51 protein-coding genes (2 of these 51 running past the window's edge) are annotated in these 56,610 nt (G+C 66.8%); 23 read left to right on the forward strand and 28 right to left on the reverse strand.

Going from position 1 to position 56,610, the window contains the following annotated elements; translation table 11 throughout:
- The 4 genes in view from ABEJ63_RS08110 to ABEJ63_RS08125 are tightly spaced (at most 28 nt apart) and all read right to left on the reverse strand, a layout consistent with a single transcriptional unit that may run on beyond the window.
- A protein-coding gene (locus ABEJ63_RS08110; protein ID WP_375795856.1) for an ABC transporter ATP-binding protein crosses the window boundary here: on the reverse strand, positions 1–95 show its beginning. The gene continues 1,054 nt to the left of window position 1, outside the view; the window shows 95 of its 1,149 coding nt (coding positions 1–95); the start codon lies at positions 93–95; its stop codon lies beyond the left edge, outside the window.
- 28 nt (positions 96–123) lie between these two features.
- Entirely contained in the window at positions 124–1,032 is a 909-nt protein-coding gene (locus ABEJ63_RS08115; RefSeq protein ID WP_375795857.1) for a carbohydrate ABC transporter permease, read from the reverse strand.
- Positions 1,029–2,054 (reverse strand): carbohydrate ABC transporter permease, encoded by a 1,026-nt coding sequence (locus ABEJ63_RS08120; RefSeq protein ID WP_375795858.1) that lies wholly within the window; start codon positions 2,052–2,054, stop codon positions 1,029–1,031. The genes ABEJ63_RS08115 and ABEJ63_RS08120 overlap by 4 nt, the downstream gene beginning before the upstream one ends.
- A gap of 21 nt (positions 2,055–2,075) precedes the next feature.
- Positions 2,076–3,401 (reverse strand): ABC transporter substrate-binding protein, encoded by a 1,326-nt coding sequence (locus ABEJ63_RS08125; RefSeq protein ID WP_375795859.1) that lies wholly within the window; start codon positions 3,399–3,401, stop codon positions 2,076–2,078.
- Between the two features lie 172 nt (positions 3,402–3,573).
- Here ABEJ63_RS08125 and ABEJ63_RS08130 point away from each other — a divergent pair, with 172 nt between their 5' ends.
- Entirely contained in the window at positions 3,574–4,605 is a 1,032-nt protein-coding gene (locus ABEJ63_RS08130; RefSeq protein WP_375795860.1) for a TrmB family transcriptional regulator, read from the forward strand.
- Between the two features lie 86 nt (positions 4,606–4,691).
- On the opposite strand, the gene trmB is transcribed toward ABEJ63_RS08130, so the two are convergent.
- The 3 genes from trmB to ABEJ63_RS08145 are packed head-to-tail and all read right to left on the reverse strand — an operon-like array spanning position 4,692 to position 7,478.
- Complete coding sequence (trmB, locus tag ABEJ63_RS08135; protein WP_375795861.1) at positions 4,692–5,741, reverse strand: HTH-type sugar sensing transcriptional regulator TrmB; 1,050 nt, start codon at positions 5,739–5,741, stop codon at positions 4,692–4,694.
- A 46-nt stretch (positions 5,742–5,787) separates the two neighbouring features.
- Positions 5,788–6,420, reverse strand: coding sequence for a transcriptional regulator GfcR (gene gfcR / locus ABEJ63_RS08140; protein WP_375795862.1), 633 nt, complete (start codon positions 6,418–6,420; stop codon positions 5,788–5,790).
- Positions 6,417–7,478, reverse strand: coding sequence for a glucose 1-dehydrogenase (locus ABEJ63_RS08145; protein WP_375795863.1), 1,062 nt, complete (start codon positions 7,476–7,478; stop codon positions 6,417–6,419). The genes gfcR and ABEJ63_RS08145 overlap by 4 nt, the downstream gene beginning before the upstream one ends.
- 93 nt (positions 7,479–7,571) lie before the next feature.
- Between ABEJ63_RS08145 and ABEJ63_RS08150 the strand changes: the two genes are divergently transcribed.
- Positions 7,572–8,816: an HAD family hydrolase gene (locus tag ABEJ63_RS08150; RefSeq protein ID WP_375795864.1), complete on the forward strand. Its 1,245-nt coding sequence runs from the start codon at positions 7,572–7,574 to the stop codon at positions 8,814–8,816.
- On the opposite strand, the gene ABEJ63_RS08155 is transcribed toward ABEJ63_RS08150, so the two are convergent.
- A complete protein-coding gene (locus ABEJ63_RS08155; RefSeq protein ID WP_375795865.1) occupies positions 8,817–9,089 on the reverse strand; it encodes a hypothetical protein in 273 nt (90 codons plus the stop codon).
- A 93-nt stretch (positions 9,090–9,182) separates the two neighbouring features.
- Here ABEJ63_RS08155 and ABEJ63_RS08160 point away from each other — a divergent pair, with 93 nt between their 5' ends.
- From ABEJ63_RS08160 to ABEJ63_RS08175, 4 genes are read left to right on the forward strand one after another with little or no spacing between them, the layout of a single operon-like run.
- Positions 9,183–10,100 carry a dihydrodipicolinate synthase family protein gene (locus ABEJ63_RS08160; protein ID WP_375795866.1) on the forward strand — a complete coding sequence of 306 codons (918 nt, stop codon included), beginning with the start codon at positions 9,183–9,185 and terminating at the stop codon, positions 10,098–10,100.
- Between the two features lie 52 nt (positions 10,101–10,152).
- Positions 10,153–11,829 (forward strand): alpha-glucosidase, encoded by a 1,677-nt coding sequence (locus tag ABEJ63_RS08165; protein WP_375795867.1) that lies wholly within the window; start codon positions 10,153–10,155, stop codon positions 11,827–11,829.
- Positions 11,826–13,559 (forward strand): alpha-glucosidase, encoded by a 1,734-nt coding sequence (locus ABEJ63_RS08170; RefSeq protein ID WP_375795868.1) that lies wholly within the window; start codon positions 11,826–11,828, stop codon positions 13,557–13,559. Before ABEJ63_RS08165 ends, ABEJ63_RS08170 begins: the two co-directional genes overlap by 4 nt.
- 42 nt (positions 13,560–13,601) lie before the next feature.
- Positions 13,602–14,840 (forward strand): mandelate racemase/muconate lactonizing enzyme family protein, encoded by a 1,239-nt coding sequence (locus tag ABEJ63_RS08175; RefSeq protein WP_375795869.1) that lies wholly within the window; start codon positions 13,602–13,604, stop codon positions 14,838–14,840.
- A 134-nt stretch (positions 14,841–14,974) separates the two neighbouring features.
- Here ABEJ63_RS08175 and ABEJ63_RS08180 read toward each other — a convergent pair whose 3' ends face one another.
- The gene (locus tag ABEJ63_RS08180; RefSeq protein ID WP_375795870.1) at positions 14,975–16,972 is read right to left on the reverse strand and encodes a hypothetical protein; all 1,998 of its coding nucleotides are present in this window, start codon (positions 16,970–16,972) and stop codon (positions 14,975–14,977) included.
- Between the two features lie 80 nt (positions 16,973–17,052).
- Here ABEJ63_RS08180 and kdgK1 point away from each other — a divergent pair, with 80 nt between their 5' ends.
- Together kdgK1 and ABEJ63_RS08190 are read left to right on the forward strand one after the other, a co-directional pair.
- On the forward strand, positions 17,053–18,003 hold the full coding sequence (gene kdgK1 / locus ABEJ63_RS08185; RefSeq protein ID WP_375795871.1) for a bifunctional 2-dehydro-3-deoxygluconokinase/2-dehydro-3-deoxygalactonokinase: 951 nt from the start codon (positions 17,053–17,055) through the stop codon (positions 18,001–18,003).
- 42 nt (positions 18,004–18,045) lie between these two features.
- Positions 18,046–18,999 (forward strand): carbohydrate kinase family protein, encoded by a 954-nt coding sequence (locus ABEJ63_RS08190; RefSeq protein ID WP_375795872.1) that lies wholly within the window; start codon positions 18,046–18,048, stop codon positions 18,997–18,999.
- On the opposite strand, the gene ABEJ63_RS08195 is transcribed toward ABEJ63_RS08190, so the two are convergent.
- Entirely contained in the window at positions 19,000–20,085 is a 1,086-nt protein-coding gene (locus ABEJ63_RS08195; RefSeq protein ID WP_375795873.1) for a M24 family metallopeptidase, read from the reverse strand.
- A gap of 56 nt (positions 20,086–20,141) precedes the next feature.
- On the opposite strand from ABEJ63_RS08195, the gene ABEJ63_RS08200 reads away from it, so the two are divergent.
- Together ABEJ63_RS08200 and pyk are read left to right on the forward strand one after the other, a co-directional pair.
- Positions 20,142–21,572, forward strand: coding sequence for an aldehyde dehydrogenase family protein (locus ABEJ63_RS08200; RefSeq protein ID WP_375795874.1), 1,431 nt, complete (start codon positions 20,142–20,144; stop codon positions 21,570–21,572).
- A 5-nt stretch (positions 21,573–21,577) separates the two neighbouring features.
- A complete protein-coding gene (gene pyk, locus ABEJ63_RS08205) occupies positions 21,578–23,323 on the forward strand; it encodes a pyruvate kinase (RefSeq protein WP_375795875.1) in 1,746 nt (581 codons plus the stop codon).
- On the opposite strand, the gene ABEJ63_RS08210 is transcribed toward pyk, so the two are convergent.
- From ABEJ63_RS08210 to ABEJ63_RS08240, 7 genes are all read right to left on the reverse strand, one after another.
- The gene (locus tag ABEJ63_RS08210; protein ID WP_375795876.1) at positions 23,315–23,515 is read right to left on the reverse strand and encodes a hypothetical protein; all 201 of its coding nucleotides are present in this window, start codon (positions 23,513–23,515) and stop codon (positions 23,315–23,317) included. The genes pyk and ABEJ63_RS08210 overlap by 9 nt on opposite strands.
- Positions 23,515–24,699 carry an ABC transporter ATP-binding protein gene (locus tag ABEJ63_RS08215; protein WP_375795877.1) on the reverse strand — a complete coding sequence of 395 codons (1,185 nt, stop codon included), beginning with the start codon at positions 24,697–24,699 and terminating at the stop codon, positions 23,515–23,517. The genes ABEJ63_RS08210 and ABEJ63_RS08215 overlap by 1 nt, the downstream gene beginning before the upstream one ends.
- A gap of 4 nt (positions 24,700–24,703) precedes the next feature.
- Entirely contained in the window at positions 24,704–25,642 is a 939-nt protein-coding gene (locus tag ABEJ63_RS08220; protein ID WP_375795878.1) for a carbohydrate ABC transporter permease, read from the reverse strand.
- Positions 25,639–26,652 (reverse strand): carbohydrate ABC transporter permease, encoded by a 1,014-nt coding sequence (locus ABEJ63_RS08225; RefSeq protein WP_375795879.1) that lies wholly within the window; start codon positions 26,650–26,652, stop codon positions 25,639–25,641. Before ABEJ63_RS08225 ends, ABEJ63_RS08220 begins: the two co-directional genes overlap by 4 nt.
- Positions 26,653–26,680: 28 nt before the next feature.
- Positions 26,681–28,195: an extracellular solute-binding protein gene (locus tag ABEJ63_RS08230; protein WP_375795880.1), complete on the reverse strand. Its 1,515-nt coding sequence runs from the start codon at positions 28,193–28,195 to the stop codon at positions 26,681–26,683.
- A 75-nt stretch (positions 28,196–28,270) separates the two neighbouring features.
- Entirely contained in the window at positions 28,271–29,374 is a 1,104-nt protein-coding gene (locus tag ABEJ63_RS08235; RefSeq protein ID WP_375795881.1) for a TrmB family transcriptional regulator, read from the reverse strand.
- Positions 29,375–29,416: 42 nt separating this feature from the next.
- Positions 29,417–30,391, reverse strand: a complete 975-nt coding sequence (locus ABEJ63_RS08240) for an aldo/keto reductase (protein ID WP_375795945.1) — start codon at positions 30,389–30,391, stop codon at positions 29,417–29,419.
- Between the two features lie 93 nt (positions 30,392–30,484).
- On the opposite strand from ABEJ63_RS08240, the gene ABEJ63_RS08245 reads away from it, so the two are divergent.
- From ABEJ63_RS08245 to ABEJ63_RS08255, 3 genes are all read left to right on the forward strand, one after another.
- A complete protein-coding gene (locus tag ABEJ63_RS08245) occupies positions 30,485–31,291 on the forward strand; it encodes a hypothetical protein (RefSeq protein WP_375795882.1) in 807 nt (268 codons plus the stop codon).
- A gap of 60 nt (positions 31,292–31,351) precedes the next feature.
- A complete protein-coding gene (locus ABEJ63_RS08250) occupies positions 31,352–32,320 on the forward strand; it encodes an ROK family protein (RefSeq protein ID WP_375795883.1) in 969 nt (322 codons plus the stop codon).
- 134 nt (positions 32,321–32,454) lie between these two features.
- Positions 32,455–33,804 (forward strand): glycoside hydrolase family 68 protein, encoded by a 1,350-nt coding sequence (locus ABEJ63_RS08255; RefSeq protein WP_375795884.1) that lies wholly within the window; start codon positions 32,455–32,457, stop codon positions 33,802–33,804.
- Here ABEJ63_RS08255 and ABEJ63_RS08260 read toward each other — a convergent pair.
- Both ABEJ63_RS08260 and ABEJ63_RS08265 read right to left on the reverse strand, forming a co-directional pair.
- Positions 33,801–35,945: a glycoside hydrolase family 32 protein gene (locus ABEJ63_RS08260; RefSeq protein ID WP_375795885.1), complete on the reverse strand. Its 2,145-nt coding sequence runs from the start codon at positions 35,943–35,945 to the stop codon at positions 33,801–33,803. The genes ABEJ63_RS08255 and ABEJ63_RS08260 overlap by 4 nt on opposite strands.
- 67 nt (positions 35,946–36,012) lie before the next feature.
- A complete protein-coding gene (locus ABEJ63_RS08265; protein ID WP_375795886.1) occupies positions 36,013–36,462 on the reverse strand; it encodes a universal stress protein in 450 nt (149 codons plus the stop codon).
- Between the two features lie 108 nt (positions 36,463–36,570).
- Here ABEJ63_RS08265 and ABEJ63_RS08270 point away from each other — a divergent pair, with 108 nt between their 5' ends.
- Positions 36,571–37,749, forward strand: a complete 1,179-nt coding sequence (locus ABEJ63_RS08270) for an FAD-dependent oxidoreductase (protein ID WP_375795887.1) — start codon at positions 36,571–36,573, stop codon at positions 37,747–37,749.
- Here the strand turns inward: ABEJ63_RS08270 and ABEJ63_RS08275 are convergent.
- Positions 37,733–38,179, reverse strand: coding sequence for a universal stress protein (locus ABEJ63_RS08275; RefSeq protein WP_375795888.1), 447 nt, complete (start codon positions 38,177–38,179; stop codon positions 37,733–37,735). The genes ABEJ63_RS08270 and ABEJ63_RS08275 overlap by 17 nt on opposite strands.
- An 89-nt stretch (positions 38,180–38,268) precedes the next feature.
- Here ABEJ63_RS08275 and ABEJ63_RS08280 point away from each other — a divergent pair, with 89 nt between their 5' ends.
- Positions 38,269–39,678: a class II fumarate hydratase gene (locus tag ABEJ63_RS08280; RefSeq protein WP_375795889.1), complete on the forward strand. Its 1,410-nt coding sequence runs from the start codon at positions 38,269–38,271 to the stop codon at positions 39,676–39,678.
- A gap of 23 nt (positions 39,679–39,701) precedes the next feature.
- On the opposite strand, the gene ABEJ63_RS08285 is transcribed toward ABEJ63_RS08280, so the two are convergent.
- Positions 39,702–40,454: a hypothetical protein gene (locus ABEJ63_RS08285; protein ID WP_375795890.1), complete on the reverse strand. Its 753-nt coding sequence runs from the start codon at positions 40,452–40,454 to the stop codon at positions 39,702–39,704.
- A 117-nt stretch (positions 40,455–40,571) separates the two neighbouring features.
- On the opposite strand from ABEJ63_RS08285, the gene gatE reads away from it, so the two are divergent.
- Positions 40,572–42,428 (forward strand): Glu-tRNA(Gln) amidotransferase subunit GatE, encoded by a 1,857-nt coding sequence (gene gatE, locus ABEJ63_RS08290; RefSeq protein WP_375795891.1) that lies wholly within the window; start codon positions 40,572–40,574, stop codon positions 42,426–42,428.
- 72 nt (positions 42,429–42,500) lie between these two features.
- Here the strand turns inward: gatE and ABEJ63_RS08295 are convergent, their stop codons facing one another.
- Positions 42,501–43,220 carry an RNA methyltransferase gene (locus tag ABEJ63_RS08295; protein WP_375795892.1) on the reverse strand — a complete coding sequence of 240 codons (720 nt, stop codon included), beginning with the start codon at positions 43,218–43,220 and terminating at the stop codon, positions 42,501–42,503.
- Complete coding sequence (locus ABEJ63_RS08300) at positions 43,217–43,753, reverse strand: hypothetical protein (RefSeq protein WP_375795893.1); 537 nt, start codon at positions 43,751–43,753, stop codon at positions 43,217–43,219. The genes ABEJ63_RS08295 and ABEJ63_RS08300 overlap by 4 nt, the downstream gene beginning before the upstream one ends.
- 215 nt (positions 43,754–43,968) lie before the next feature.
- Here ABEJ63_RS08300 and folP point away from each other — a divergent pair, with 215 nt between their 5' ends.
- From folP to ABEJ63_RS08315, 3 genes are all read left to right on the forward strand, one after another.
- Entirely contained in the window at positions 43,969–45,093 is a 1,125-nt protein-coding gene (gene folP, locus ABEJ63_RS08305; RefSeq protein ID WP_375795894.1) for a dihydropteroate synthase, read from the forward strand.
- A gap of 130 nt (positions 45,094–45,223) precedes the next feature.
- Positions 45,224–45,910: a 6-hydroxymethylpterin diphosphokinase MptE-like protein gene (locus ABEJ63_RS08310; protein WP_375795895.1), complete on the forward strand. Its 687-nt coding sequence runs from the start codon at positions 45,224–45,226 to the stop codon at positions 45,908–45,910.
- Between the two features lie 65 nt (positions 45,911–45,975).
- On the forward strand, positions 45,976–47,229 hold the full coding sequence (locus ABEJ63_RS08315; protein WP_375795896.1) for an MFS transporter: 1,254 nt from the start codon (positions 45,976–45,978) through the stop codon (positions 47,227–47,229).
- Here ABEJ63_RS08315 and ABEJ63_RS08320 read toward each other — a convergent pair whose 3' ends face one another.
- Positions 47,230–48,780, reverse strand: coding sequence for a long-chain fatty acid--CoA ligase (locus ABEJ63_RS08320; protein ID WP_375795897.1), 1,551 nt, complete (start codon positions 48,778–48,780; stop codon positions 47,230–47,232). It abuts the gene before it with no gap.
- Between the two features lie 162 nt (positions 48,781–48,942).
- On the opposite strand from ABEJ63_RS08320, the gene ABEJ63_RS08325 reads away from it, so the two are divergent.
- Complete coding sequence (locus ABEJ63_RS08325; RefSeq protein WP_375795898.1) at positions 48,943–50,370, forward strand: FAD-binding oxidoreductase; 1,428 nt, start codon at positions 48,943–48,945, stop codon at positions 50,368–50,370.
- Between the two features lie 43 nt (positions 50,371–50,413).
- Positions 50,414–51,172, forward strand: coding sequence for an HpcH/HpaI aldolase/citrate lyase family protein (locus ABEJ63_RS08330; RefSeq protein ID WP_375795899.1), 759 nt, complete (start codon positions 50,414–50,416; stop codon positions 51,170–51,172).
- Here the strand turns inward: ABEJ63_RS08330 and ABEJ63_RS08335 are convergent.
- Genes ABEJ63_RS08335 through ABEJ63_RS08345 form a run of 3 tightly spaced genes read right to left on the reverse strand, consistent with a single transcriptional unit; the run spans position 51,163 to position 55,274 of the window.
- Positions 51,163–52,530, reverse strand: a complete 1,368-nt coding sequence (locus ABEJ63_RS08335) for a sulfatase (RefSeq protein WP_375795900.1) — start codon at positions 52,528–52,530, stop codon at positions 51,163–51,165. The two genes, ABEJ63_RS08330 and ABEJ63_RS08335, sit on opposite strands and share 10 nt — an antisense overlap.
- A 53-nt stretch (positions 52,531–52,583) precedes the next feature.
- Complete coding sequence (locus tag ABEJ63_RS08340) at positions 52,584–54,272, reverse strand: thiamine pyrophosphate-binding protein (RefSeq protein WP_375795901.1); 1,689 nt, start codon at positions 54,270–54,272, stop codon at positions 52,584–52,586.
- A gap of 45 nt (positions 54,273–54,317) precedes the next feature.
- A complete protein-coding gene (locus tag ABEJ63_RS08345; RefSeq protein ID WP_375795902.1) occupies positions 54,318–55,274 on the reverse strand; it encodes a hypothetical protein in 957 nt (318 codons plus the stop codon).
- Between the two features lie 79 nt (positions 55,275–55,353).
- Between ABEJ63_RS08345 and ABEJ63_RS08350 the strand changes: the two genes are divergently transcribed.
- Both ABEJ63_RS08350 and msrA read left to right on the forward strand, forming a co-directional pair.
- The gene (locus ABEJ63_RS08350) at positions 55,354–55,899 is read left to right on the forward strand and encodes a peroxiredoxin family protein (protein WP_375795903.1); all 546 of its coding nucleotides are present in this window, start codon (positions 55,354–55,356) and stop codon (positions 55,897–55,899) included.
- 43 nt (positions 55,900–55,942) lie between these two features.
- Positions 55,943–56,494: a peptide-methionine (S)-S-oxide reductase MsrA gene (msrA, locus tag ABEJ63_RS08355; RefSeq protein ID WP_375795904.1), complete on the forward strand. Its 552-nt coding sequence runs from the start codon at positions 55,943–55,945 to the stop codon at positions 56,492–56,494.
- Here msrA and ABEJ63_RS08360 read toward each other — a convergent pair whose 3' ends face one another.
- Positions 56,495–56,610, reverse strand: the 3' end of a protein-coding gene (locus ABEJ63_RS08360) for a TIGR04024 family LLM class F420-dependent oxidoreductase (RefSeq protein WP_375795905.1). It continues 886 nt past the right edge of the window; 116 of the gene's 1,002 nt are visible here — the last part of the coding sequence; its start codon lies off the right edge, out of view; it ends in the stop codon at positions 56,495–56,497. It abuts the gene before it with no gap.

Consider the following 56,610-nt stretch of genomic DNA (forward strand, 5'->3'; position numbering starts at 1 on the left):
GCGATCTCTATGTTCACGCCATCGACGGCAACGACCTCTTCGCCGCCGCCGGCGTCGAACACCTTCGTCACCTCATCGAGTGTCAGTTGTGCCATATTCGGTCACCTCTCTGAGCCGTCTGACTCATGCTGCCACCCCTTCCGCGAACTTGTCGCCGAAGAGTACGTAAACTACCAGGGTCGGGAGCGCCGCCAGCAGCGCGGCGGCCATCCGGAGCGGGAAGTTCGTCCCGGACTGTGAGACGCCAATCCCGACCAACTCCTGTGTGACCACCGACGCGTCGCCGAACTGGACGATGGTGAGTGCGAACAGCAGGTCGTTCCACACCTGTGTGAACTGGTAGATGAACACGACGGCGAACATCGGCACGGACAGCGGCAGGATGATCCGCCGGTAGATCTTGCTGACCGAGGCGCCGTCGAGCCGTGCGGCCTCGATCATCTCATCGGAGAGCTTCTTGTAGTGTGCCCGGAAGAGCAGGGTGCAGATGGGCACGCCGTAGGCCGTGTGGGTCACGATGAGTGCCACCAACTTCCAGTGGAACTCGCGGACGAGCGGGAGCGTCTGAGCAACCGGAACGAACAGCGTCCGCAAGGGGACCACGTTGTACCAGAACTGCGTGAGCGGGACCAGCACCGCCTGGTAGGGGATGAAGATGCCCGCGACGAACAGCACGTAGATGCCGATCTGGCCGCGCCAGTTCACCGTCGTCAGCCCGTAGGCCGCCATACTGCCGAGCAGCCCCGATAGCACCGTTGCCGGAACCACGAGCACGAAGCTGTTGACGAGACCACTGGCGAGCCCGTCAAGTGCGTTCCCCCACGGCTGGAGCGAGAACGTCCCCGTCCCGGGGACGATCGGCTCCAGCGGCGGCAGGAACGGTGCATTGCCGGTATACGATGCCGGACTGGTGATGGCCGTCATCAGGCCGGTTTCGATGGGAATCAGGTAGAACACGGCCATCCCGACCAGCACCGCATAGAGGCCGATTCGCTTGAGTCGGTCGGCCGTTCCGTCGGTGAACGTGCTCACAGTTCACCCCGCTGATACTGTGAGTAGATGTACGGGGCGACGATGGCCAGTGCGAGGACGAAGAGGATGACCGCGATGGTCGACCCGTAGGCCCAGTTCTGGTTCGCGTACGCCTCTCGTACCATCCGTGTCGCGAGGATGTCTGCCGACGGGCCGGGCTGGTAGCCACCGTACATCGAGAAGAGGAAGTCGAACGCCTTCAGCGCGAACACCGTGATGACAACCAGTGCGCTCACCGTCGCGGTCCGGAGCTGGGGGACGATCACTCGCCAGTACATCCGGACCGTCGAGGCACCATCGACACGGGCGGCCTCGAAGTGGCTCGTCGGAATCGTCCGGAGGGCGGCCAGATAGACAATCATCGCGTAGCCGCTGAACTGCCAGATGAGCGCGAACGCAACGCCGGCGAGCTTCAGGTCGGGATTTTGGATGATACCGACCGGCCCGATGCCGACCGCGCCAAGGAGGATGTTGATCAACCCAGTCTGTGGGTTATACATATATAGCCAGAACTTCGCCGTCACGACAAACGAGAGGCTCATCGGCAACAGGTAGATAGTTCGGAAGGTGTTCTCGAAGCGGATGCCACGGTCGACGAGGATTGCCAACACCAGCCCCAACACGAGACACGCGGCCGCGAAGGCAACCATCAGGACGACCGTGTTCTGGGCGGCGTTCCAGATGGGGTCGACCGCCAGATTCGACCACGACGGTGTTCCGCCGGTGAACGCGATTATGTAGTTCTCGAGGTCGAGCGCACTGTAGTTTGGTTCCCCAATGCCGGTGAAGTCCGTGAACGACAGCAGAACGTTCCACGCAATGGCTCCGTACACGAACAGACCGACGAGCAAAAACGGCGGGAGCCAGAACGGCGCGGACCGCACGACGTCACGCTCCAGCAGTGACTGGTTGGAGTCGCCAAACAGCCGGCTTCGGGATGTCGTCGTCCCGCCGTCCGTCCGGACTGACTCCGTGCCGTCGTCGCTCGAGTGGTTTCTGAGCTGGTCGATGAAATTGCGCATGAGGGCGTGGAAGCTGCCGTGTCAGTTGAACGCGTTGACGAGCTTCTCGGCGGTTGCGGCCGCGTCGTAGCTCTCGAGGAAGCCGCTGAACGCGCTGCCGATGTTCGTCGCCACGCCTGGGGAGACAGCCAGCCCGTGCTGGATGGACGGCGGCTGGTTGTCGGCGTTCGTGAAGTCGTCGAACTGGTCCTGCTGGAACGTGTTGAGCGAGGAGACGTCCGCATCCTTGCGGGGCGGAATCGAGCCCTTCTCCTTGTTGAACAGGACCTGGCCTTCGGCACTCCCACAGTAGCTGAGGAACGTCTTCGTCGCCTCTGGCGACGGGTTGTTGTCGAAGTACGGGAACGAGTCCATGTTGAGCAGGTAGCTCCCGCTCGTGCCGGGGTAAGTGACCTGTCCCCAGTCCTCCTGGTAGTTGAAGTCGTCCGTGCCGCTGTAGGCGCCGGCCGCCCAGTCACCCTGGTGGATGAACGCTGCCGACCCCTCCATCACCATCTTGTTCGCCTCGGTGAAGCCGATGGAGGAGGCGTCCTCGGGGTAGTACTCGCGCAGCGCGACGACGTTCTCGAGGGCTGCCTGCACCTGGTCGACGTCGCCGTCGCCCGAGATGAACGCCTCGTAGCCGTCGATTCCAGCCTCGGCGAGGAACACTGTCTCCCACAGCTGGACGGTCGACCACGCGCCACTGGTCTGCTGTGCGAACGGCACCGCGTCCGTCTCGGCTGCGATCGTTTCGCAGGCCTCCACTACGTCCGCCGGCGACGAGAGCGACTCGGGGTCGACGCCCGCTGCCTCGACGACCTGCGTGTTGTAGAAGAGGTTGTTGATGCGGTGGATATTCAGCGGCACCGTCACGAAGGTGCCGTCGAGCTGTGCCTGCGCCTTCGGGCCGGGCAGGTAGTTGTTCTTGAGGTCGTCCGTCCACACACTCCCTTCGATGTCGGCGTACGCCTCGCCGAACTTCTCGAGGGTCTTGCCGGGCCACGTCTGGAACGTGCTCGGCGGGTCGTTCGCCTGCAGACGGTTGGAGACGACTTGGTCGAGGTTGCCACGAGCTGCCCCGTTGACGGGCTCCTCAGCGAACTCGATGTCCGGATGGGCCTCCTGGAACCCCTCGATCAGTGCCGCGATGGCGGCATTGCCGTCGCCCGACGACCAGGCGTGGAGCAGTTCGATGGGATTAGTGCCGGAGTCGCCGGAACCGCCCGAGGTCTCCTCGGAGCCGCCTTCGGAGCCGCCGTTCCCGCCGGAACAGCCCGCGAGTCCTGCGAGTCCGGCCGTCCCGACCGCGCCTGCGCCTTTGAGTATGTTCCGCCGCGTCGCCTGTGAAGTGTTGTCTCGTGTCATCGTCTGTGAATCAGTCTCGTACAGCCGGTCTGCCCCCTCGGATATAAACGCTACGAAAATTAATTCGGAGTTGAATGAAATTGTCGTCAGCCACGGGGCGAAACGAACGGGCCAGGGACGGAAACAACAGGGTTCAACCGGGTGGACGTAAGAATCGTGCGGTAGACTGCCGATGACGGACCGGGACCTGCGGACGCTGACAGAGCGACTGGGTGCGGGACTGGAGTTTGGGGAATACGAACTCGCGGTGTATCTGACGGTGCTTGAACACGGCGAACTCACGGCTCCTGAGCTCGCCCGCCGGGCGGATGTTCCGAAAACCCGAGTGTACGACACGGCCCGCGATCTTGCAGACCGCGGGCTCGTCGAGGTCCACGAAACGCGGCCGATGCGTGTCGCGGCTGCGGACCCCGAGGCTGCGTTTGCAGAGTTTCGCGACTCACTGGACGACCTCGTTGAGGCGTTCGACGACCGGTACGTAGAGCCAGAACTGGGCGGTGAGGCGGTCAGTCTCGTCACCTCGCGGCGCTCCATTCTCCGCCACCTCGACGCGGTGGTCGACGCTGCGGAGTACGAACTGTCGCTGTCGATCCCGGTAGCGCTGCTCAACCGGCTTGCACCCGCGCTCCGCGAGCTCGAGGACGTCCACGTGAGCCTGCTCCTGTTCCCACAGCACGAGGCGCCGGGCCCCGAGGCGTTTGACTACAACGCAGTCGCCAGTCTCGCGCGTACTCGACGGGGGGTGACGACGCCCGTCGTGGCCGTGGCTGACGGCCGCCGGTCTGTGTACGCCAGCCGGGAGGCGGCAGCCACAGATGGCGACGGCTACGGTGTCATTTTTGACGACTCCACACTCGGCTTTCTCGTCTACGGCTTCTACCAGACGATGCTGTGGGCGACGGGCCGGACAGTCACCGAGCAGGAGACACCCGCGTCGTTCCCCCGCCGCTACGCCTCAGTCCGACGGTGCGTCGACGACCTCCAACGGCTGCAGGGCCCGTTCCACGCCAGCGTCGAGGGGCGCGACGTGCTGTCGGGTGATCCTCGCGAAGTGGCCGGCCCAGTCGTGGACACGACGCTGAACGCCGCCCGAGGGATCACCTCGCTGACGCTCGACACCGACGAAGGACACGTTTCTGTCGGTGGTCGAGTCGCGGCTGTCGAGGACGTGGAGGCTCACCGGCTGGAAGTCGAGCGGACGTGATCACGGCGCTATAACCCTGCCCTGCTGCGCTACTCGGTCGTCAGCCTGCGTTGCTCGGTGAAGACGGGGCTTCGCGCCTCTGGTATCTAAATGGGGGGCGGAGCCTCGCGGCCCACGTGTATCTCGTGGGCCTCGATATCTTCGAGTGCGGCCACCTGGCCACCGACAGAGACGCGGCCTGACTCCGTGTCGACGGTGAGTGCGGCTGTCTCCCGGTTCGTCCCCACGGAGATGTCGACGACTGGCCCCCGGACGGTGCGATCCTCGCCGGTCTCGACATCGCGGCCGACGATGCTCGCATAAAACTCACCCTCCGTCGCCGCGAGATCACTCACACACCGACGGATGGTCGCGTAGCGGCGCGGGAACGGCGGCTCCTCTGGCGCCTCTGCGAGCGTCTTCGCGCTCGTCCAGACGACTGTGTTCAGAAAGCCCGAGACAAGAAAGCCCAGTTCGGAGCGGTTGAAAATGACGCCATAGCGGTCACGGTCGTTTCGTAGGGCCGAACGGGTCGCGTACAGCGAGTAGGTCCCATCTGCGACGGCCACGACGGGTGTTGTCACGCCTCGGCGAGCGCGCGCGTGGGTTGCCACCCGGCTGTAGTCGTACTCGTCGGGGCCAGGAGCGTCCGCCGCCGGTGACAGAAGCAGTTCGATGGTGACACCGTCCGCACGGCTCTCCTCGAGTTCGGACTCGAACCGACCCAGCAGTGTCGGCGGCACCGCAAGCACGAGTTCGTACTCCGCCGATTCGATGATCTCTCCGAGATACCGGAGGATCGTGGACCGTGATTTGATGAGCGTCACCGCCTCCGCGTCGCGGGCCGGCGCGCTGTACTCCCGTTCGAGCTGGTCGACGAGGTCCGATAGCGAGCTCTGCAGCTCTGCGAACGCCTCTGACGGCTCGACGGCGAGGACCTGCATCGGCCGGGATTCCTGGAGTTCGACCAGCCCCGCGTCCGCGAGACTGCGGACCGTATCGTAGACCCGGGGCTGGGGAATGTCTGTGTGATCGGCGATATCGGAGGCCGTCAACCGGCCGTGTCGGAGGATAGTGAGGTATGCCTCGGACTCGTATTCGCCGAAATCGAACCGCTGGCTCACGCGCTCGAGCGCGCTGCGCGGGTCGGAACTCATTATCCGGTCGTCGGTCATACGGGTTAAGTACCTATCCCTCGCGGTATCACTCCCCGTTGCCGACCCGGATGACCTGCAGCAACGAGTACACCGGGACTCCCTCAATCTCTTCGACACCTTGCTTGTCGACCAAGACACAGCAGGCCACCGGCTCACCACCCTCCTCGCGGACGGCCTCGACGGTTTCCGTCATCGTCGTGCCGGAGGTGATGGTATCGTCGACGAGATAGCAGTCGCGGCCGCGAATCTCCGCGAAATTCCGCGAGAACGTCCCGCCGAGATCGTCGATATCACCTTCCTCCCACTGGTGTTTGCTCGGCGTGTAGGTGCCGAGGTCCGTATCGAGTTCCGCGGCCACGGAGGTGGCCAGCGGCGCGCCAGCCTTCTCGATACCAATCGTGAGGTCCACATCCTCTCCCTGCTTGGAGAGGAGGTCGGCCATCGACTTGCCGGCGTAGCCGAGCCGGGTACTGTCGCGGCCTAACGCCGACCAGTCGACGTGGATGTCGTGGGGTCCACCGGTTGACCGGGTGGGCGCCGGCGCGGCGTTGCCCGACCGCTCGACCAGCCAGCTCGCCGTCTCGCGGGAGACGTTCAGTTCGTCGGCTATCTCGCCCTTGGAGAGGCCCTGTTCGGCGAGCTCTGCGGCACTCGCAATGAGGTCGTCGACGTTCTTCATAGTGTATCGAACTCCACCGCCGTCTTTATCGTCCTTTCGTCGTTCGCGAACGCCTCGGCGGCCGCCTCGACACCGACCACATCCGTCACGAGCGCCTCCGTGAACCACGTCGGGAAGCCAGTCAGCCGGTCGGCGGCCGCTCGGAAGTGGGCCGCACTCGAATTGACGCTGCCAACCAGCGCCTTGTTGTTCATCACCATGTCCTTGTGGAAGTCACCGCCGTCGACCTCGAAGGCCCACGACTCCGGCACACCCAGCAGCGCGCCGACGCCGCCCGGTGCCAGCGCCGCCACCGTCTCGATGGCGTGTTTCGCGTGGCCGGTCGCCTCGTACACGAAGTCGGCCGGCTCGTGGACGGTCGGGAACGACTCGACGGGAGTCTCCCGGGAGTCAACGTAGGTGGCGCCCAGCCGCTCAATGATGTCGATGGTCGGGTCGGGCCGGTCACGTCGGCCCACACAGTACGTGCGGTCGTAGCCGTCCAGCATCGCAAGTGTCACCAGCCCGAGCGGCCCGTTTCCGAGCACGAGTGCTGATTCTGGCTGCCAGTCGAACGCCGACCGCGACGCAGAGGCGTGCTCGATGGCTTTCTCCGAGATGCTCACCGGCTCGACGAGGAAACCGAGAGGGGCCAGCGACTCGGGAATCTCGACAAGCGTCTCGGCGGGGCTCGTGAAGTACTCGGCCATGAACCCGTGGGCGCCGTCGATTCCACGTTCACGACACATCGACGGCGGTGCCATGTCTGCCTGTCCACGCTCGAAGTAGTCGTTCGTCCCCGTGGCGGGGAGGCGTCGCACTGTCGGCACGACGATATCGCCGGCCGTGAGGCTCGTCCCATTCGGATCGACGACGACGCCGACGGCCTCATGGCCGAGGATGAGATAATCTTCGTCATCGGGGAACCCGCCATGAGTCCCGGCGAGCACCTCCCGGTCGGTCCCGTCGACGCCGACCCGGAGCGTCCGGACCAGCGCCTCCCCAGGGCCCGGTTCCGGGCGGGGCACATCTATCACCGTCGGGGTGGTCGCCCCGCGTCGGGCTACTACGGCGTCCATGGGCGAGGTAGCAACTGCACCGACAAAAGATTTATTGTATTCTGAGTAAATACCTAAGTCAACGGAGGCGAGCCTACCTCGCCCGGAGTGTCCATGGAACGTTACGACCAGCTCTACCGACTGTACGAGGAGTTCGATACAGAGACGCTCCGGGCCTACCGCGAGTTCACCGACCTGTTCCCCCCGGTCGATTCGCGCGTTGCCTTAGAACACTGGCAGCGGGCCAGCGAGGAACTCGACGAGCGCATGGAGGCGGTCCGCGCGGCGTTCCCCGTCGGGGAGACGCTGGCAGACGTGGCGACCCACGCCACCCGCGACCAGGCGTTCACGGCCTTAGACCTGCTGAACCGCTACGAGCGTGGCGTGAACGTGTTCGTGCTTGACGTCGACGAGACGCTCCGATCAGCCGGAAGTACGGACAACGAGATACCTCGCGAGACGCTCCATCTTCTTACTGAATTCCACGAGGCCGGCACGCCCATCATCGTCTGTACCGGCCAGACACTGGAGAACGTGAAAGGATTCATGATACAGGGGCTTGGCAACGAGCTCGTCCACTCGGGTGACCTGTCGGTCGTCTACGAGGCCGGGACCGGTGTGTTCACACCCGGCCACGGTTCCGAGACGAAGCAGCTGTTGTACGAGGAACTTGCGCCGGAGATCCGGGGCGTCTTCGACCGCGTCCGCGGCCGGGTGCTCCCGGACGCGCCCGAACAGCTCCGTCGTGGCTGCCACCTGCAAGGCAACGAGTTCAACGTCACGTTGAAGCCGAACTTCGAGACGGGCAGTGCCCGCGCCCGCGAGGTCATCGACCAGGCACTCGTCTACCAGCTCGACCTGTTAGGCGAGGCCGTCGCCGCTGAACTCGAGGTCTCCGACGGCGACCCAACCGCGTGGGCCCGCGCCTATTACGCCGACGCCGACCCCGAGATTCGGGGCGTCCTCGAGACACAGGACGGGCTGCCTGCCACCGATATCGAGGCCATCCCCCAGTCGGTTGCCTCGGCCTTCGAGCGGATCGACGTCGCCTACTACGAGGCCGACGCTGCGGAGATTGGCTCACTAGAACTCAACAAGGTGGCCGGCGTCGAGGCGGCGCTGGATGTGCTCGGCGTCGAGGACCCCTTCGCGCTCGTGATGGGCGACTCCAAGAGCGACCTTCGGGTGATGCGATGGGCCGAGGAGAACGACGCCGGGATCGCCGCCGCACCAGAGCATGCCTCGCGGGACGTGCTCGACCACGTCGTCCGGACGGATGAACTCGTTTTCGACCGCGGGAAGGCGACGGAGCCGCTCCGGACCGTCTGGGCGCTCAACCGGCTGGCGGAACTGGAGTAGTCAGGCCCGCATCTGGAAGCGGACGGTGTCACCGCCGCTGACGGTGCTGTTCGAGGAGAGTCGCTCCTGGCTGTCGTGTGATTCGCGGACGGCGATGGTATCTGACCGGAGGCGGTCGGCCTCGAGGATGGCTGGACGCACCTGTGGGCCGTACTCGTCGGCCAGCGCCGAGACGACGTCCTCCAGCGTCGCGTCCTCCGGGACGGCTACCCTCGCTCGCCGGGCACCCGCGCGGGCGACGAGCGCCCCTTCGAGTCGGACTTCGACTATCATGTGTGTCCTGACGGACACCTGCCACTAAAAGTTTACTCGCGTTCGAAAAAGGAAGTGCACAACGGTTATGAGTCAACCCCGAGAAGGTGGGCCATGACCGACCGAGCCCCACAGCCGGGGACGGCAGACCCGCTCGGGCTACAGGGCGTCGTTCCGCCGACCGTGACGGCCTTCGAGCCGGACGGGTCGCTCGACCCGGCGGCGACGGCCGCCCACGCTCGGTTCGTGGTTGACCGTGGCGCCGCGGGCGTCTTCCCGCTGGGAACCAACGGCGAGTTCCCGCTCGTAAGTGCCGCAGAGCGCGAACAGGTCGTCGCGGCCGTCGCCGAAGAGGTGGCCGGAGAAGTTCCCGTTATCGCTGGCGTCGGTGCCCCGAGCACCCGCGAGACCGTCCAGAACGCGCAGGCAGCCGTGGAGGCAGGCGCCGACGGCGTCGTCGTCGTCACTCCGTACTACTACCCGATAGACGAGACAGCCGCGCTCACCCACTACCGGCGTGTGCTTGCAGCCGTAGATGTCCCGACGTACGTCTACCATATCCCGAGCAAGACTGGCAACGAACTGTCGCTCGAGACGCTCCGAAAACTGGCGGAAGCGGGCATCGCGGGCGTGAAAGATTCCAGCAAGGACGTCCCATGGCTCGGACAGGCCATCGACGAGAACCCCGAGCTGACGTTCCTCGCCGGCTCCGACTCACTGCTGTTCCCCGGGCTCCAGGTGGGCTGTACCGGGATGGTGAGCGCCGTCGCCAACGTCGTCCCAGAGCTTGTCGTTGATCTGTACGAGGCCTACGATGCCGGCGACCGCGAGCGCGCCCGCGAGCGCCAAAGTACGGTCTACGAGATACGCGATGCGCTCAAGCGTGGCCCGTACATGGCGGGGGTCAAGACAGCACTGTCGCTCCGAGCGGACGCCCCGGATGTCGGCCCGCTCCGGGAGCCGCTGCGCGGCATGGATGAGACCGACCGCGAGCAGTTGGCAGCCGATCTCGATGCACTCGGCGTCATCTAATCGGACGTTTTAGTAGCGCCCGCCGACCACCCTTCCCCAGCGACCATCTCGAATGAACTCCGAAGGCACCTGGTGGCAGGACGCCGTTGTCTACCAGATTTATCCACAGAGCTTCAACGATAGCGACGGCGACGGCGTCGGTGATCTCTCCGGCATCCATGAGCGACTCGACTACCTCGACGAACTGGGGGTCGACATCATCTGGCTCAACCCCGTCTACGACTCTCCCCACCACGATGACGGCTACGACGTACGCGACTATCGCAGTATCCGCGAAGAGTACGGGACGATGGCTGACTGGGAGCAACTGCTCGCGGCCCTCCACGAGCGTGATATGCGGCTCATCATGGATCTGGTCGTCAACCATACGAGTGACGAACACGAGTGGTTCCAGGCCTCCCGTCGTGCCCCCGACGGCGAGTACGGTGACTACTACGTGTGGCGCGACGGTCGGCCGGCGACGGATGCGACCGACTCGCCGGGGCCGCCGGACCGTGCCCCGCCGAACGACTGGGAGGCGGCCTTCGGCGGCCCGGCCTGGAGCTACGACGACCTGCGTGGCCAGTACTATCTCCACCTGTTTCTCGAAGAACAACCCGACCTCGACTGGACAACCCCCGATGTCCGCACAGATGTCTACGAGATGATGGAGTGGTGGCTGGAGAAAGGGATCGACGGGTTCCGGCTCGACGTCATCAACCTCGTCTCCAAACCCGCTGACCTCTCGAGTGGGCGCGGACCAGGCATCGAGGCCTGTGCGGGTGGCCCCCGTCTCGAAGAGTTCCTCGCGGAGATGGCTGCGGAGACGTTCGATAACTACGACGCGGTGACGATCGGCGAGATGCCTGCGGTCACTGTCGAACAGGCGCGCCGCTACACGGGCCCGGATGGCCCGCTCGACATGGTGTTTCACTTCGATCATATGACCCTCGACTACGACGAGGAAGACGGCTGGTGGGGACTCACAGAGCCATCGCTGGCCGACCTGAAAGAGGTCATCACACGCTGGCAGACGGAACTGGCGGACGGGTGGAACGCGCTGTACCTGGGCAACCACGACCAGCCGCGGATCGTCTCGCGATTCGGCGACGACGAGCAGTACCGCTACGAGTCGGCCACTGCGCTCGCCACGCTGCTCCTGACACTCCGGGGCACGCCGTTCATCTATCAGGGGGACGAACTATCCATACGGAACTATCCGTTCGAGAGCCTCGCGGAACAGGAGGATGCCATGACTGTCGGGCGAGTGCAGGCGGCCATCGACCGGGGAGAGATTGACTCCTTCGAGACAGTCCGGGAACTCGTCCGCGAGCGCACCCGCGACAACGCCCGGACGCCGATGCAGTGGGACGCCACGGCTAACGCCGGCTTCACCGACGGCGACCCGTGGCTTCCGGTCAATCCCGACTACCGCGAGGTGAATGCCGCGGCCCAACAGGACGACCCCCGCAGTGTCCTCGCGTACTACCAGCGACTCATCGAGCTCCGCCACGAGACGCCGGCACTCGTCTACGGCGAGTACGAACTGCTGCTTCCGGCCCACGAATCCGTCTTTGCCTACCGGCGCACGCTCGAAGACGACCGGCTACTCGTCGTCCTGAACCTCGACGACGAACCCTCGCGACTCGAGACGCTTGCCGCGTCACCCCGACTGCTCGGCAACTACGACGACCCGACCGACACGACGACACTCCGCCCGTACGAGGCGGTCATCGCACAGGATCCATGACTGACACGACGGGCGCAGACAGGTGGCCTGCCGACGTTGACCGCGCCTGGTGGCGGGAGGCGGTCGTCTACCAGATCTATCCGTGGAGCTTCAATGACAGCGACGGTGACGGCGTCGGCGACCTTGCGGGCATCCTTGAGCGGCTTGACCATCTTGAGTATCTCGGGGTGGATGTCGTCTGGCTCAACCCTGTCTACGAGTCACCGCAGGTGGACAACGGCTACGACATCTCCAATTACCGCGCCATCCACGAGCAATTCGGGACGATGGCCGATTGGGAGCGACTGCTCGCGGCTCTCCACGAGCGTGACATGCGGCTTGTGATGGACCTCGCGGTGAACCACACGAGCGACGAACACGAGTGGTTCCAGGCCTCCCGTCGTGCCCCTGACGGTGAGTACGGCGACTATTACATCTGGCACCCCGGTCGCGAGACGGTCGACGCTGTCGACAGTCCCGGGCCGCCCGACCGCGCGCCACCCAACAACTGGGAGTCGCACTTCGGCGGTTCCGCATGGGCATTCGACGATGAGCGCGGCGAGTACTACCTCCATCTCTACCACGACCGCCAGCCAGATCTCAACTGGGCGAATCCGGCCGTTCGCACGGAGATTGGCGACCTGATGGAGTGGTGGCTGGAGAAAGGGATCGACGGGTTCCGGCTCGACGTCATCAACCTCATCTCCAAACCCGCGACGCTGCCCGACGGTGATCCCTCGGCAGACTGGGTGGGGAGCGAACACTTCGTTGACGGGCCACACGCGCTGGCGTACCTGCAGGAGCTGGACGACCGGGTGCTCTCCCGGTACGACGCGATGACCGTCGGCGAACTGCCGGAGGTGTCTATCCAGCAGGCCCGCGCGTACACCGGCCCGGACGGGCCGCTCGACATGGCGTTTAGCTTCGACCACGTCCAGCTCGACTTTGGCGAAGAGGGCCGCTGGACCGTGGGTGACTGGACACTGCCCGAGCTGAAAGCCGTCATAAGCGGCTGGCAGACGGGCCTGGGCGACGGCTGGTCAGCACTGTTTTTCGAGAATCACGACCAACCGCGGGTCGTCTCGCGGTTCGGCGACGACGAGCAATTCCGTCGCGAGTCGGCGACACTCATCGGGACACTCCTGCTCTCGCTCCGTGGCACCCCGTTCGTCTACCAGGGCCAGCCGCTCGGCATGACTAACCCGCCCTTCGAGAGTCTCGACGCGCTCCAAGATGTCGATACCATCCGGAACGTCCGGATGTTGATGGACGAACGGGGTATCGAGGACTACGCCGAGGTGCGCGAACTTGTCGAGCATCGCACTCGCGATAACGCGCGGACGCCGATGCAGTGGGACGCCACGCCTAACGCCGGCTTCACTGACGGTGACCCATGGATGCCGGTCAATCCGGACCACCACGAGGTGAACGCCGCCGACGCTCGAGCCCGGCCCAACTCGGTACTGTCGTACTACCGGCGACTCATCGAGCTCCGCCACGAGACACCGGCACTCGTCTACGGCGAGTACGAACTGCTGCTCCCGGCCCACGAATCTGTCTTTGCCTACCGGCGCACGCTCGAAGACGATCGGCTACTTGTCGTCCTGAACTTCGACGACGGCTACACGAGCGTCGATGTCCCGGGCGCGGACCCGACGGCGACGCTACTGCTCGCCAACTACGACGATGTCGCGACGCCAGCAGGGCCGCTCGATCTCCGGCCGTACGAGGCGCGGGTGTACCGCCTGTGACTCGTACAAAACGTTTACTATACTTCGAGTGAATACCTCGGCATGCCCAAGGACTACGCCGATCTCCACGATCCGAACGCCGAGTACACGATGCGGGAACTCTCCGCGGAGACGATGGGGGCAACCGCCAAGCGAGGCGGTGGGCGCGATGTCGCTATCACGGATGTCCAGACGACGATGGTCGACGGCAACTTCCCATGGACGCTCGTCCGCGTGTACACGGATGCGGGCGTCGTCGGCACCGGCGAGGCCTACTGGGGCGCGGGCGTCCCAGAGCTCATCCAGCGGATGAAGCCGTTCCTCGTCGGCGAGAACCCCCTCGATATCGACCGACTCTACGAACATCTTGTCCAGAAGATGTCTGGTGAGGGTACAGTCGAGGGGGTCACCGTCACCGCCATCGCAGGCATCGAGGTCGCGCTGCACGACCTCGCGGGAAAGCTCCTGGAGGTCCCCGCCTACCAGTTGCTGGGTGGGAAGTACCGTGACGAGGTGCGGGTATACTGTGACTGCCACACGGAAGCAGAGGCAGACCCCGAGGCGTGTGCCGACGAGGCCGAGCGCGTCGTCGAGGACCTGGGGTACGACGCCCTGAAGTTCGACCTCGACGTGCCCAGCGGCCACGAGAAGGACCGCGCCAACCGTCATCTACGACCCGGCGAGATTCGGCACAAGGCCGAAATCGTCGAGCGGGTGACTGAGCGGGTGCGCGACCGTGCGGACGTCGCCTTCGACTGCCACTGGACGTTCTCTGGCGGCAGCGCGAAGCGGCTCGCGGCCGCCATCGAAGAGCACGATGTCTGGTGGCTTGAGGACCCGGTCCCCCCGGAGAACCTCGACGTTCAAGAGGAGGTCACCAAGTCGACGCTCACGCCAATCACCGTCGGCGAGAACCGCTACCGAGTGACCGAACTTCGGCGACTCATCGAGCGGCAGGCCGTCGACATCGTTGCGCCGGACATGCCGAAGGTCGGCGGGATGCGCGAGACCCGCAAGATCGCCGACGTCGCCAACCAGTACTATGTCCCCGTCGCGATGCACAATGTCTCCTCGCCGGTGGCAACGACGGCCAGCGCGCACGTTGCGGCCGCCATCCCGAACGCACTCGCTGTGGAGTACCACTCCTACGAACTCGGCTGGTGGGCGGACCTCGTCGAGGACCCCGTCATCGAGGACGGTTCCATCACTGTCCCCGAATCCCCGGGGCTCGGCGTCACCCTCGACATGGACGTCGTGGCCGAGCACATGGTCGACGGTGAGACGCTGTTCGACCCGGTGTGAGCCGCCACGCGGGCAGCCTCGAGTCGCCCACCGCCTTCCCTCCGTAGCCCGCACCCCGTAGACACACGCCCGCCCCGGACGAGCGATCCACAGCACTGCGAGCGCCAGTGTCGTCCGTCTGCAGGGTGTCGTCCTCACTCGAGCGCGTCACGGGCTGCCAGCAGGGCCGTCGCATCGAGGCGGAGCGCGTGCGACCAGCCAAGCGGCGTCGCGCTATCCAGTCGGCCGTCGTCGAACGCCTGCTCGGCGAGCAGCCCCACCTCGGAGGTGAATGGCCCCGTCGGACCCAGCAGCCCGTAGAGCGCTCGTCCATGGGCTACCAGCCCCTCGACATCTCGGCCTTGTGTCGAGAGCAGGGCTGCTCCCCGAAGCGCAGCGACGGCGCCCCACGCCGTCGCGACTGACCATACCTTCGGGGCCGACTGGCCGGCGCGGCGCCAGTCGTCGCCGTCGAATCGAACGAGACCAGCGACGCCGGCAGCCGACTCCCGGGCGAGCCCGTCGAGCGCCGTCCGCAGGTGGTGTTCGAACCGATCGAGGTGTGACGCTGAGAGGGTAGCGGCGGCGTCGTAGCTTGCAAGCGCGTCCGCCAGCGCGAACGTCCCGGCGTCGAGGCGGTCATCCTCGAGCGCCAGCCCGTAGGCGTCGCCGGTCCACAGCGCGTCCAGCCCCGCGAGTACGCGGGCGGCGTGCTCGCGGGCCGTCGCCTGTAGCGATGCACCAACGGGCGCAGCCGCAACGCGCGCGAACGCGTCGAGATAGGTTGCCGCGGTGTGTGTGAACCGTCCGTGAGCGTTTTCCCAGAGGTTCTGACACCGCTCCGGGAGCCCGTCGGCCGCGACTGTCGCCGTCAACGCGTCCATGCCGGCGGCGATGGCCTCTCGGACCGGGTCGAGGGTGGTGAGGACTGCCGGCCGCTCGGTCACCAGCGTTGCGAGATAGGCAACGACCGCGGCCGTCTGGTCAGCCTGGTAGGCGTCGGCTGCACCCGCGAGTCGCGCGTTCGCCCAGCCCGGCGCGAGTGAGCCGTCGATAGCCCACACCCGGTGCGGCCACGAGCCGTCCGACCGCTGCGTGTCGACGTAGAAGCGGGCAGCCGCTGCCAGTTGGTCGTCCACATCGAGGCCGAGCGGGTCAGCCGCGGCGAGGAGCCGCCGCGATACCTCGGCGTCGTCCCGGAACCATGTGTAGCCATAGCCGCCCGAACTCGCGGTGAAAGGGTCGAACTCCGGGCCAGCGATGCGTGCGCCCGTCGGGGCAGCCAGCAGGTCGAGCGCCCGCAGATCCGCGATCACCTGGTCGCGGGCCGGCGTCTCGCTGACCACGCTGATATCGACCCGATCAACTGTCCCTGTCTCGAGTGGCCCCTCGGCTGCGGTCGCGGCAGCCTCCCGAACCATCGTCACCGCATCGGAGCGGTCTGTCGTCGACCCACACAGTCGGGTCACGAGCGTCGCGGATGCCGTTTCTCCGTCGTGAGCCAACGGTACCTCAACGAGGACATCCCCGCCGAGCTGTGCCGCCTCGTACCGGTCGCCGTCATCTCCTCGCGGGAACTCGACTGGGTCGGCCGCCAGCAGTTCTGCGAACCGTTCGGGTACCTGTCCCTCAACGGCCGCGAGTTCTGGCGCGGCAGCAAGATAGTCTCGCTCTTCCCGGCCGTACGTCTCAACGACAGTCGGCCCATCACGGTGGACGAGCCGACCGACGCCGCGGTCTCGGCCCGTGGGGGCGAACGTGAGGAATGCACAGAGCCGGGCATCCGCTGCCACCGGCCCCTGGAGGGTGAATCGGGTAAGATGTGTCTGTCCGCGGGTACGGTCGCGCTGGGTGATGGTGATCTCGCCGAGGTCGTAGTGCGTTTCCACGACGCGGGTGTCCCCGACGTACCGCTGATCGCGGGGCGTTGCATCTGTGAACCAGCGGGGTACGTCCCCGGCGAGCCCGAATCGCGAGCGGTCGATCCCATGACGACCAGACAGTGCCGCGGAGTAGTCGCGGACGGCGCCGGTCGGTGAGACGTGGACGAGTCGGCCCTCGTGTCCCGCGAGCGCCCCCGTGTGAGTCGGGACAGTGCCGGGAAACGGGCCGTCATCGCGCTTGTACGCGTCGAGTGCCGTCCGCAGTCGCATAGTCGAATGGCGGCCTGTGGCGACAAAACGGCTGCCATCGGGACCGGGACACCTATCAGCCGGCACGTCCCAGCCGGAATATGTCCGCACTCGTCACGTTCGGCGAGACGATGCTGCGGCTCACGCCGCCGGGCGACGAACGTATCGAGGCGGCCGACCGGCTGTCCGTCCACGTCGGGGGCGCCGAGAGTAACGTCGCTGTCGCCGCCCAGCGGCTGGGGATGGACGCCGCGTGGCTCTCCAAGCTTCCATCGTCGCCGCCGGCCGACCGCATTCGTCGCGCACTGCGCGCAGAAGGCGTCGAGCCGGTCGTCGCAGACGGCAAGGGCCGTGTCGGCACTTACTACCTCGAGACCGGGGCCCGACCCCGTGGGTCGAATGTCGTGTACGACCGTGAAGGGGCGGCTGTTCGGACCACGACGCCCGACGACCTGCCGCTGGATTGCATCCGCGAGGCCGAGGTCTTCTATACCTCCGGCATCACGCCCGCGCTCTCGTCGACCGTGGCCGACACCGTTGCGTCGCTGGTTGCGACCGCGAATGACGCCGACACACGCGTGGTCTTCGACGTCAACTACCGGTCGAAGCTGTGGGAGCCGGCCGCGGCCCGCGAGCGGCTCCGCGAGTTGCTATCGCACGTGGACACGCTCGTCGTTGCCGAGCGCGACGCGGCGACAGTGCTCGAACGCCAGGGTGACCCCGCGACAGTCGCGGCCGACCTCGCGGCTGTCCATGACTGTGAGACGGTGCTACTCACCCGTGGCAGCAAGGGCGTGCTGGCCGTCCACGATGGCGACACGTTCGAGCAGCCCGCCTACGAGGCCGACTCCCCGTACCCCGTCGGTTCGGGCGATGCCCTCGTCGGCGGGTACCTCGCAGCTCGCCACGCGGGGAAGTCAGTCCCCGACGCACTGGCCGATGGCGCAGCAACGGCCGCGCTCGCCCGCACCATCCCCGGCGATGTTGCCCGCGTCTCCCCGGCTGAGGTCGCCGACGTGGTCACCGGTGATGCCGACGCGCTGTCCCGCTGACGGAGCCGGCGGCTATTAGTCGCGGGGCCTCCAGCCGCCGGTATGAGTCGGGATATCCTCGTCGCCGGTGAGACGCTGGTCGATTTTCTCCCGGCGAGTGCTGGACCGCTTGCGACCGTCGAATCGTTCACCCGCCGGCCAGGCGGTGCGCCAGCGAACGTCGCCGTTGGCCTCGCGCGGCTCAACCGGACGCCATGGTTCTGGACGCGTGTGGGGGCGGACCCGTTCGGCGATACGCTGGTCGAGACGCTTGCAGATGCGGGCCTTCCTGACCGGTTCGTCGAGCGGGACCCGACGGCAAAGACGACACTCGCGTTCGTTGAGCACGACGTCGACGCTGACCGCGCATTCACCTTCTACCGCGAGAACACCGCCGACACCCGCCTTCAGCCGGGGACGGTTCCTGATGAGACGCTCGCGTCGGTCGCGTGGGTCGCTGTCGGCGGGGTGACGCTCGCGACCGACCCGGCGCGGGCGGCGACGTTCGACCTCGTCGCGCGTGCTCGTGAGCAGGATGCGACGATTGTTTTCGACCCCAACGCCCGCCCTGAACTCTGGGGTGACGACTTCCCAGCCGTCGTCAGCCGGCTGCTCAGGGACGTCGACGTGCTGAAGGCAACGTCGACGGATCTCGCGGCTGCCGGCTTCGACACGGACCGCGATCCCGAGTCGCTCGCGACCGCAGTCCACGAGACAGGTCCACACACGCTCCTGTTGACACGCGGCGAACAGGGCGCTGTTGCGTCAGCGACCGCCGCAGCCCCGTGGGGCCCGGCGATGGTCAGCCACGATGGGTATTCCGTGGATCCGGTCGATGCGACCGGTGCCGGCGACGCGTTCACTGCCGGCGCGCTCGCAGCGCTGGCTGACGGTGACTCGCTGGCCGACACACTCGCCTTCGCAAATGCCGTCGCCGCTGTGACGACGACGGGTGCCGGTGCGATGACGGCCCTGCCCGACCGCGATGCAGTCCAGCGATTCCGCGCAAATCAGTAGCTACGCCTCGAGGATAGCCGGTCGCTGCAGCGCCAGGTCCGCCTCGACCGCGTCTACCTCGATGGTCGGCCAGTCGCCCGTCCGCGTCATCACCTCGATTGTGTCGCCAACGAGCACGGTATCCTCGCTTTTGGCCCCCTGAATCGTCGGATTCCAGGCGTATGCCATCGGCTGCTCGACCGCTTGGTCGCTTTCCGGCGTCGCAAACCACTCCCGTCCCGCGAACCCGGTGGCGCCCCCTTGGTGATGGTTGCGCCACTCATCTTCGTGCCCGACCGCCGCGTATGCTGTCCGGATAGCACCGAACACGTCCCCCGCAGTGGCACCTTCCTGTGCGGCAGTCTGGGTGGCCGCGAGGGCCGTCGTCTCGACGCGGGCGGCCGCGCGGTGACGGGCCGCCAGCCACACCGGCGGGTCGAATGCGACCGTCCGGGTGCAGCTGGCGTACAGTCCTCCCCGGCGTGCGGTGACGGAGACGAGCGCATACCTGCCTAACGACGCCTCGGTCGGCGTGTAATGGCGATACCGGCGAGCCCGTTCACTGCCCCCGACGAGTGCGACCGGCGCGTCGATTCCTCGCGCAGCCAGTCGTCCGCGCAGGTCGGCCGCGACTGCCCGTTCAGTGTCCGTCGAGTCGGCTCCGCGGCAGACTGCCTCAAGCGCTGTTGCGGTCTCGGCCGCGAGCGCTCGATACCGGTCACAATCACCAGCAGTCAGCGGCGTCCGGAGTGCCCTTCCGTCGATATCTGCCAATCCGTCGACCCCGAAGTCGGCCGCCGCAGGTCGTGGCGTCCGCGCGGCGACAGCCTCGGCAAGTGACGACTCGTGCCAGGCCACCGACTCGACGTTGATGCCCGCGGGCAGTTCCTCCACCGCCAGCCGCTCGGCCTCGATATTGTCGGTGACAACCCGAAGTTCGCCGTCGTAGCCTGCAGCAGCGACGCCGACGTCGCTGGTCCGGTCGACGACGTTGCTCCCACCGGTCAGCCACGCGAAGTTGTCGGGTCCGGCGAACCACACGGCTTCGAGGTCACGGGCCGCGAGCAGAGCCTCCAACCGCTCGCCGCGTCCGTCCGGCAACACCATCGATGATTAATTTTATTCTGAGTAAACTTCTTAACAGTGGCGGTCTGACGCCATATATGGCAACGGGACCGGCACGAGGCGGCTCGGCGAACCACATCGACGGGGAGTGGACTCACTCGCCGTCGACGCTCGAAGTGACTGACCTCGCAGAGGGCGGGGTCTTCGCCGAACTTCCCGCCGCGACACCAGCACAGGCACAGCAGGCCGTCGAGGCGGCCGCAGCGGCCCAGCGCGCAATGCGCGAGACAACGATCGTCGAGCGGGCCGGCTGGATGGAGTCGGTCGCCGACGGCATCCGGGCACGGACCGAGGAACTGGTTGACGTGATCGTCCGCGAGGCAGGCAAGCCCGTCGCGAGCGCCCGCAGCGAGGTAGCTGCCGCGGCAGAGCGATTTGAGCGAGCCGCCGGCGAGGCGCGTAACCAGCAGGGCGAGTACCTCGAGGGGACGACTGCAGGCCACGAAGGGTGGGAAGCAGTCGTGAAACCAGAGCCGGTCGGGACGGTGCTGTGTGTGACGCCGTACAACTACCCGCTAGCGACGACGGCACTCCAGGTCGCGCCGGCACTGGCCGCCGGGAACAGTGTCGTTCTCAAACCGGCGACCAAGACACCGGTGAGCGGGGCGATTCTCGCCGAAATTATCACTGAGGCGGGGGTGCCCGATGGTGGTTTCAACTTTATCGTCGGGCACGCGAGCGACATCGGCGACACGCTCGCGAGCGACGAGCGACTCGACGCTGTCGCACTTACCGGATCGACGGGCGCCGGTAAGCACGTCGCCCGTGAGTCTGGGATGGTGACGCTCCACATGGAACTTGGCGGCAACGCGCCTGCGCTCATCTTCCCCGATGCAGACCTCGACCGGGCGGCCGCCGACTGTGCGAAGGGCTCATTCAAGTACGCCGGTCAGCGCTGCTCGGCTATCGCCCGCGTGCTCGCCCACGAGGCCGTCCACGACGAGGTGGTCGCGGGCATCGAGGCCGAGATGGACGACTGGCGGCCTGGCGACCTGTTCGACGAGTCGACGGCTGTCGGCCCGCTCATCTCCGAAGAGCAGGCCGACTGGGTCGAAGAACTCATCGCCGACGCGGTCGACCGCGGCGCGCAGCTGGTCCGGGGCGGCGACCGGGACGGCCGCACGGTCGAGCCCACCCTGCTGGCCGAAGTCCCCCACGACGCTCGCATCCTCCACGAGGAGCAGTTCGGCCCGGTCGCAGCCGTCGCTGCTGTCGCCGACGAGACAGAGGCGCTTGCGCTGGCGAACGCCGACGACTTCGGTCTCGACGCGGCTGTCTTCACTGCCGACCACGACCGGGCGATGCGGCTCGCGGACGACATCGAGGCAGGTGCGGTACGCATCAACGGCGCCCCCTCTCACGGGAATGGCGATATTCCCTTTGGCGGCGTCGGTGACAGCGGCATCGGCCGCGAGGGTATCGGCTACACGATTGAGGCGTTCACCACCACCAAGAGCATCGTGCTCTGAAACCGATGCGGGACGCGAAGGTGGTCTGTACGCTCGGGCCGGCCTCTGCTGACGCCGACACCATCCGCGCGCTCGTCGAGGCTGGTATGTCTGTGGCCCGGCTCAACGCCAGCCACGGCTCGCCGGCCGACCGCCGGGCGCTCGTCGAGACAGTCCGGGCCGTTGAGGCCGATCTTGACCAGACCATCGCGGTGATGCACGACCTCTCTGGCCCGGAGATACGCACCGCCCCCAGCGACGGGACGGTCCATCTCGCGGCCGGGAGTGAGGTGACGTTCCAGCCGGGTGAGCACCTCACGCCGACCGATGTCGGTGTCTCGAGTTCGCTTGCAGGAGTCGACCCTGGCGACCGCGTGCTGCTCGATGACGGCCGCATCGAGACGGAGGTCATCAGCGTCGATGGCGACGCTGTCCGTGCCCGTGTCGAGAACGGCGGCGAACTCGGGGGCCGAAAAGGGGTGAATGTCCCCGGGGTGGACCTCGGTCTGGACCTTCTCACCCCCGCCGACGAGCGGGAACTCGACCTCGCAGTCGAGACAGATGTCGACCTCGTGGCAGCGAGCTTCGTCCGCGATGCCGCCGATGTCTATCGCATCAACGAGGCCATCGAGGCCCGGGGCGGGGAGATCCCCGTCGTCGCCAAGATCGAGCGGGCCGACGCCGTCGAGAACCTCGCGGGCATCGTCGACGCCGCGTACGGCGTGATGGTGGCCCGCGGCGACCTCGGCGTCGAGTGTCCGCTCGAGGAGGTACCGCTTATCCAGAAGCGTATCGTCCGCCGCTGCCGCGAGGCAGGTGTCCCCGTCATCACTGCCACAGAGATGCTCGACTCGATGGTCCGCGAGCGACGGCCCACCCGTGCGGAGGCCGCCGATGTCGCCAATGCGGTGCTGGACGGGACCGACGCGGTGATGCTCTCGGCCGAGACGGCCGTCGGTGACCACCCGGTTCGGGTCGTCGAGACGATGGACCGTATCATCCGTGACGTCGAGACAGGCGAGGAGTACGCCGAACTCAGAGACCAACGTATCCCCAACGCCGGCGCCTCGAAGACGGACGCAGTCGCCCGATCGGCGCGGTTTCTCGCCCGCGATGTCGACGCGACGGCCGTCGTCGCCGCCACCGAATCGGGTTATACGGCCCTGAAAGCTGCCAAGTACCGCCCCGAGGTGCCGGTGTTCGCTGCCACGCCCAATAAAGACGTGCAGCGACGGCTCGCGCTGTCCGGTGGCGTTGTCCCCGCCCACGTCCCGGTCAACAATGAGGACGCCGGCACTGTGGTCGAGGAGGCTGTCCAGGCGGCGTTGAATGCTGGAGTCGCCGCAAGCGGCGATACCGTCATCGTCCTGGCAGGCATGATGACGGAACTCGAAGGTGTCGACACGACGAACATGCTGAAAGTCCACGTCGCAGCCGAACTGCTCGCGTCGGGCACTCCAGTCGTGGAGGGGACCGCGACGGGCCACCTCCACCCCGTCGGTGACGGCGATCTCTCCTCGGCCCCCGATGAGGCGGTACTCGTCATTCCGCGCGGCTTCGACGCAGAGCTATCAGGGCCGCTCGACCGGGTGGCCGGCGTTGTTGACGCGCGCGGCGGTATGACGAGCTACGTGGCGACAGTCGCCCGAGAACTGGGTGTGCCGATGGTTGGCGACGCGACCCTGCCGGCGGATATAGCCGAGGGGACCACCCTCACGATCGACGGGCGTCGCGGCGCCGTCTACGAAGGCCAGCCCGGCGGTTCAGAGTAGCTGCTCTTTCAGCTCCTCGCGCTCTTCCTCTTCGGCCGCCCGCTCTGCGGCCTCGGCGCGGGCCTGTCGGTAGCGCCGGATCGCGGGGATGAACTTGTTTTTTACATCCAGCGCGAACGAGACGATGCCATAGGCCCAGAAGCCAAACAGCAGCGTCATCGCCGCGACGTACGTGAGCGGGTCAATCGCCATCAGTCGTCACCCTCTGCCTCGACCCGCCCACCGGCGTCAACACCGTCGGTCGCCAGCCCGTGGGTAACCGCCTCGCCGCTGTCTGTGTCGAACAGGTGGAGCCGCGAACGGTCGAATACCACCTCCATCCGCTCGTCCTCGGCAATCTCGGAGTCCGGCGGGACGCTCATCAGCAGCTGGTAGTCGGCATTCTGGTCTTCCAAGTCGACATCCGCCTCCGTGTCGGTGAGCAGATAGACGAATATCTCGTCGCCCATCGGCTCAAGCACGTCCGACGTGACCGAAATAGGCGGCGTCGGCGCGTCGGCGCTTTCAGCGTCTGCGACCGGGTAGACGTCCTCCGGGCGGACGCCCAGCGTCACCGACTGGCCGGGCTGGACGCCCACGTCCATCGGGTCGAACTCAATCGAGAGGTTGTCGTTCATCGATCGGTAGCCGTTCTCGGTCACCTCGCCGCGGGCGAAGTTCATCGACGGCGAGCCGATGAAGCCGGCGACGAACAGATTCGCCGGCTCGTTGTAACAGACCAGCGGCGGGTCGATTTGCTGGAGCTCGCCTGTATCCAGCACCGCGATGCGATCGGCCATCGTCATCGCCTCCGCCTGGTTGTGAGTGACGTAGATGATGGTCGTGTCCAGCTCCTTGTGGAGCCGCTGGAGCTCCGTCCGCATCGTGACCCGGAGCTTCGCGTCTAGGTTGGCCAGCGGCTCGTCCATCAGGAACACCTCTGGCTCGCGGACAATCGCTCGCGCGATGGCGACCCGCTGGCGCTGACCGCCAGACATCTCGTCGGGCATCCGGTCCAACATCCCCTCCATCTGGACGACACTGGCGGCCCGCTCGACCCGCTCGTCGATTTCGGCCGTCTCGTAGTTGCGCAGCCGCAGGCCAAACGAGATGTTGTCGTACACGTCCATGTGCGGGAACAGCGCGATATTCTGGAACACCATGGAGATGCCGCGGTCCTTCGGCGGCAGCCGGGTCACGTCCCGGTCGCCGATTCGGACCGTCCCGCTGGTCGGCTTCGTCAGCCCAGCGATGGTCTCCATCGTGGTCGACTTCCCGCAGCCCGACGGCCCGACGAGGACGACAAACTCCCCGTCGCGGATGTCGAGGTTCATGTTGTCGACCGCCGTTACGTCGTCGTACCGTTTCACCACGTCTTCGAGTTGTACTCGTGCCATTGTATCACTCCTTGAGTGCGCCGGATGTTAGCCCGCTCACGATCTTCTCCTGTGCGACGACCACGAGGATGGCCACGGGAAGCACCGCGATGATGCTGCCGGCGGCCATCACGCTGAACGTGGTCTCGAACTGACCGGCCCGCTGGAGCTGGATGAGCCCGCCGACAATCGGGGCCCAGTCTGTCGCGCCACCGTCCGTCATCAGGAACGAGAAAAAGAACTCGTTGTAGACGGCGATGAACGTCAGCACACCGGCCGTGGCGACACCTGGCGCCGACAGCGGGATGATGACGCGGAACAGCGCGCCGAGCCGCGTGGTCCCCTCGACGCGGGCGGCCTCCTCCAGACCGTCCGGAATCTGGCCGTAGAACGTCGTGAGGATGAATATCGACAGCGGCATGAACAGCGAGCTGAACGGCAACACCAGCGCGCCCGGTGTGTTGTACAGCTCCAACCACGGGAAGATGTTGCCCGTGAACAGCCGGTACAGCGGCAGGAAGAACGCCGCCGGTGGGAAGTAGCTGATGGCGAGGATGAGCAGCATCAGCGGCCGCCGGCCGGGGAACTCGAGCCGACCGAACACGTAGCCAGCCAGACTCGCCAGCAACAGGACGAACACAGTCGTCACCGTGGCGAGGAAGAGGCTGTTGAACATGTACCGGAGGAAGTCGATCCGCTCGAACACGTCGCCGAAGGCGGCGAAGTTCACGCCGCTTGGCACGAGCGCGTAACTCCCGCCGGGGGTCACTGCGACCACCAGCAGCCAGTAGAACGGGAACAGTGTCGTCACCATGAAGAACAGCATAGCGACGTAGAACATCGCACGGTAGGCCCGTTCGGGGTCTTCGATGGCGCGGTTGACCCACTCCTGGACGGGCCCCCGCTTCAGATCTCGCTCCTCGAAGTCGGTCCCGACCGTCGGATCTTCTTGGCTCGTCGTCATGCGCCTTCCTCCCGGGCGTACCCGATGATGTAGATGGTCACCACGAGGCCGATGAACGCAGCCGTGAGGAACGCCACCGTCGCGGCGGTCCCGACCAGCCGGGTGCCGCCGAAGAACGACGTGACGACCAGACACGACAGCGACGGCAGCGTCGAACAGCCGACGCCCGATGCTTCGATAATCCCGTACACCCGCATCGCCTGGATAGTGCGGAACAGCATCGCCACCAGTACCGTCGGCAGGACGATGGGAAGGGTGATGAGCTTGAACCGCTGCCAGGTCGAGGCGCCAGCAACCCGCGCGACGTCATAGAGGTCGCGGTTGACACTCTGGAGCCCCGCGAGGATGAGCAGCGCCATGAATGCCGTCGTCTTCCAGATGTCGGCGACGATGGTGATGAGTGCGGCGTCGATAGTCGTCTGGAGGGGTGACCCGGAGATGAGTCCCAACTGCTGGAGCGACAGCGGCCCGTCGCCCACGAATGGACCAATACCCGGCGCGAAGAACAGATAGAAGATCATCCCCTGAATGACGATTGGCACTGCCCACGGAATGATGATGACGACCCGCGCCCACCGACGGCCGCGGAAGTCCTGGTCTAACACGAGCGCCTGCCCGAAGCCGATGAGCGTCTCGAAAAGGACACTCACGATGGTGAAGATGAGGGTCACCGTCAGCGCACTGGCGAAGAAGGCCTCGACCGAGAACGACGTCGGGATGAACGGCGCCGGCAGGAGGGCGTTCCGCTGGCCGGTGAGCACCGCGACATAGTTCTCGAGGCCGACGAACTCGCCGACGGTCGACGTCCCGGTGATGGCGTCTGCGAACAGCGACAGCCGGAACGTCGACAGCAGCGGCCAGAACGCGATGGCCCCCAGCAGCAGCATCGCCGGGGTGAGCAGGAAGTAGGCGAACTGCGTCTCGGAGAGGTTCTCCATCCACCGGATGAACGCGGCGTACGGGCCACTCGACGCCTCCGAGAGGACGTCCTCCCCCTGTTCAGTAGCCATGGTAAATGATGACAAAAACTGGAGTTACTTAGCCTTGCTTCTCCAGCGCGACCAGTGTCTCCTTCAGCGAGGAGAGTGCCTCTGTCGGCGTCTTCTCCTGACGCAGCGAGGCGTTGACCTCTTCGGAGACCTTGCTCGACTGTGAGGGCCAGACAGCCGTGACCGGGCGCGGCACCGAGTTCTCGCCGGCCACCTTCAGCGTGTCCACGTACCGGCCCAGCGGCTCCAGTTCCTGTGCCTGACTGGAGTTGACGAGGTCCGGAATCGGCGGAATCCAGCCGACCGTCTCGAAGATGTTGAGCCGCACCTGGTCGTTCTGGAGCGCCGAGAACACCTGCACGGCGGCCTGCTTCTGCTGGTCGGTCGAGTTGGGGTTGAGCGTGAGATGCCAGCCGCCCAGTGCTGACGTGGAGCCGCCGATTTCCGGCCCGTACGGCGACTCACTGGCCGGCGTGTGGTACGGAATCGGCATCGCGCCGAGGTCCGTCCCGAAGTTCTTCTCCTTGGCGTTGATATTGATAGAGTACGGCCAGTTACGCAACGCCACCGCGTTGCCGTTGGTGAACGGCTTGCGCGAGGGTTCTTCGGTGAACGAGACTACGTTCGCCGGCGAACACTGTGTGAAGTCACTCAGCGCCTCGGGGTCGTCTTGCCCGTAGATGAACGTCCGCATCATCCGGACGGCGTTGACGACCTGCTCCTCATCGACGGTGACCGGGCGGTCGCCAACTGGGCCAAACAGGTTGGAGAACTCGCCGAAGTAGGAGCCGCCCCACGACCCCATGAACTCGACGAAGTCACAGCAGGCGAGGCCGACGTAATTCTTCCCCTGCCAGTTGAACCCCATCTCCGTGCCGGTCTCGTCGCGCACCTGCGCGACCATCTCGGAGAACTGCTTCCACTGCATCGGCTCTGTCGCCCACGTCTCGAAGTCCGAGTCCGAGTAGCCCGCCTCCCGGAACAGGTCCTTCCGGTACTGGACGGTTGGGAACGCGGCGAACAGCGGGATACCGTAGAGACTTCCGTCCTGGCCTGATGCCGTGGCGACCATCGACTGGAAGTAGTCCTCGCGGACCGTGCTGGTGATCGAGTCCGGCAGGACGTTATCGAGGTTCGCCAGCTGGTTGCGCGCGATGAACGGAATCGTCCACCCGTTGTCCATCATCAGCAGGGTGGGCTCCTGTTGGCCTGCGTTCAACAACTGCTGGTACTTCGCCTGCCGGTCGCCACTCTCGAAGGAACCCGCGATGACCTCCAGCGAGATGTTGTCCGGGAGGCCACCGTCCTCGTGGAGCGTCTGCTCGATGGCGTCGGCGTTGTTCTTGAACAGGCTGTCGGCCCCGATTTTCACGGTGATGTCCTCCGACGGCGGCTCCGTACTGATCGGCGTGCCCGTTGCCGTGTCGGTTCCGCCGCCGCTGTTGTTCCCCCCGCCGCTGCAGCCGGCGAGACCGACCGCGATGCTCGACGCGCCTGCGGCGCGGACGAACGTCCGCCGCGAGACGCTGTTGTCGTCTTCGTCGTGCGTGGGTCCGTGTCCCATACCACCGGAGTATCGTGCCCGATTTTTCAAATAGGTGCCGGACTTACAACAGGTGTTGTAAACACTTTCAGTAACTCAGAGCCGGCTGAAGACGCCCGCGTCCGTCCCCGGCGGCGCCTCGACATCCTCGACGGTGATGCGAGCCGCCTCGACGTCCTCGACCATCGCCCCCCAGCCACCGACGGTGAGCGTCTTGCCGTCGTCCGTTACGACCACGACGGTGACTCGTGCGGAGAGCCGTAGCGCGGTGTCGGGCGCGTCGGGTGCGCCGGCAAACAGCGCCTCGTCGACGCGACCGGTCACGCTGACCGTCTCGCCTGTCTCGACATCGGTCCCTTCGACGTGGACCCGGACCGTCGCCTCTGCCGACAGCAGCGGCCGCAGGTCCCGCACGCACTGGCGGACATCGACATACTCGACGGGGAACGAGTCGGCATAGTCGCTGTATACCGTCTCCCACTGTTCCCACAGACAGGTGAGAAAGTACCAGTGGAACACGTACGTGTGGGTGCTATCGTTCACGAGGACACCGTACTGCTCGGAGGAGTCGGGGTGGTGACAGAAGCAGGTCTTCTCGCGGTCGACAAGGACGACGAACGGCGCCGGGAGTCGCCGGTGACGGGCCTCGAGACACGCGCCGGCCAGCAGCGACTCCTCCGGCGGGTCGCCATCAGGCGAGGTGTGGACCGACAGCCGGACGGAAACTCCCCGCTCACGGGCGGCCACGAGCAGCGGGCGCAACCGTTCGAGGTCCTCGACGGTGACTGATGCCTGAATCTGGTATTCCGCCTGCTCGATGAACGCTTCTGCCTGCTCGAGTACCGTCCGGTAGCGCTTGACGATGCTCGTGCCGTTGTTCTCCAGTTCCGGCTGCTCCCAGCGGCGCTCCACCTCGGCGGCGGCCGCCTCGAACCGGTCGGCCCGGTCCCGAAGATCATCGAGCACTGCTCCTGGGCTATGAGCGCGTACCTTGAGGGTGTCCGTCTCGTAGGTCTCCACGTACCCGTGCGACTCCAGCGACTCCAGAACATCGTAGATACGAGGAGCAGGGACATCGCTGGCGTCTGCAACCTGCGTGGCGGAGGCGGCCCCGAGTTCCAACAGGGTGACGTACGCCTCCGACTGGTAGGGAGACAGCCCCGCTGTCTCGAGCGTCTCCACCAGTTCGTCGCTGTCCATACAGACGCGTCGGTGTCGAGCGTCTAAACCTCGCGGGTTGGCTCAGTCCTTCCCTGGTGCTGGCCATCGCGGCGTTATCGGAGCCTCGATACGCGCCAGGTCCGCATCCGTGAGCGATACGTCCAGCGCGGCGATGTTCTCCGTCAGGTGCTCGTGTGTGCGCGGCCCGATGATGGGGGCGTCAACTACCTCTTTGTGGAGGAGCCACGCAAGCGACACCTGTGCGGGGGTCGCGTCCCGCTCGGCGGCGATATCGCGAATCGCCGCCAACACAGCCCAGTTCTCCTCGGTGAACCGGGCAGCGGTGTACTCGTCGTCGGCTGCCCGGCCTGATGCCGGGTCTTCCCCCTGTTCGTACTTGCCGGCGAGGAACCCCCCCGCGAGCGGCGACCACGGCAGCACGGCGATGTCTTCGCTCGCGCACGCTGGCAGGACGTTGGCCTCTTCGTGGCGGTCTACGGCGTTATACTCAGGTTGCATCGAGACGAACCGCTCGTGATTCTCCGCGTCCGCCTGGTAGAGTGCCCGGGTGAACTTCCAGGCGGACATCGTGCTTGCCCCGACGTATCGGACAAGTCCCTCCTCGACGAGATAGTCGAGCGCGGCGAGTGTCTCCGAGAGCGGCACATCGTCGTCGAACCGGTGAATCTGGTAGAGGTCGATATAGTCGGTGCCAAGTCGATCGAGCGAGGCGTGACACTGATCGATGATGTGCTTGCGTGACAACCCCGACTGGTTGGGGCCCTCCCCCATCGGATGATACATCTTCGTCGCGATGACCAGTTCCGAACGGTCCCGCTCGGCTACCGCGTCGCCGACGATACGCTCGCTTTCGCCGCGCGAGTATACGTTCGCCGTGTCGAGAAAGTTGATCCCGGCATCCATCGCCGCCGCGAGCAACTCCCGACTCTCCGCCTCGTCGCCTACCATCCACGGCTCGCCCGTCCCGAAGTTCATGCAGCCGAGACAGAGCCGCGACACCTCCAGTCCCGTCGCCCCCAACTGTGTGTACTCCATGTCGGTGTCTGTCGCCATATCTTGCCGGTTCGGCGCCCGCATCAAAGTGGTACCGACGGAACGCTGATACCGGCCCCGCCGGTACGAGGCCGCGTGAACCTACTCGAACGCCTCCGCGTGCCCGAACATACGGGCGAGCGCCGCTGTCTGCCGTGCACGGGGGTCAACCTCGGGCTGGTCGGGCTCGCTGCGCTCCTCGTGGGCCGGCGCCGACAGGCGCTTGGGCTGGCCGTCGTCGCGGTCGGCAGCCTGCTCGTTGCGCTCCGGGGCTACGTCGTCCCGTACACCCCGCGGTTCGCACCCCGACTCGTGGCGGCCGCCCCCGTCCCCAACGACTGGTTCGGCCACGGGCCGCCAGCCGACGCCGAGCGCGGCAGCCTGGGTGAGGATGTCGACGGCGAGGCGTTGCTCGGTCGTCTCCTCGAGGCAGGCGTACTCGATGCCGACGGCGAGGCGGTCGATCTCGCCCCCGAATTTGCTGACCGCTGGCACGCCGAAATGGACACACTCGCCTCGCTATCGACGGAGACCCTCGCGGAGGCGACGCTGGCGGCCGGCCACGCCGCGGGTGTCTCCGTGGTTGAGGGCACCCATCGACCGTGGATCGTTCTCGACGACGGTGGCGATGGGGTCGACGGGGAGTCGTGGCTGTCTCGGCCGGTTGCGATTGCGGAGACGGCTGCGGTCCGCGCGCTGGAACCGGCCCTGTCCGACCCAGCGACACGCCGAGCCGCAGCCGGTCCGCTTCGCGTCTTCCTGACGACCTGCCCGGACTGTGACGCGGACCTGGTGGAGTCGACGACGATGGACTGTTGTGGTGGTGCGGACGATCCGCGCGCGGAACCGGACGACGTGCTGGCGTGTCCGGCCTGTGACGCGCGGGTCCACACGTTCGAATAAGCGCAACTCGTCGGCGAGTAAATCTCAGCCGTTAAGTAGTCCCCTCCCGGCTGTCGAGACATGTACGCGGGGGTGGACCTCGGGGCGACAAACGTCCGTGCGGTGGCAGCCGATGCGGACGGCACTGTCCTCGGTCGAGACCGACGGGCGACCCCGACAGGGCCAACCGGTATCGCGGTGACCGAGGCCGTACTGGACGCGCTCCGGGCTGCCTGCGACGAAGCGGGACTCCGACCGCAGGATATCCGCGCGGCGGGAATCGCCTCCTTCGGCCCGTTCGACCTTGCGGCTGGTGCCATCGAGCACCCGGCGAATCTCCCGGACCACATCGATACGGTCCCGCTCGTTGGGCCCGTCGAGAACCTGTTCGATACCGACCGGGTCTATCTCCACAACGATACGAACGCGGGCGTCATCGGCGAACGGTTCCACAGCGATCGCAATCCGGACGATATGGTGTATCTCACCGTCTCGTCGGGCATCGGCGCGGGCGTCTGTGTCGATGGGAGCGTGCTGTCGGGATGGGACGGCAACGCCGGCGAGGTGGGACACATGACGCTGGATCCGGACGGCGCGATGCGGTGTGGCTGTGGAAAAGACGGCCACTGGGAGGCGTACTGTTCGGGCAACAACATCCCTCGGTACGCTGAGTATCTGTCCACGGAGGCAAGCGTCGAGACAACTCTCCCCATCGATACCGCCGAGTTCACCGCCGCCGACGTGTTCGCTCACGCGTCCGACGACGAGTTCGCCCGACACGTCGTTGACCAGCTGGCTCACTGGAACGCGATGGGCGTGGCCAATCTCATCCATGCGTACGCACCGTTGGTCGTCTACGTGGGCGGGGCAGTCGCGCTCGAGAATCCCAACCAGCTGCTCGATCCGGTGCGCGAGCGGCTACCGGAGATGGTGATGACGAACGTTCCTGAACTCCAACTGACGACGCTCGGCGATGAGGTGGTGGTCCAGGGAGCGCTTGCGTCGGCGATGACCGGCGGGACGGGTGACCGGGCGCGGATGCGCCGGTGACACACAGCGAGCAGAGGTCCACCGCTTCAGGGGTGAGAGGTGGTCAACGCTGGTTGTAGTCCCCACTGTGACCGCTGGTTGCGGCTCGCAAGATGAACCTAAAGAGATTTAATTGGCATGCGAGTAACGCGACCATGACCGAGGGCCCCCCAGGAGAGTGTTCGTCTACCGCGTGGACGCGGGCCCAGGCCGCTGCCGTCCGGCGGACGGCCGACAATGTAACGCCGACAATTCAGCCGCCAGAGACCGACCCCGCTGACGGGGTCCACGTCTGGGACACGTGGCTGCTGCGCGACCGCCACGGCACCGTTGCGACCGTCGATGGCTGGCGGGTGCTGTTTTCGCTCACCGCCCCGGCCGAATCGATGCCGGGCAAGCGCCACGACATCGCCGAGATTCGCTACTTTTACTCGGCAGACGGCCGCGAGTGGCACGACGGCGGCACCGTCTTCGACGGCGACGCCTACGGGCAGCGCCAGTGGGCCGGCTGTGCGCTGTACGACGACGGCGACCTCTACGTCTACTACACGGCCGCCGGCGACGAGTCTGCCAGCGAACTGACGTACACCCAGCGTATCGCCGTCGGCCACGGCGGGACTGTCACAGCGACCACAGCCGGTGTCGATATCGACGGGCCGTGGGAGCAGGAGATCCTGCTGGAGCCTGACGGCGACTGGTACGAGACGGAGGCGCAGTCCCGTGGGATGATATACACGTTCCGGGACCCATGGTTCTTCGAGGACCCGGCGACAGGTCGGACTCACCTGCTCTTTGAGGCCAACACGCCTGTCCCACCTGGGAGTGCCGCCTGTGGCGGCGACGCCGCCCAGCAGGAGTTCAACGGCGCCGTCGGCGTCGCCGTCTCACCCTCGGGTGACCCGCTGGAGTGGGAACTGCGGCCGCCACTGCTGGACGCCGTCTGTGTCAACCAGGAGCTCGAGCGGCCGCACGTCATCTACCGCGACGACCGCTACTACCTGTTCGTCTCCAGCCATATGCACACGTTCGCGCCCGGGCTTACCGGGTACGACGGGCTGTACGGGTTCGTGGCGGACACGCTCGAGGGGCCCTACCGACCATTGAACGGCTCCGGGCTGGTCGTCACCAACCCCGCGAATGCGCCGTTCCAGGCGTACTCGTGGATGGCGTTCCCCCACGATGATGAGGTACTCGTCCAGAGCTTCTGTAACTACCGCGACTTCGCTGGCGACTCGCTCGACGAGGTGGCGGACCTATCGGTGAGCGAACAGCGCCGGCGGTTCGGCGGCACACTTGGCCCGACAGTCAGACTCGGCGTCGATGGCGACCAGACGACGATTCGAGGGACGCTCACCCACTGGCACATCCCGACGCCTGGCGAAGGACTGCCGACCGCCGAGGGTGTCTCGGTCCCCGAGGCGGCCGCGCTCGAGGGCCACGAGCCGTCGTCACCGCTCGGCTACATCACAGGCGGAGGATATGCGCAGAACGGGTCGTCCGACTAAGGCTCCGGCAGAGGAGCACACGCGAAAGAGGGTTCGTCGCCGTGGGCAACGCCCGTCTCCATCTCCCAGCAGGCGAGATCCGCGACGCTCGCGCGACCTCCTTCTGCGACGAGCGACACGCCGGTACTGTCCTCGCGGGTTGGATAGACACGGGCGGTGAGACAGCGCCGCTCGTTGGCAAACACCTCCACGACCGACTGGTCGATGAACACCCGCAGCGACAGCGGCTCGTCGTACGGTGGGACAGACATCCGCCGGGTGTCGGCGGTGGCGCGGTGGTCTTCGCTCGCATCCGTCCGGTCGAGCACCAGTTCGCCTGCCTTCGTGTACCGGAGTGTCGTCGTCTCGGTCCCGTCTGGCGAGGCAAGCACCGACAGTTCGACCGCCTCGGCGTCGGCGAGTGTCACCTCCATCTGGAGTTCGATCGCGGAGCCATCGGTCACTCGCTCGGGGGCGTCGGGCGCGAGGGTCACCGTTTCCGGCGCCGGAAGTGGCCGCTCGCGCAGCTGTGCCACCTCGGCGGCCGGTCGCTGGCGGAGCCGCCCCGCTGGGCCTGTCGAGAGAACCCGCGGAAGCGACAGCGCTCCCGACCAGCCGGCATCCCACTGGGCCGAGAGGTCACGTGCCTCGGGGAGCCACCCCCACATCAGCACGCGATCGCCGTCTCGCATCGACTGGGGCGCGTAGAAGTCGCCGTGGTCGAGCAGTCCCCGCCGCTGGACGTCGAACGACGTCCCGTCCTGCTCGCCCAGAAAGTAGGCCACGTTTTCGTAGTTGGAGACGTGCAACAGCTGCTTCTCGCCGAGGTCGAGCAGCTCCGGACACTCCCAGACTGTGCCTGGGCCGTCGTCACCCACCAGCAGCGGCCCCTGGTAGTGCCACTCTCGGAGGTCCGTCGATGTGTACAGGAGGGCTGCGCCGCCCCGGTCGGCGAGACCAGTGCCGATGATCTGATGCCACTCGCCGTTGGCCCGCCAGATGCTGTGGTCGCGGAACTCTGCCCGCCAGTGTTCTGTCTCGAGAATGTCGAGCTCCGCCGGCGGCGCCTCGATGACGGGATTGTTACCGTGTTTTTCCCACTGACAGAGGTTGTGGTCGTCGGTAGTTGCGAGACACGGCAACTGTGTCCGGCCGTCGCCGCCGGTGTAGAGAATGGTGGCGGTGCCGTCGTCGTCAACAGCACACCCCGACCAGCACCCGTCTCTGTCCGGCCCCTCGGGCGACGGCGCAAGCGCCACCGGCTCGTCCGTCCAGTGTATCAGATCGTCACTGACGGCATGGCCCCAGTGGATGGTGTTGTGGAACGGCCCCGCGGGGTTGTACTGGTAGAACACGTGGTAGCGGCCGTTCCATTTGATCAGGCCATTGGGGTCGTTGAGCCAGTTGGCCGGCGGCGTGAAGTGGTAGCCCGGCCGCGCGGGGTCGTCCACCGTCTCGCGCATCGCATGGAGGCCAGCAGCTGTCTTCGGCCGCGCGTGGTCCGTGTCGGTCGTCGTCGCCCGCAGAAGGCCGGCCGTCAGCGCGTCCCGTTGCGCCGCGAACTCTGCCGGTACAGGTTCGTCGAACGCCAGCGGCGCACCCACACCCAGGACTGTCCCGGGCGCTTCGTCCCACGCGACGACGGTCATCTCGTGTGGGATGTCCTGCTCGCCCCGGATCGTCGAGGCCAGCACCTCGCCACGAGCCGGCAGAACGGTCTCGTAGCGGGCGAACGGCACTGCGCCGCGGTCACAGACCGGGAACCGGCGGCCGTCCAGGGCGGCTACCGCGGGGTGGTCATCGTAGAGACGGCGCCACAGCGGGCCTGTCGGCTCCGTCACGGTGTCGACGCCCGTCGCGTCCGGCGGTACTGACTCGACGTTGAGCGCGTCGACGGCCGCCATTCCGCGGAGCGTCAACAGGAGTCCGCCCCCATCTGCGAGGAACGACTCGACGGCCGGCGCGTCTACGAGCGGGTTGTCCGCCTCGAGTGGGGCGTCTCGATGCCACCACAGAACGTCCCACCGATCAGGATTGAGGTCCTCGACAGCAACGGCGCCAGCGTCGAACGGTGCGTCCTCGAGCCACGCGAGGGCTGCGTGCTGCTCGGCTGTCAATCCCCCATCGTGGAGGAACCCCACGCGGCGCGGCGACCCGTCCATGGCAGCGACGACTCGCCTCCGAGTAAAAACCGTGACGGCATCGGCCACGCCCGCGGCCTACCGGCCGTTAGTCGTTCCGAACGAAGGTGACCGGACAGGGCGCGTCAAGCAGAATCTGCTGGGCCGTCGACCCGAAGACGGCCTTCCCGGTCGGCGAGCGGCGCCGCCCGCCTACCACGACGAGGTCGGCATCAATCTCCTCGGCGAGGGCAACGACCTGTTCGCTACGCTGCCCGACCGCCCCGTATGTGGTCGTGTCGACGTCCGCGGCCGCAAGCGTCCTTTTGATCTCGCGGACGTTCACCTGTCGCTCGGCGACGACAGTCGGTGTCACCTCGGAGTCCTTGTCGAAATCGAGCTGGTCGCGGAACCGGTCGTACTCCTCGTGAGAGAACACGTGCGCGAGATGGACCGCGGCGCCCGCGGGCCCGGCTACGTCGGCCGTAATCTGTTCGATAGCGTCGATGCGTCCTTCGTCGTCGCCGCCAACGGCGACGAGTACGTTCTCCAGGCTCATATGGAATGGAATAGCTCCAGTGACTTAACAGTTCAGATTTTGTTTCGATTGTGAGTAAATATTTACGCCAGACCAGGGCTGAAGTGGCCGCCGGCCTCAGCACTGCTGATGCCCGAGGTCATTGTGGTCGGCGGTGGTGCAACCGGCGCGGGAGTGGCCCGCGAACTCGCGACACACGGTGTCGAGGTGACGCTGCTCGAGCGGGGGTCGCTGGCAGCCGGTGCCAGCGGGGCGATGCACGGGGTCCTCCATTCCGGCGCGCGATACGCCGTCGCGGACCCGACGTCGGCCCGTGAGTGTATTGCTGAGAATCGCCGGCTTCGCAGACTGGCCCCCGACTGTGTCTCGGAGGTTGGTGGCCTGTTCGTCTCGCTGCCTGCCGACCCGGACGGCTACATTGACGAACTGGCCGCTGCCTGTCGGGACTGTGATATCCCCGTCGAGCGCCTCTCGGGTGAGACAGCGCGCGAGCGGGAGCCCCAACTCGCCGAGACGGTCGAGGCAGCCCTCGCGGTCCCGGACGGTACTGTCGACCCGGTGCGGCTGGTCGCGGCGAACGCGCTGGCAGCCGAACGCGCCGGCGCGAGCATCAACCAAGAGACGGCGGTGACCGACCTCCTCGTGGAGTCGGGCCGTGTCGTGGGCGTCGAGACGGCAGCCGGGAAACGCCGGGCGGACTGCGTGGTGAACGCTGCTGGCGCCTGGGCGGGGGACCTGGCGGCGATGGCCGATATCGACCTCCAGATGGCGCCCGCACGCGGCGTGATGACGGTGACCCGCGAGCAGTACGCCGACCGTGTCCTCAACCGGTGTCGACCGAAGACATCCGGCGACATCCTGGTTCCACACGGTGGCCACAGCATCCTCGGGACGACAGATGTCGCTGTCGAGGACCCCGACGACTACCCTCGCGAGGAGTGGGAGGTTGAGTTACTGTTCGAGGAGCTGTCGCCGGTGGTACCGGCGCTGTCGGAGGCGACGGTCAGCCACTCTTACTGGGGGGTGAGACCGCTGTACGAGCCAGCACCTGATGCCGAGGACCCGACAGCGCTTTCCCGGGGGTTCTCGCTGCTCGACCACGCCGAGGACGGCCGCCCCGGGCTGGTGAGTATCGTCGGTGGCAAACTCACCACCTACCGCGCGATGGCCGAGGCGACGGCTGATCTGGTCTGCGACCGGCTGGCCGTCTCGACGGACGGATCGACGGCGACGCCGCTTCCCGACGCCGCCGAGGCGACGGACCGGTTCGGGCTTGAGGATCTCCTCGCGGCTACGCGTCCCGCCTGACGAACGTGACCGGACAGGGCGCATCGAGCAGGATCTCCTGGGTCGTCGACCCGAAGACCGCCTTCCCGGTGGGCGAGCGGCGCCGTCCACCGACGACGACCATGTCGGCGTCGATGGTCTCCGCGATAGTGACGATGCCGGCTGCCCGGTCGCCGACCCGGCCTCGGTGGGCGACGGAGACGCCGGCTGACTCGAATCGGTCGCGAAGCCGCCGGACTGTGGGGTTCCGCTCCGCGATATCGTCGGGGGTCGTCTCGCCCGTGAGGTCGAGCCGGTCGAGCGCGTCTTCGTAGCCATCCTCGGTGAACACGTGCCCGAGGACGACCCGTGCGTCGGCGGGACCAGCGATATCCTCGGTGACAGCCGCCAGCCGGTCTGCCTGTGCGTCGTCGATGCCGCCGACGGCCAGCAGTACTGTGTCGAGTGCCATGTCTGAAGCGACCGCCCCGGGCGACGTAAATCTGCCCGCCTGCCGGCGGGAGTCGGAGGCTTTTATTCTCGACCGCGCGACCCCCGGATATGAGCGACGATGACTACCGCACGGAACGGGACAGCCTCGGTGAAATGCAGGTACCGGCCGACGCGTACTGGGGCGCGCAGACCCAGCGAGCGCTCGAGAACTTCCCTATCTCGGGGATCACCTTCTCGCGGCGATTCATTCGGGCACTGGGAATCGTGAAGAAGGCCGCCGCCCGGGCCAATCGCGACCTTGGCTTGCTCGAGGCGGAGACGGCCGACGCGATCGTCGAGGCAGCCGACGAGGTCATCGCCGGCGACCACGACGACCAGTTCCCCGTCGACGTGTTCCAGACCGGATCGGGCACCTCGTCAAACATGAACGCCAACGAGGTGATTGCCAACCGCGCGGCCGAACTGCTTGGTGCATCTATCGGTGATCGGACGGTCCACCCCAATGATCACGTCAATTACGGGCAGTCGAGTAACGACGTGATTCCGACCGCGATGCACGTCGCCGCCCTGGAAGCCGCCGTCAAGGACGTCCTCCCGGCGCTGGAGACGCTTGCGGACGCACTCGCGGAGAAGGAAGCCGAGTTCGACGACGCCGTCAAGACGGGCCGGACGCATCTGCAGGACGCCACGCCCGTTCGGCTGGGCCAGGAGTTCGGGGGCTACCGCACGCAGGTGCAGAAGGGAATCGCCCGCGTCGAGTCCTCTCGCGAACACCTCGCGGAGCTCGCCCTCGGTGGTACCGCCGTCGGGACAGGGCTCAACACTCATCCCGAGTTTCCCGAGCGGGCCGCCGAATACATTGCCGAAGAGACTGACCTCGCATTCCGCGAGGCCGACGACCACTTCGAGGCGCAGGCAGCCCACGACGCGATGAGCGAGGCTCACGGTGCGCTCCGGGTCGTCGCCGGGTCGCTCAACAAGATTGCGAACGACCTCCGGCTGCTCGCCTCTGGCCCGCGCAACGGGCTTGGCGAACTCGACCAGCCGGAGAACCAGCCCGGCTCCTCCATCATGCCCGGCAAAATCAACCCTGTCGTCGCCGAGGCTGTCAACCAGGTCCACAAGCAGGTTGTCGGCAACGACGCAGCTGTCGCCGCCGGCGCCGCGGAGGGCCAGATCGACCTCAACCTCTACAAGCCAGTCGTTGCTCACAACTACCTCGAGTCCGCGCACATGCTCGCGAACGCCGCCGAGACGTTCGCGGAGAAGTTCGTCGCCCGCCTCGAAGCCGACCGCGACCACATGGAACAACAGGTAGAGCAGTCGATGGCGCTGGCGACCGCACTCAACCCCACCATCGGCTACGACAAGGCCTCCAAGGTGGCGAAGAAGGCGCTCGCAGAAGGAAAGACCGTCAAAGAGGTGGTCGTCGCCGAGGGGTACCTCTCAAAGGAGGAGGCCGAGGCAGTGCTTGACCCCGAGCGGATGACCCACCGCGGTATCCTCGGCGACGAGTAGCCACCAGGCCGCGGCTCGGGTGGTCAGCCGGCTGGCGTCGTCGTCCGGTTCCTGGCCCATGCCGGCGGCTCGAACTGGCCCCGACGGTCGAGGGTGAATCGCACCCGTCGCCGCGTCTCGCCAGCCGCGAACGTCGCCGTTAGCCGCACCACGGTCCCGTCACGCGCGACGAGCGCGCGGACCGTGTATTCTCGCCAGTCCGAGCGGTCGATGCCCCGGCCTGTTAGTCGGGCGGAGCCGTTCGCAAGCAGGCCGACACGGACCGACTCGACCGCGAGATACCGCGCGACGACGGCCGCGACGAGCCGCGAACCGACTCCGGCATCAGCCGCGCGCTGCGGTCGTCCGGTCGTGTTCGCGCCGTCGTACCGCAACAGCCGGTCGCCCGTCGCGAACGTCGCCGTCTCGACCCGCTCGACGGCGAAGCCGGTGCCTCGGCTCGTCACGGTCGCGTTCGTCAGGACGTACCGGTCCGGGCGTGCGACCTGAAGTCGGACGCGCGGGCCGACGAAGGTGGTCGTCAGCGACTGGTCGGGGACTCCCCGGAGCCGGTCGAATACGAGCGTATACTCCGTTCCGGCGATGGTGTCAGCGGTGGCGGCCGCCAGCCGCGTGGCGTTCACCTGCTCCGGCGTCACACCGGGCGGATACGCCGCCCCGCTCGTGGGGACTGGTGCCGGCGTGGCGGTCGGCGTGCTATCGGTGGCGACGTCGCTCGCGGCCGGGCCACCACACCCGGCCAACAGGACCAGCAGGGCCACCAGCAGCCGGCGCACGGCAACGGGTCGGCGCGACGGCGCAAAGCCGCGCTACTCTCGGCTATGATTGCCGGCTCTGTCCGACGGCAGCGCCGAGAGGGTGGTTTTTTGCCCTCCAGCCGCCCACCCACGCACATGACGGAGTACGACTACGCGGACCTCGGGCTGGTCGCCGGGCTCGAGATTCACCAGCAGCTCGATACGGCGACGAAGCTCTTCTGTAACTGTCCGACGGTCCGCCGGGAGCCGGAGGCGGCGACCCGCTCGTTCACGCGATATCTTCACCCGACACGCTCCGAACTGGGCGAGATAGACGAGGCCGCCCTCGAGGAGTCACGGGTCGACCGCGAGTTCACCTATCTTGCGTACGACTCGACGTGTCTTGTCGAGGAGGACGACGAGCCGCCACGCCGGCTCGACGAGGAAGCGCTCGAGACGACGCTCGAGATCGCCAAATTGCTCGGGATGACCGTCCTCGACGGCGTCCACGTGATGCGGAAGATCGTTGTTGACGGCTCGAACACGACGGGATTTCAGCGGTCGGCGCTGGTCGCCACCGAAGGCGAAATATCGACTTCCGAGGGGCCAGTGGGTATCGAGGATTTGATGCTTGAGGAGGAATCGGCCGCTCGGATTGAGGAGACGGCCGACGGCGTCACCTTCGGGCTCGATCGGCTCGGGATTCCCCTCGTGGAAATCGGGACGAAGCCGGACATCCGGACGCCAGAGCAGGCCCGCGAAGCCGCAGAGCGCATCGGGATGCTGCTGCGCTCGACGGGGAAGGTGAAACGCGGGCTCGGCACCATCCGGCAGGATGTGAACGTCTCGATTGCGGAGGGCGCCCGTGTCGAGCTGAAGGGGGTCCAGTCGCTCGATGATCTCGCCGATATCGTCCGCGGCGAGGTGGGCCGACAGGTGGAACTGCTGGCGATAGCAGACCAGCTGGACGAACGGGACGCGAGCGTGGGCGACCCGCAGGACGTGACGGACGTGTTCGCGGAGACGGACTCTGGCGTCATCGCGGGCGCCGAGACGGTGCAGGCGGTGCCGCTGTTCGGCTTCGATGGGCTGGTTGGCCACGAGATACAGCCGGACCGCCGGCTCGGAACCGAACTCTCGGATCACGCCAAGCGCCAGGGCGCGGGCGGCATCTTCCATACGGACGAACTCCCGGCCTACGGCGTCACCGAGACAGAGGTGCAAGCACTTCGCGAGGCCGTCGGCGCCGGCGCGGATGATGCCGTCGCGCTCGTCGCTGCCGACACAGACGTGGCCGAGCGAGCAATCGAGGCCGTCGCCGAGCGGGCTGAGGCCGCCAGAGAGGGTGTTCCCGAGGAGACGCGGGACGCGCGCCCGGACGGCACCTCAGCGTACCTGCGGCCGCTGCCGGGTGCCGCCCGGATGTACCCCGAGACGGACGTCCCACCGGTCCACCCGGATCCATCAGGGATCGAGCCACCGGAACTGCTCACCGAGCGGGTGGAGCGCTACCAGCAGGAGCACGGGCTCGACGCAGGCCTGGCCGAACAGGTCGCCTACGGCCAGCACATGTCTACCTACGAGACGGCCGTGGAGGCCGGTGTCGACCCGACGTTCGCGGCCAGCACGCTCGAGTCGACGCTCACAGAACTACGCCGGGATGACGTGGCGGTCGACCAGCTGACCGACGACCAGCTGCTCGCGGTGCTGGATCTTGTGGAGTCGGGCGAACTCGCCAAGGAGGGCGTCGAAGATGTGCTGGCGACGCTGGCGTCCGACCCCTCACTCACTGCCGCAGAGGCCGTCGAGGCGGCCGGACTGTCGGGTGTCGACGAGAGCGAGGTGCGCGAGGCCGTCCGCGAAGTGGTCGAGCGGAACGCAGACCAGGTCGCCGAGGAGGGAATGGCCGCCTTCTCCGGGCTGATGGGTGAGGCGATGGGCGCGTTACGCGGCAAAGCCGACGGCGAAGTCGTCTCGTCGGTGCTTCGCGAGGAGATTCAGGAACGGAGTTAGCTGAACGCAGGCGCTAAGCCCCCTTCCTCAAGGAACGAGCGGCTACGCCGCGAGTGAGCAGGCAGGGGTAGGTCACTCGTCAGGTGGGCTGGCGAACTCGCTCGCGCGCCGGAACACACCCCGAAGCGTCCGGGTCTCCCGGGGTGTTGGGTGAGCGCGGCCGATGAGTCGACGGAATAGCCGAGCTGTCTTCCCGCGTTTCTCCTCGGGATGGTTGACGGCGGTCAGCAGCGTCTCGAACTGTTCATGGAGCCCTTCGATCTCACGTTCGTCGGCCCGCTCGACGGTCTCTGGGTGCTGTGTCTCCGCGACCGTCAGCTCCCGGAGTTCGTACAGGAGAACGGTTGCCGCCTGTCCGAGATTCAGAACAGGATAGTCGGCGCTCGCGGGGATGGACACCACCTCGTCGAGCTGGGCAAGTTCGGCGTTCGTCAGCCCGACCCGCTCGCGCCCGAACACGAGACACGTATCTGTCTCGACGGCTGGCAGCGACGCGGCCAGCTCCTCGGGCGTCTTGAACGGGTAGCGGACGTGCTTGCGGGCGTCCTCGTTCGTCGTCGCTGTCGTGCCGACCGTGTGGAACTGCTCGACGAGTTCGGCCAGCGTCGTCTCCGTCGCATTCGGGAGTACGTCCTCGCGGGCGCTCCCGGCGAAGCCGTACGCCTCTCCCTCGGGGTCTAACTCCGGGGGGTCAACGAGATACAGCTCCGACAGCCCGAAGTTCTTCATCGCGCGGGCAATGGTGCCGATGTTGCCCGGTGTCTCTGCGCCGACGACGGCGACGGCGATCATGCGTCCTCGAGGTCGATGTCGCTCAAATCGACATCGAGTGCGTCGAGTTCCTCATCGTCCATCCGCTCGAGTTCTTCTTCCAGGGTGGGCATGTCGACATCCGGCTGTGGGTTCGGCACCTCATCGGGGTCGGTATCGACGTACTGCATCCCGCCGTAATCCTCCGGTGCGCGGTTGCCGTCGTCGAACCACTCGTAGAAGGCGTCCTCGAACTCACTTGGCCGGTCAGTCAGGTCGGCACCGCCTGCCTCCCGGAACCAGTAGAGGAAGTCTGGCTCGTGGTCTGCACAGACGACCACCTCATGGAGCGGTTCGCCGTAGACGACTCGCGCGACGTTGCATTGCTCGATGTTAGCGTCACCGTGGATGAGCCAGCAGGCATCACAGGGCTGGCCAGCGACGACAGTCAGCCGGACGATACGTTCGCGGGTGTCCGCGTCCATCTCGTCGATGGGGCGGAGGTCACCCTCGTCGGTGAACACATCCGACTCGTCGAACCGCCACCCCCGCAGCGCGATAGAGACCTTGCCCATGTAGCCGGTTCGATACGCCCGAGTAAAAGCGGCCCGAAGCCACCTGTCGCGTCGCACGGTGCTACGTGTGACCTGTCGCCTGCCTCCGCCACGGCTGAACTATGTAGTCCTGTAGGACACTCATCCGGCGCAGTCCCTCCTGTCTGTTCGTCGCGCTGGGGTCCGTCGCCTGCCGGAACTACCCCACTTTTCCCGGTCCCGCCCCTCCAGCCGGTATGCGAAATGTGGACGCTGCGGGCCTGGGAATCGGTGACAACTACCCGACCCGCATCATGGGCGTACTCAACGTCTCGAAGGAGTCGCCGTACGACCCCAGCGTATACGATGATCCCGGTGAGGCCGCCGCCTACGTTGACGAGGAACTCATCGGCGAAGGGGCCGACATCGTCGACATCGGGCTGGAGTCGGCGAACAAGAAATTCGAGGTGCTCGATGTCGAGGGGGAATTAGAGCGGCTCGACACTGCCGTCGAGACCATCGAGTCCGTCTCCGGTGACGCCGTCTTCTCTATCGAGACCCGCTACCACGAGGTGGCCGAGGCCGCCCTCGATGCGGGCTTCGATATGGTGAACGATATCTGTGGCTTCGCCGATCCGGAGATGCCACGCGTCTGCGAGGAGTACGACGTGGCCGTCGGCAAGATGGCCTCGCCGCCGGATCTCGAGCGGCCCGGCGCCATCGAAGACGTCGATGACATCTACGACGCCCTCGCGATGAACGGGCTGACGGACAAGACGATTATCGACCCGGCGTTCGGTGGGTGGTCGGAAGCCAAGACGGTCGAGGACGACCGCGAGACGTTCGACCGGCTGCGAGAGTTCCGCGCCTATGGCCAGCCGATGCTCGTATCTATCAACCGGAAGAACTTCCTCCGGTCACTGGCAGACCGCTCGACCGAAGAGGCGCTGCCGGTGTCGCTGGCCGCGACTGCGATGGCCATCGAACGAGGCGCCCATGTCGTCCGGACCCACGACGTGGCCGAGACGCTCGATGCCGCCAAGATCGCCGACCGATTCACCCCCGACCGCATCGCCGATCCGGAGGCTGGGCTCGAACAGCTGGATGTACACACTCCAGGCGAGGCTACCCGTCACCTCGACCGGGTCGACGCGACTGCCGACCCGGACGCCGCCGTCGCACGCGTGTTCGAACTGTCCGGGCTGGACCGCGCCGAGCGGGACGCGCTGGCAGACCTCGTTGCCGACTGGCCGGCCGCGACGGTGGCCGACGGCGAGGAGGGGACGCTCCTGTTCGGCACGCTCGCGGCGCTGCGCGGGCTCGCGGCCGCGGCCGACGACCCGCTCGCCGACCGGCTGGCGGCTCTCGCGGCCCCTGAATGACCGCCGTCAGACGTCGGGCCGCGGAGAGAAAGCTTATGCCAGGGGCGGCGCAATCGCCGCCCGGCAGCCCGTCGGTCACCCCGGGTAGGGGTACTCGGTGGCCGACGGGCCAGCGGTCCGTTCTTTGAGCATGCGCTACGAGACCTGGGAGCCGGTGTACCGGCAGATTCTCGCCGACTTCGGCTACGACCGGACTGGCGACGAGCGTGCCCGCGACGCGCTCGCGGCGCTCGTGGACCCGTTCGACCACCGCCGGCTGGCACACCTCGAAGGGGCGACAGTTGCCGTCTGTGGGGGCGCCGACACGCTCGCTGACGAGGTTGCCGCCGCGCGCCGGGCTGACGCTGTCGTCGCGGCCAGCGTCGCCGCCGACACGCTCCGCGAGGCCCGGGTCGATGTCGACTTGATGGTGACCGACCTCGACAAGAACCCCGACACAGCCCGGTTCCTGACGACCGAAGAGGTGCCCGTTGCGGTCCACGCCCACGGCGACAACGTCGATGCGGTGCGCCGTCGGGTTCCCGGCTTCGCGCAGGCGTTCGTGCTCCCGACGGTACAGTGTGCGCCCGCAGGCCCGACGGAGAATTTCGGCGGCTTCACCGACGGCGACCGTGCGGCGTTCATCGCAGACGCGTTCGGTGCCGCTGACCTCGTCTTCCCCGGGTGGGACTTCGATGACCCGAGCGTGTCCGCAGAGAAGCGGCGGAAACTCCGCTGGGCTGAACGACTACTCTACTGGCTCGAGCAGCGCCGCGGCGACAGTTTCGGTCTTCTCGACGGCCGCCGAGCGGCTCTCGACATGTCGGCGTTCCCTTAACACGTGTTACCGCGAGCGGGGAAATCCGTTAGTTTCGTTAACCGGCTCTACACATGAGGGGGTGGATGGACGAGGACACGGCGGGGCCGTCAGTAGAAGCCGTCGCGCTGGCGGTGACCGCGGGGCTGTTTCTCGGCGGCGTCGCCACCGGCGTTGCCTTCCCCACGCTCCCACTGCTGGACCAGTATCTCGGTATCTCTGCCGCGCTACTCGGACTGATCTTGTCAGCGAACCGTATCGCCCGGCTGGCGATGAACACCCCCGCCGGCGGACTCATCGACGCTGTTGGTCCCCGGCGACCGATGATCGTCGGCCTGTTCGTGCAGGGGCTGGCTCCGTTCGGCTACGTGGCCGGCCTCCAGACGCCCCGTGTCGAGCTCCTCGTCGCGCCGCTCGTGGGACAGGTCACTGCGCCGGCAGCCGTGTTCGTCATCTCCCGGCTCCTGTGGGGCGTGGGAAGTGCGTTCGTGTTCGTCGGTGCCTTCGCCATCATCACGGGCGTCACCACCGAGGCGAACCGCGGCCGATGGACTGGCTACATGCGCGCGGGCCAGTCAATGGGGTTCCCGACCGGGCTCGTCGTCGGGGGCGTCGTTGCCGACGTGTTCGACATCGCCACTGCCTTCCTCACCGCAGGGACGCTGGCACTGTGTGCGGGTGTGCTCGGCTGGTATGTTCTCCCGGAGGTCCGCGGCGATGCCTCCGAGTCGCGCACTCCTCGGCTCCGTGACTTACCGACGACGGTCCGTGCAGTGCCGGAGGTGTTTCCCATCGGGGTGGCGAACGCCGGTGTGCGCCTGCTGTTCGGCGGTGTCCTTCTGACCACCGCAGTGAAATACGCTGCGGCGCTGAATCTGCGGGTCGCGGGACTGGCCGCCGCGGGCGTCTCAGGACTCGTCATGGGCATCGGCGTGCTCGCCTCCGCCGGCGCAACCGTCATCTCTGGCCGCGTCTCCGATGCAACGGAGTCGCGCGCGCTGGTGACGCTGCCCGCCTTCGCACTGCTCGCGGCGGGCTTTGCCATGCTCGCGCTGTTCGGCTCCCTGGCGAGTCTCACAGCCGGGACCGTCCTCGTGGGCGCTGGGACGGGCGGCGTCGGGCCGGCGTTGCTCGCGACGCTCGGCGATATCTCGCCAGAAGGTGATGTCGGCAAACTGGGCGGCCTCTACAACGTGTTCGGCGATATCGGCCTGTCGGTCGGCCCGTTGGTGGCCCTGCCGGCCGTCGATCGGGTCGGCTTCGAGCCGACCTACCTCGCGAGCGGCGTCGTCGCCGTTGCCTGTCTCCTGCTGGTCAACGCGACGCTAGTCGCCGAGTAGCTACGCCTGCTCGCGCAGTTCGAACTTCTGGACCTTGCCAGTCGTCGTTCGGGGGAGTTCCTCGACGAACTCCACCTCACGGGGGTGTTTGTACTCGGCGAGATTGGTGAGACAGTACTGCTTGATGTCCTCGGGCGTCGCCTCGGCATCGGGCGTCGGCACGATGAACGCCTTCACCGTCTCGCCGCGCCGTTCGTCCGGGATGCCAACGACGGCGGCGTCGGCGACGTCCGGGTGCTCGAACAGCAGTTCCTCCACCTCCCGTGGGTAGACGTTGTACCCGCCGGTGACAATCATGTGTTTCTCGCGGTCGACGACGTAGAAGAAGCCGTCCTCGTCGTAGTAGCCCAGATCACCGGTGTGGAACCAGCGGGTGCCGTCTACCTCGGTGAACGCCTCCTCGTTGGCCTCGGGAAGTTGGTAGTAGCCCTTCATCACGTTCGGCCCCGTGACCACGAGCTCGCCGACCACCTCGTCGAGCTCCGTCTCGTCGTCGACCGGGCCCTTCTCGACGGGCGGCAGTTCGTTGAAGTCGTGGTCAACGACCATCGACTCCACGCCGGGGATGGTCTTGCCGATGGAGCCGGGGCGGTTGTCGTCCGGCCGATTGGCGTGGGTGACCGGGGCCGTCTCCGTGAGCCCGTATCCTTCGAAGAGATCGACATCGAACATCGACTGGAACGTCTCGAGCACCTCGATGGGGATGGAGGAGCCGCCGGAGTTGGCGAACCGAACCGACGAGAGGTCGTACTCCTCGGCGCCCGGCGTGTTGATGATGTCGTTGTACATCGCCGGCACCCCGTGCATCAGCGTGATGCCCTCGGACTCGATGAGCTCCATCGTCGCCTCGGCATCCCACTCGGCCATCGGCCAGTAGGAGCCGCCGTCGAACAGCGTCGCAATCATCGTGATGGTCATCCCGTAGATGTGGAACAGCGGGAGGACACCCAGCATCCGGTCGTCAGAGCGGATGCCGTCGTGGAGCTTCGCCGACGCCCGCGCGTCGAACGCGAGGTTGTGGTGGGTGAGGAGGACCCCTTTCGGCTGGCCGGTCGTCCCCGAGGTGTACGGCTGGACGGCGACATCGTCGTCCGCCCGGTCGACGACCGGGAGCGTCTCGTCGGCAAGGAACGACTCAAAGGGTTGGGCCCCCTCGGCGTCGCCGCCGACCGACACGACCGTATGGACGTCGGTGTCGTCCTGGACCTCGGTCACGAATGGGACGAGGTCCGCGAGTGCGACGACGGCCGTCGCGCCGGAGTCGGCAAGCAGGTGGCTGATCTCTCGTGACTTGTACTGGGGGTTCATCGGGACGACGATTCCGCCGGCCCGGAGCGTCCCGACGAACGCCGTCACGAACTGCGGCAGGTTCGGGAGGTACAGTGCCACCCGGTCGCCGGACTCGATGCCGGCGTCTGCCAGCGCCTGTGCGAACTGGCCGGTCTGGGCCCAGAACTCCTCATAGCTGATCTCGTCGCCGCGGAAGCCGAGAGCCGTCGCCGCCGGCTGGTCCGCGACTGTCGCTTCGATGTCCGTGACGAGGTTAGTCATACGTGACTGGCTCTCACTCGGCGGTAGGAAAAGCTTGCCATCCGACTGAACGATGGTAAGCCGGCGGTCGGTTCTGGCGACTGTCGTTAGCCGAGCCGGGGCGCGCGGTTACCGGTTGCGCGTGTGGGTAAGCTTAACACGACGGCGCCCCCGGACGCGGTCATGAGCCACGACTGCTCGTTTCTCCGGGATGTCCTTCCGGACGACCAGGTGGCGTTCACGGACGCGACCCGCGCAGCCCATGCCGACGACTGGGGGACCGAGGGGACCAGCAAGGCCAACCAGCCGGACGCGGTCGTCTACCCCGAATCGACCGAGGACGTGGCGGCGGTGCTCGCGGCCGCCGACGAGCGGGGCATCCCTGTGACGCCGTACGCCGCCGGCACCTCGATGGAAGGAAATCCGGTGCCGCGGTTCGGCGGCGTCAGTCTCGATTTGACCCGGATGGACGCCGTACTTGAGGTGCGTCTCGACGACTTCCAGATCGATGTCCAGCCAGGGGTGCTGGGGTCGGCTGTCGACGAGGCTGTCGCCGACCACGGTATGTTCTTCCCTCCGCTCCCCTCTTCGGGGTCTATCTCCACGGTCGGCGGGATGATAGCCAACGACGCGAGCGGGATGCAGACAGTGAAGTACGGCGAGGTGGGCGACTGGGTGCTGGAGTTGGAGGCCGTTACTGCCGCCGGCGAGACGTTCACCGCCGGGTCGACGGCCAAGAAGACCAGTGCCGGCTACAACCTCGCAGACCTGCTCGTCGGCTCCGAGGGGACCCTTGCCGTCGTCACGCGGGCGACGCTGGAACTCGCCGGCCGGCCGGACCAGATCCGTGGCGGCCGGGCCGTCTTCCCGTCGCTTGGCGACGCAGCTGACGCCGTCTTCGACGCCGTCCGCTCCGGAGTCGACGTCGCCAAGATCGAACTGCTTGACGAGACGGCTGGCATGATGGCCAACGACTACTTCGGGCTCGGACTCCCCGACTCCGCGATGATCTTCGTCGAGTTCCACGCCGATCATCACGTTGAAGAGGAGATTGCCTTCTGCCGGAGTGTCTTCGAGGCCCACGATGTCAGCTCCTTCGAGATTGCCGCTGACGACGAGATGGACGAACTGTGGGCTGCCCGCGAGGAACTGGCCTTTGCCGTCGGCGACTACGACCCCGACCTGACGCCGCTCCACCCGGGAGACATCACCGTCCCTATCTCGAAACTCCCTGAGATAATCCGCTACGCGAAACAGCTGGCAGCCGAGCACGAACTGCTGATTCCCTGCTTCGGGCATGCTGGTGACGGCAATGTCCACTATACTGTTCTGGCCGACGAGTCTGATGAGGCGATGGTCGAACGCGGTGAGCAGGTCTATGCCGCCATCGTCGAGCGAGCCATCGAACTCGGGGGGACGGCGACCGGCGAACATGGCGTCGGGATGGGCAAGCGCGACTACCTCGAGGCCGAGCACGGTGCCGTCGCTGTTGACGTGATGCGCCGCGTGAAGGGAGCTCTCGACCCGAACGACACGCTCAACCCCGGGAAACTGTTCCCCGAGACCGACGAAGGCGACGGGCGCGTCCTGCTCGAGGGTGTCGGCGACTGACGGGCCCCACCGCATTTTTCGGGGTCGCCGCCGCAGTCGGCGTATGTTCCGCGACCGCCTCGGCTCCGAGCCGCTCGTCGGCACGTGGGTATCGTCGTCTGACCCCGCCGTCGCCGAGATGACCGCGCCTGGCTTCGATTTCGTGATGCTCGACACCGAACACGCGCCCAACAGCGACGAGACTATCGCGCACGCGGTCCGGGCTGTCGAGGCTGCGGACGGCGAGGCCGTCCCGCTGGCCCGGCCACTCGATAACGATCGCGGGAAGATCAAGCGACTGCTCGATATCGGCGTGCGAGGCGTGATGGTGCCACTCGTCGAGACGGCGGACGGCGCCCGGTCGGCCGTCTCGGCTGCAAAGTACCCGCCTTCCGGCCAGCGAGGCGTCGCGGCCACCCGCGCATCCGACTACGGGCGCCGCCTAGAGTCGTACGTGGGCGAGGCCAACGAGGACATCGCCGTCGTCGTCCAGGTGGAGACGCAACGCGGCCTGGAGAACGTCGAGGCCATCGCCGCGACCGAGGGGGTCGACGCACTGTTCGTTGGGCCGGCGGATCTCTCGGCGAACCTCGGTGTCTTCGCCGAGTACGACGGCGACCGGTTCCGCGAGGCCGTCGACGCGGTGCTCACGGCCGGTGATGAGGCCGACATCCCGGTCGGTACACTCGCGACGAGCGCGGCGGCTGTGGAGCGATACACCGACTGGGGCTTCGACTGGCTTATCGCGGGTACTGACATCGGTCACCTCCAGCGCGGCGCCGCAGAGATGCGCACCCTTGCCCGCGAGCAGCTTCAGCGATAGCCCAGCGTCTCCAGCCGCTGAGCCACCTCGTCGGGCAGCTCCTCGCTTTCGGTGTCTGTGACGATCCGGTCGAGGTGGGCGTCGACCGCCTCGCGGAGCCGGCCGACGGCCGGCTCTCCGCGCGCCTCCGTCCAGATGTTCGTCTGCTCGCCGGGGTCCGCGCGGCGGTCGTACAACTCGTGGCTTCCATCGGCCGTGTTACGGACGTACGTCCACCGGGCTGACCGGGCGGACACGAGCAGGTCGCCATCGTCGAGTGTCCGCGGAATGGGCTGCTGGGTGACTGTCTCCCCTCGGAGCGCGACGCTCACCACGGGGTCGGCGGGGGGTCGCTCGCCGTCAACCACGGTTGGGAGCGCCGAGCGCCCGTCGAAGTCGGCCGGGACGCCCAGCGCGTCCGCGATCGTCGCCGGGACCGCGTCGAGGCCTACGGGCGTCGCCACCTCGTGGGCGTCGCCGTCCGGATGATCGATCACGAGCGGGACGCGCACGAGTTCGTCGTACAGTTTCGGGTAGTGTGCGAGATGGCCGTGCTCGGCGAACTCCTCGCCGTGGTCGCCGGCAACGACGACGGCCGTCTCCTCACGCAAGCCGGTCGCCTCGAGTGTCCCGAGCAGGCGGCCGAGCGCGTCGTCCACCTGGAGGGCGGCAGCGTCGTAGAGCGCGCGAAGCCGGTCGAGCGTCGGGCCCGATACCGTCCGCCCCAGGCCTGTGCGGACGTGTGCGCGCAACATCCCCACTGGCCCGATGGCGCCATCCGTCACCGCCCGCAGGTACCGGGGCGCGGGGACGTACGGTGTGTGGGTATCCATGAGGTGAATCCACAGGAAAAATCGCCCGTCGACGGTTTCGAGAAAGTCGGTCGCGCGGTCCTCAACGGCAAGTAGCCGCGACGTGTCGACGGCGTGGGCGTCGGCGTCGCCGGCCAGCCGGTCGCGGGCACGCCGCAGCGGCCAGCCAGCAAACTGGAGCCAGCCGTGGACCGTCGGGTGGGCGTCGAGCCAGCCGCTGCCATCGGTGAACGCCTCGAACCGGTCGAAGCCGCGGTCGTACCCCCAGTGAGGGGTGAGGAAGCCGTTAGCGGCGTTGAAGCCGGCCGTCTGGATGCCGGCGTCGGCGAGCGTCTCGGCCAGTGTCGGCCGGTCGGACGGGCCCAGCGCGCCGTCGGTCGTGAACACGGGGTCGGCCCCCAGCAGCGACGGGAACGAGAACGGCGTCCAGTTGCCCGTTGCGAACGCCCGCTCGAAGCGGCTCCCCGAGTCCCCCAGCGACCGGAGGTTCGGCATCACATCGAGCACGTCTGCCCGCAACGAGTCTACCGTCACGAGCACCACCCCCCTGCAGTCGTCTGTCCCCACTACCAGCCCGGAGAACCCCAACCAGCCTAAAGACTTCTATCCGAACAGGCCGCTCAGTCGTGGACGAGTGCGTCCACGACGTCGACGCCCGGCTCCGCGAGTGCCGTCGCCACCGTCTCCTGTATCTCCGACACAGACTCGACGAGATGCCCGCGGGCGCCGTGACTTTCGGCGTTCGTCGGGATGTCGACGTGGGGCTCGAAATCCATCCCGACGTACTCGTGGTCCTCGTCGGTGCCGCCGAACATCCGGTTGGTGTTGTCCTTCAGGATGCGATAGTTGCGGTTGTCCGGCACCACGACGGTGAGGTCGAGGTCGTGTCTAACGGCGGTGTAGATACTCTGTGGGTAGTAGAGATACGAGCCATCACCGACGTACCCGAGCACATCACGGGGCTCCTCGCGCAGTGATTCTGCGAAGGCGGCGCCGACGGCGGCCGGCAGCCCGTAGCCCAGCCCGCCCCCTTTGTTCGAGAAGTAGCCCTGTGGCTGGAGCGGATACCGGGTCAACAGTGCGTACTTCGCGGTGACCCCCTCGTCGACGATGAACGGGTCGGCGTCGATGTCGATGAGCGCGTCGACGAGTTCCCCCTTCGAGGGGCGGGGCTCGTCGGGGTCGGATTCGCCCATCGCCGCCAGCGACGCCGTCACCGCCTCCTTCGTCGCCGCAACGGTCTCCAGGCGACGCTGGCGCTGCTCGTCGTCGAGCCGGTCGCCGACCTGCTCTGCGACCGCCTCCATGATGCGACCGGGGTCACCGACGACGGCGACGTCCGCCGGCTCGTTCTTGCCAACCTGCCAGGCGTCGTCCGAGAGGTGGATTGTGGTCGTCTCTGGTGCGACCAGCGGCTCTTCGTGGCGTAGTAGCGTCGTGTTCGTCGAGCAGCCCGCGAAGACGATCGTGTCGGTATCCTGGAGTTGGATGGCCAGCGATTCGCGGGGCGGGAGATACGAGACCCACTGGTCGTGGTCGGTGGGGAATGCCACCTCGCAGCCGAGCATTTCACCGTGGACGCGGGCACCGGACGCCTCTGCCAGCGCCACGGCCGCGTCGACAGCCTCACGACCAGCCCGGGCGACGTGGTCGCCAACGACGAGCAGCGGCTCGTCGGCCGCCACCAGTGCGTCCGCAGCCGCGCGCACCTGGTCGGGATCGCCGCCGCCGGCGTCGGGAATCGGCCCCAGCGGCTCCGGCCGGTCGTCCGTCTCGGCCATCATCACGTCGACCGGGAGACCGAGGAATACCGGGCCCGTCGGCGGTGTGAGCGCAGTCCGGAAGGCGCGGCGCACCTGCATGGCCAGCGAGTCGACCGAGGTGACCTCCGCAGCGTACTTGCAGAACTGGTCGGTCAACTGCTCGAGATCCCCCGAGAGGATGGGCTCCTCGTGGCGGAAATCAAGTTCGTGATTGCCGGCCGTGAGCACGAGCGGCGCGCCGGTCATCGACGCGCCGTACAGGTTGCCGAGCCCGTGGGCTAGTCCCGGCGTGATGTGGAGGTTGGCGACGCCCACAGGGCGCACGTCTGGGTCGCCGTCGGCGTGGTAGCGGCGTGTCTGTGCGAAGCCGGCCGCCGCGCCCACCGCGACATCCTCGTGGAGTCCGAGTGCGTACTCTACATCGGCATCCGGCAGTGCCTCCATCACTGGTAGTTCCGTCGTGCCAGGGTTGCCGAACAGGTACTCGACACCGTACTCGTCGAGCGCGTCGACAAACAGGTCCGCGCCCGTGTAGGCGTCCGTCATGGGCCGACGTGTCGGTGCCGGTCGGATATAGCTACCGCCGCGCCTTCAGCCGGTCGTCCCTCGGTGGAACTGGTGGATGGTCTCGACATCGGCGGCCGCCTCGCCGACGCGCCCCGACCGCGCTGCGGCCGCGGTCACCGCCGTCCGGACCGTCTCGGACTCACACAGCGGATGGTCGCCCGTCGAGTAGCGGTGCTCGAGCCGGTACAGCGCATTCAGCGCCGCCTCCGCCGTCTGGTCGTCTGCCTCGATTGCGTCTGCCAGCGCGCCAGCCACGCCGCTCGTCTCCCGGCGCCCGAGCACGTCCAGCACGTCCGTCAGGTGGGCGGTCGGCGGGCGGTCGGCAGACGCACGCTCGCGGCCCAGCAGGTCGACCAACCGGTCTAGGCGTGTCGCGACGGCCGCCGGGTCCGCGCGGGCTGCTCGCGCCAGCGCGAAGGCGATATCCGCTGCGACCGCCACCTCTCGCCACTCTGGGTCCGGAGCGGCTGTCGCGCCCGCCCGGGCTTCCAGCAGGTCGAACAGCGTGTCGACACGCGCCACCATCTGGCCGGGGTGGTCCATCGCAGCCCGTCGGAGCGATTCATCTCCCTCACCTGTCCCCGGCGATCCGCCGTCGGCGAGCGTCTCGAGCACCGCATCGAGGTCCACCTCGACTGGGCCGTCAGTGAGCAGCTCGGGGGGCTCGACGCCCTCGATGGCCGTCTCCCCCGCTGGCGCCAGCGCCCGCCAGGGGCCGGCCTCGTCGGCAACGTAGCGAATGTACTCGCCGGGCGAGAGCCCAACGGCCGCAAGCGGGAGTTCCGTTGCAAGGCCGCGCTCGCGGGGCGGCACCACGAGTGTGCCGTCGTTCCCGAGGATGGCGAGCGTCACCGACTCGTCGTCCGCGTAGGCGGCGTTGCCCGAGGCGACGACGCCCAGCAGGCGACCGTCGTCGGTCCGCTCTGGATAGTCGGTGACGGCGTGGCCGCGCTTGTCTCGACGGAACGCCGGCGGCTCCATACCTCCCTGTTCGCGGGCGACGGGTAGGAAGCTTCCGGCGACCGGGACTGATAAGTTCTCGCCCGCGCTCTCGGAAGGTATGAGCGACGCTCCCGGGCTTGAGGTGGGCGAGACGGCCCCCGACTTCACGGCCGATCTCGTCTTCCCCGATGGAGAGGTGGCGCCGACGAGCCTCTCCGAACTGCTCGAGGACAGCCCGGTGCTGTTGACGTTCTACACCGTCGACTTCAGCCCCGACTGTATCGAGGAGTGGTGTTCCTTCCGCGACTTCGACTGGTTTACCGCCAATGACGATGTCCAGGTGGTCGGTATCAGTAAGTCGCGGAGCTATCTCCACAAGCGGTTCATCTCGTATCTCGATCTCAGTTTCCCGCTGTTCTCGGACCCAGACCTCACGGTCGCGGAGAAATTCAAGGTGAAGTATCGCGCGCTGAACCTGTTCGCGCGCTCGCGGCGGTCGTGTTTCCTCGTCGATACTGACCGCACGGTCCAGTTCCGCTGGCTAGGCGAACACTGGCTCGACCCCACGCGGGACACACCGCCGGTCGGCGAGATTCACGAGGCGCTGATGGAGATTCTCGCGGCCGGCGACGACGAGAGCGATTCCGGCGGCGCGTTCGCCTGACCGGCGCCGTAGCGTTGATGCGCGCGGGGCTCCTCGTTAGCGTATGAGTGAGACGGCGACATTCGGCGGTGGCTGCTTCTGGTGTACCGAGGCGGCGTTCAAACAGCTCGCGGGCGTCCACGAGGTGACTTCCGGCTATGCCGGCGGCCACGTCGAGGATCCGAGCTACGAGGCGGTGTGTCGCGAAGAGACGGGCCACGCTGAGGTAGTGCGCGTCGAGTACGACCCCGAGGCTATCGGCTACGATGAACTGCTGCGGGTCTTCTTCACCGTCCACGACCCGACGACACTGAATCGCCAGGGACCGGATGTCGGCTCGCAGTACCGCTCTATCGTCCTCTACGAGTCGGAGACTCAGCGGGAGACCGTCGAGTCGTTCATCGCCGGTCTCGAGGCCGAGAACGTCTACGAGGACGACATCGTCACGGAGGTAGAGCCGCTGGAGACGTTCTACGAGGCCGAGCCGTACCACCAGGACTACTACGAAAAGAACCCCGGTGACGCCTACTGTCAGTTCAACGCCGACCCCAAGATCGAGAAGGTGCGCGAGAAGTTCGCCGAGCACGTCGCCGCGGACGCGCCCGCTGACGACTGACTAGGGCGCCAGCGCGTGGGTCGTCTGTTCGATCTCCGCGAGCGTCGCCTCTCGCGGGAACGAGACGGCGACCGCATCGACCGCATCCACCTGTTCCCAGGCCCTCAGCCGCTCGC

The organism is Halosegnis sp. (genome assembly GCF_042216475.1).
In the GTDB taxonomy this organism is placed as follows: Archaea; Halobacteriota; Halobacteria; order Halobacteriales; family Haloarculaceae; genus Halosegnis.

Coding starts and splice junctions, on each gene's coding strand:
- ABEJ63_RS08145 (WP_375795863.1), bottom strand. CDS start 7,478: ATGGACGCCGTAGTAGCCCGACGCGGGGCGACCACCCCGACGGTGATA.
- ABEJ63_RS08190 (WP_375795872.1), top strand. CDS start 18,046: ATGAGTCGGGATATCCTCGTCGCCGGTGAGACGCTGGTCGATTTTCTC.
- ABEJ63_RS08150 (WP_375795864.1), top strand. CDS start 7,572: ATGGAACGTTACGACCAGCTCTACCGACTGTACGAGGAGTTCGATACA.
- ABEJ63_RS08255 (WP_375795884.1), top strand. CDS start 32,455: ATGACCGAGGGCCCCCCAGGAGAGTGTTCGTCTACCGCGTGGACGCGG.
- ABEJ63_RS08210 (WP_375795876.1), bottom strand. CDS start 23,515: ATGGCGATTGACCCGCTCACGTACGTCGCGGCGATGACGCTGCTGTTT.
- ABEJ63_RS08230 (WP_375795880.1), bottom strand. CDS start 28,195: ATGGGACACGGACCCACGCACGACGAAGACGACAACAGCGTCTCGCGG.
- ABEJ63_RS08250 (WP_375795883.1), top strand. CDS start 31,352: ATGTACGCGGGGGTGGACCTCGGGGCGACAAACGTCCGTGCGGTGGCA.
- ABEJ63_RS08215 (WP_375795877.1), bottom strand. CDS start 24,699: ATGGCACGAGTACAACTCGAAGACGTGGTGAAACGGTACGACGACGTA.
- ABEJ63_RS08315 (WP_375795896.1), top strand. CDS start 45,976: ATGGACGAGGACACGGCGGGGCCGTCAGTAGAAGCCGTCGCGCTGGCG.
- ABEJ63_RS08340 (WP_375795901.1), bottom strand. CDS start 54,272: ATGACGGACGCCTACACGGGCGCGGACCTGTTTGTCGACGCGCTCGAC.
- ABEJ63_RS08280 (WP_375795889.1), top strand. CDS start 38,269: ATGAGCGACGATGACTACCGCACGGAACGGGACAGCCTCGGTGAAATG.
- ABEJ63_RS08345 (WP_375795902.1), bottom strand. CDS start 55,274: ATGGAGCCGCCGGCGTTCCGTCGAGACAAGCGCGGCCACGCCGTCACC.
- ABEJ63_RS08160 (WP_375795866.1), top strand. CDS start 9,183: ATGACCGACCGAGCCCCACAGCCGGGGACGGCAGACCCGCTCGGGCTA.
- ABEJ63_RS08330 (WP_375795899.1), top strand. CDS start 50,414: ATGTTCCGCGACCGCCTCGGCTCCGAGCCGCTCGTCGGCACGTGGGTA.
- ABEJ63_RS08200 (WP_375795874.1), top strand. CDS start 20,142: ATGGCAACGGGACCGGCACGAGGCGGCTCGGCGAACCACATCGACGGG.
- gfcR (WP_375795862.1), bottom strand. CDS start 6,420: ATGAAGAACGTCGACGACCTCATTGCGAGTGCCGCAGAGCTCGCCGAA.
- ABEJ63_RS08270 (WP_375795887.1), top strand. CDS start 36,571: ATGCCCGAGGTCATTGTGGTCGGCGGTGGTGCAACCGGCGCGGGAGTG.
- ABEJ63_RS08240 (WP_375795945.1), bottom strand. CDS start 30,391: ATGGAGTACACACAGTTGGGGGCGACGGGACTGGAGGTGTCGCGGCTC.
- ABEJ63_RS08350 (WP_375795903.1), top strand. CDS start 55,354: ATGAGCGACGCTCCCGGGCTTGAGGTGGGCGAGACGGCCCCCGACTTC.
- ABEJ63_RS08175 (WP_375795869.1), top strand. CDS start 13,602: ATGCCCAAGGACTACGCCGATCTCCACGATCCGAACGCCGAGTACACG.
- ABEJ63_RS08310 (WP_375795895.1), top strand. CDS start 45,224: ATGCGCTACGAGACCTGGGAGCCGGTGTACCGGCAGATTCTCGCCGAC.
- gatE (WP_375795891.1), top strand. CDS start 40,572: ATGACGGAGTACGACTACGCGGACCTCGGGCTGGTCGCCGGGCTCGAG.
- ABEJ63_RS08320 (WP_375795897.1), bottom strand. CDS start 48,780: ATGACTAACCTCGTCACGGACATCGAAGCGACAGTCGCGGACCAGCCG.
- ABEJ63_RS08325 (WP_375795898.1), top strand. CDS start 48,943: ATGAGCCACGACTGCTCGTTTCTCCGGGATGTCCTTCCGGACGACCAG.
- ABEJ63_RS08225 (WP_375795879.1), bottom strand. CDS start 26,652: ATGGCTACTGAACAGGGGGAGGACGTCCTCTCGGAGGCGTCGAGTGGC.
- ABEJ63_RS08165 (WP_375795867.1), top strand. CDS start 10,153: ATGAACTCCGAAGGCACCTGGTGGCAGGACGCCGTTGTCTACCAGATT.
- ABEJ63_RS08260 (WP_375795885.1), bottom strand. CDS start 35,945: ATGGACGGGTCGCCGCGCCGCGTGGGGTTCCTCCACGATGGGGGATTG.
- ABEJ63_RS08195 (WP_375795873.1), bottom strand. CDS start 20,085: ATGGTGTTGCCGGACGGACGCGGCGAGCGGTTGGAGGCTCTGCTCGCG.
- ABEJ63_RS08170 (WP_375795868.1), top strand. CDS start 11,826: ATGACTGACACGACGGGCGCAGACAGGTGGCCTGCCGACGTTGACCGC.
- ABEJ63_RS08265 (WP_375795886.1), bottom strand. CDS start 36,462: ATGAGCCTGGAGAACGTACTCGTCGCCGTTGGCGGCGACGACGAAGGA.
- trmB (WP_375795861.1), bottom strand. CDS start 5,741: ATGAGTTCCGACCCGCGCAGCGCGCTCGAGCGCGTGAGCCAGCGGTTC.
- kdgK1 (WP_375795871.1), top strand. CDS start 17,053: ATGTCCGCACTCGTCACGTTCGGCGAGACGATGCTGCGGCTCACGCCG.
- ABEJ63_RS08130 (WP_375795860.1), top strand. CDS start 3,574: ATGACGGACCGGGACCTGCGGACGCTGACAGAGCGACTGGGTGCGGGA.
- ABEJ63_RS08155 (WP_375795865.1), bottom strand. CDS start 9,089: ATGATAGTCGAAGTCCGACTCGAAGGGGCGCTCGTCGCCCGCGCGGGT.
- ABEJ63_RS08125 (WP_375795859.1), bottom strand. CDS start 3,401: ATGACACGAGACAACACTTCACAGGCGACGCGGCGGAACATACTCAAA.
- msrA (WP_375795904.1), top strand. CDS start 55,943: ATGAGTGAGACGGCGACATTCGGCGGTGGCTGCTTCTGGTGTACCGAG.
- ABEJ63_RS08235 (WP_375795881.1), bottom strand. CDS start 29,374: ATGGACAGCGACGAACTGGTGGAGACGCTCGAGACAGCGGGGCTGTCT.
- ABEJ63_RS08275 (WP_375795888.1), bottom strand. CDS start 38,179: ATGGCACTCGACACAGTACTGCTGGCCGTCGGCGGCATCGACGACGCA.
- ABEJ63_RS08300 (WP_375795893.1), bottom strand. CDS start 43,753: ATGGGCAAGGTCTCTATCGCGCTGCGGGGGTGGCGGTTCGACGAGTCG.
- pyk (WP_375795875.1), top strand. CDS start 21,578: ATGCGGGACGCGAAGGTGGTCTGTACGCTCGGGCCGGCCTCTGCTGAC.
- folP (WP_375795894.1), top strand. CDS start 43,969: ATGCGAAATGTGGACGCTGCGGGCCTGGGAATCGGTGACAACTACCCG.
- ABEJ63_RS08220 (WP_375795878.1), bottom strand. CDS start 25,642: ATGACGACGAGCCAAGAAGATCCGACGGTCGGGACCGACTTCGAGGAG.
- ABEJ63_RS08180 (WP_375795870.1), bottom strand. CDS start 16,972: ATGCGACTGCGGACGGCACTCGACGCGTACAAGCGCGATGACGGCCCG.
- ABEJ63_RS08120 (WP_375795858.1), bottom strand. CDS start 2,054: ATGCGCAATTTCATCGACCAGCTCAGAAACCACTCGAGCGACGACGGC.
- ABEJ63_RS08295 (WP_375795892.1), bottom strand. CDS start 43,220: ATGATCGCCGTCGCCGTCGTCGGCGCAGAGACACCGGGCAACATCGGC.